General features: G+C 46.4%; 45 protein-coding genes (1 of these 45 only partly in view). 3 read left to right on the forward strand and 42 right to left on the reverse strand.

Going from position 1 to position 57,671, the window contains the following annotated elements; genetic code table 11:
* Positions 1–450 precede the first annotated feature (450 nt).
* On the forward strand, positions 451–1,263 hold the full coding sequence (locus tag NO352_RS19710; protein ID WP_268599111.1) for a flagellar motor protein: 813 nt from the start codon (positions 451–453) through the stop codon (positions 1,261–1,263).
* Positions 1,247–2,059, forward strand: a complete 813-nt coding sequence (locus NO352_RS19715; protein WP_289356593.1) for an OmpA/MotB family protein — start codon at positions 1,247–1,249, stop codon at positions 2,057–2,059. The genes NO352_RS19710 and NO352_RS19715 overlap by 17 nt, the downstream gene beginning before the upstream one ends.
* Before the next feature lie 344 nt (positions 2,060–2,403).
* Here NO352_RS19715 and NO352_RS19720 read toward each other — a convergent pair whose 3' ends face one another.
* The 5 genes from NO352_RS19720 to ftsE form a co-directional block, all read right to left on the reverse strand.
* Positions 2,404–3,786 (reverse strand): PDZ domain-containing protein, encoded by a 1,383-nt coding sequence (locus NO352_RS19720; protein ID WP_268599110.1) that lies wholly within the window; start codon positions 3,784–3,786, stop codon positions 2,404–2,406.
* Between the two features lie 279 nt (positions 3,787–4,065).
* A complete protein-coding gene (locus NO352_RS19725) occupies positions 4,066–5,502 on the reverse strand; it encodes a S41 family peptidase (protein ID WP_197266796.1) in 1,437 nt (478 codons plus the stop codon).
* Between the two features lie 82 nt (positions 5,503–5,584).
* Positions 5,585–6,820 (reverse strand): murein hydrolase activator EnvC family protein, encoded by a 1,236-nt coding sequence (locus NO352_RS19730; RefSeq protein ID WP_289356595.1) that lies wholly within the window; start codon positions 6,818–6,820, stop codon positions 5,585–5,587.
* A gap of 63 nt (positions 6,821–6,883) precedes the next feature.
* Positions 6,884–7,795, reverse strand: coding sequence for a permease-like cell division protein FtsX (gene ftsX / locus NO352_RS19735; protein ID WP_005544677.1), 912 nt, complete (start codon positions 7,793–7,795; stop codon positions 6,884–6,886).
* Complete coding sequence (ftsE, locus tag NO352_RS19740; RefSeq protein ID WP_005544679.1) at positions 7,785–8,471, reverse strand: cell division ATP-binding protein FtsE; 687 nt, start codon at positions 8,469–8,471, stop codon at positions 7,785–7,787. Before ftsE ends, ftsX begins: the two co-directional genes overlap by 11 nt.
* 359 nt (positions 8,472–8,830) lie before the next feature.
* On the opposite strand from ftsE, the gene NO352_RS19745 reads away from it, so the two are divergent.
* Positions 8,831–10,264 (forward strand): VanW family protein, encoded by a 1,434-nt coding sequence (locus NO352_RS19745; RefSeq protein WP_289356597.1) that lies wholly within the window; start codon positions 8,831–8,833, stop codon positions 10,262–10,264.
* Positions 10,265–10,360: 96 nt separating this feature from the next.
* Here the strand turns inward: NO352_RS19745 and glnA are convergent, their stop codons facing one another.
* The 37 genes from glnA to NO352_RS19930 form a co-directional block, all read right to left on the reverse strand.
* Positions 10,361–11,770, reverse strand: coding sequence for a type I glutamate--ammonia ligase (glnA, locus tag NO352_RS19750; RefSeq protein ID WP_289356599.1), 1,410 nt, complete (start codon positions 11,768–11,770; stop codon positions 10,361–10,363).
* On the reverse strand, positions 11,770–12,945 hold the full coding sequence (locus NO352_RS19755) for a KamA family radical SAM protein (RefSeq protein WP_005544685.1): 1,176 nt from the start codon (positions 12,943–12,945) through the stop codon (positions 11,770–11,772). The genes glnA and NO352_RS19755 overlap by 1 nt, the downstream gene beginning before the upstream one ends.
* Before the next feature lie 286 nt (positions 12,946–13,231).
* Positions 13,232–14,644: an argininosuccinate lyase gene (gene argH / locus NO352_RS19760; protein ID WP_289356601.1), complete on the reverse strand. Its 1,413-nt coding sequence runs from the start codon at positions 14,642–14,644 to the stop codon at positions 13,232–13,234.
* A gap of 20 nt (positions 14,645–14,664) precedes the next feature.
* Positions 14,665–15,936: an argininosuccinate synthase gene (locus NO352_RS19765; RefSeq protein ID WP_268621004.1), complete on the reverse strand. Its 1,272-nt coding sequence runs from the start codon at positions 15,934–15,936 to the stop codon at positions 14,665–14,667.
* Positions 15,937–15,986: 50 nt separating this feature from the next.
* Positions 15,987–16,940 carry an ornithine carbamoyltransferase gene (argF, locus tag NO352_RS19770; protein WP_005544690.1) on the reverse strand — a complete coding sequence of 318 codons (954 nt, stop codon included), beginning with the start codon at positions 16,938–16,940 and terminating at the stop codon, positions 15,987–15,989.
* 64 nt (positions 16,941–17,004) lie between these two features.
* On the reverse strand, positions 17,005–18,210 hold the full coding sequence (locus tag NO352_RS19775; protein ID WP_289356624.1) for an acetylornithine transaminase: 1,206 nt from the start codon (positions 18,208–18,210) through the stop codon (positions 17,005–17,007).
* 153 nt (positions 18,211–18,363) lie between these two features.
* Positions 18,364–19,206 (reverse strand): acetylglutamate kinase, encoded by an 843-nt coding sequence (gene argB / locus NO352_RS19780; RefSeq protein ID WP_005544693.1) that lies wholly within the window; start codon positions 19,204–19,206, stop codon positions 18,364–18,366.
* A gap of 218 nt (positions 19,207–19,424) precedes the next feature.
* A complete protein-coding gene (gene argJ / locus NO352_RS19785) occupies positions 19,425–20,678 on the reverse strand; it encodes a bifunctional ornithine acetyltransferase/N-acetylglutamate synthase (protein ID WP_268599108.1) in 1,254 nt (417 codons plus the stop codon).
* Between the two features lie 87 nt (positions 20,679–20,765).
* Positions 20,766–21,824 carry an N-acetyl-gamma-glutamyl-phosphate reductase gene (argC, locus tag NO352_RS19790; RefSeq protein ID WP_268599122.1) on the reverse strand — a complete coding sequence of 353 codons (1,059 nt, stop codon included), beginning with the start codon at positions 21,822–21,824 and terminating at the stop codon, positions 20,766–20,768.
* A 462-nt stretch (positions 21,825–22,286) separates the two neighbouring features.
* On the reverse strand, positions 22,287–23,204 hold the full coding sequence (locus NO352_RS19795) for a YitT family protein (protein WP_005544697.1): 918 nt from the start codon (positions 23,202–23,204) through the stop codon (positions 22,287–22,289).
* A gap of 207 nt (positions 23,205–23,411) precedes the next feature.
* A protein-coding gene (gene prfB / locus NO352_RS19800) for a peptide chain release factor 2 (protein ID WP_157266727.1) occupies positions 23,412–24,528 on the reverse strand; the annotation gives its coding sequence in 2 pieces (ribosomal slippage) (positions 23,412–24,455 and positions 24,457–24,528; 1,116 coding nt in all).
* A 210-nt stretch (positions 24,529–24,738) separates the two neighbouring features.
* The gene (gene secA, locus NO352_RS19805; protein ID WP_268599107.1) at positions 24,739–27,249 is read right to left on the reverse strand and encodes a preprotein translocase subunit SecA; all 2,511 of its coding nucleotides are present in this window, start codon (positions 27,247–27,249) and stop codon (positions 24,739–24,741) included.
* Between the two features lie 419 nt (positions 27,250–27,668).
* Positions 27,669–28,217 (reverse strand): ribosome hibernation-promoting factor, HPF/YfiA family, encoded by a 549-nt coding sequence (hpf, locus tag NO352_RS19810; RefSeq protein WP_163978393.1) that lies wholly within the window; start codon positions 28,215–28,217, stop codon positions 27,669–27,671.
* Between the two features lie 326 nt (positions 28,218–28,543).
* The gene (locus tag NO352_RS19815) at positions 28,544–28,741 is read right to left on the reverse strand and encodes a cold shock domain-containing protein (RefSeq protein WP_040735677.1); all 198 of its coding nucleotides are present in this window, start codon (positions 28,739–28,741) and stop codon (positions 28,544–28,546) included.
* A 285-nt stretch (positions 28,742–29,026) separates the two neighbouring features.
* Positions 29,027–30,931: a glycosyltransferase gene (locus NO352_RS19820; RefSeq protein ID WP_353961275.1), complete on the reverse strand. Its 1,905-nt coding sequence runs from the start codon at positions 30,929–30,931 to the stop codon at positions 29,027–29,029.
* A gap of 6 nt (positions 30,932–30,937) precedes the next feature.
* The gene (locus NO352_RS19825) at positions 30,938–32,029 is read right to left on the reverse strand and encodes a glycosyltransferase (protein WP_289356606.1); all 1,092 of its coding nucleotides are present in this window, start codon (positions 32,027–32,029) and stop codon (positions 30,938–30,940) included.
* Between the two features lie 67 nt (positions 32,030–32,096).
* Complete coding sequence (locus NO352_RS19830; RefSeq protein ID WP_289356607.1) at positions 32,097–36,068, reverse strand: IPT/TIG domain-containing protein; 3,972 nt, start codon at positions 36,066–36,068, stop codon at positions 32,097–32,099.
* Between the two features lie 19 nt (positions 36,069–36,087).
* Positions 36,088–36,426, reverse strand: coding sequence for a hypothetical protein (locus NO352_RS19835; protein ID WP_005544711.1), 339 nt, complete (start codon positions 36,424–36,426; stop codon positions 36,088–36,090).
* 1 nt (position 36,427) lies between these two features.
* Entirely contained in the window at positions 36,428–36,811 is a 384-nt protein-coding gene (gene fliS, locus NO352_RS19840) for a flagellar export chaperone FliS (RefSeq protein WP_241751934.1), read from the reverse strand.
* Positions 36,812–36,848: 37 nt separating this feature from the next.
* Positions 36,849–38,276, reverse strand: coding sequence for a flagellar filament capping protein FliD (gene fliD, locus NO352_RS19845; protein ID WP_289356611.1), 1,428 nt, complete (start codon positions 38,274–38,276; stop codon positions 36,849–36,851).
* A gap of 62 nt (positions 38,277–38,338) precedes the next feature.
* A complete protein-coding gene (locus NO352_RS19850) occupies positions 38,339–38,674 on the reverse strand; it encodes a flagellar protein FlaG (protein WP_268599102.1) in 336 nt (111 codons plus the stop codon).
* A gap of 96 nt (positions 38,675–38,770) precedes the next feature.
* The gene (locus NO352_RS19855; RefSeq protein WP_268599101.1) at positions 38,771–39,604 is read right to left on the reverse strand and encodes a flagellin N-terminal helical domain-containing protein; all 834 of its coding nucleotides are present in this window, start codon (positions 39,602–39,604) and stop codon (positions 38,771–38,773) included.
* 158 nt (positions 39,605–39,762) lie between these two features.
* Positions 39,763–40,002: a carbon storage regulator CsrA gene (csrA, locus tag NO352_RS19860; protein WP_005544724.1), complete on the reverse strand. Its 240-nt coding sequence runs from the start codon at positions 40,000–40,002 to the stop codon at positions 39,763–39,765.
* Position 40,003: 1 nt separating this feature from the next.
* The gene (gene fliW, locus NO352_RS19865) at positions 40,004–40,429 is read right to left on the reverse strand and encodes a flagellar assembly protein FliW (RefSeq protein WP_005544726.1); all 426 of its coding nucleotides are present in this window, start codon (positions 40,427–40,429) and stop codon (positions 40,004–40,006) included.
* A gap of 68 nt (positions 40,430–40,497) precedes the next feature.
* On the reverse strand, positions 40,498–41,070 hold the full coding sequence (locus NO352_RS19870) for a DUF6470 family protein (RefSeq protein WP_005544728.1): 573 nt from the start codon (positions 41,068–41,070) through the stop codon (positions 40,498–40,500).
* Positions 41,071–41,081: 11 nt separating this feature from the next.
* Entirely contained in the window at positions 41,082–41,975 is an 894-nt protein-coding gene (gene flgL, locus NO352_RS19875; RefSeq protein WP_005544730.1) for a flagellar hook-associated protein FlgL, read from the reverse strand.
* Between the two features lie 14 nt (positions 41,976–41,989).
* Positions 41,990–43,555 carry a flagellar hook-associated protein FlgK gene (gene flgK / locus NO352_RS19880; RefSeq protein ID WP_005544731.1) on the reverse strand — a complete coding sequence of 522 codons (1,566 nt, stop codon included), beginning with the start codon at positions 43,553–43,555 and terminating at the stop codon, positions 41,990–41,992.
* A gap of 96 nt (positions 43,556–43,651) precedes the next feature.
* On the reverse strand, positions 43,652–44,149 hold the full coding sequence (locus NO352_RS19885; protein WP_005544733.1) for a flagellar protein FlgN: 498 nt from the start codon (positions 44,147–44,149) through the stop codon (positions 43,652–43,654).
* A 14-nt stretch (positions 44,150–44,163) separates the two neighbouring features.
* Positions 44,164–44,439 (reverse strand): flagellar biosynthesis anti-sigma factor FlgM, encoded by a 276-nt coding sequence (flgM, locus tag NO352_RS19890; protein WP_005544737.1) that lies wholly within the window; start codon positions 44,437–44,439, stop codon positions 44,164–44,166.
* 256 nt (positions 44,440–44,695) lie between these two features.
* Positions 44,696–45,109 carry a TIGR03826 family flagellar region protein gene (locus NO352_RS19895; RefSeq protein ID WP_005544739.1) on the reverse strand — a complete coding sequence of 138 codons (414 nt, stop codon included), beginning with the start codon at positions 45,107–45,109 and terminating at the stop codon, positions 44,696–44,698.
* 82 nt (positions 45,110–45,191) lie between these two features.
* The gene (locus NO352_RS19900) at positions 45,192–46,091 is read right to left on the reverse strand and encodes a ComF family protein (RefSeq protein ID WP_005544741.1); all 900 of its coding nucleotides are present in this window, start codon (positions 46,089–46,091) and stop codon (positions 45,192–45,194) included.
* Positions 46,084–48,225: a helicase-related protein gene (locus NO352_RS19905; RefSeq protein ID WP_005544742.1), complete on the reverse strand. Its 2,142-nt coding sequence runs from the start codon at positions 48,223–48,225 to the stop codon at positions 46,084–46,086. Before NO352_RS19905 ends, NO352_RS19900 begins: the two co-directional genes overlap by 8 nt.
* 265 nt (positions 48,226–48,490) lie before the next feature.
* Positions 48,491–48,931 (reverse strand): glycosyltransferase, encoded by a 441-nt coding sequence (locus tag NO352_RS19910; RefSeq protein ID WP_163978491.1) that lies wholly within the window; start codon positions 48,929–48,931, stop codon positions 48,491–48,493.
* Between the two features lie 96 nt (positions 48,932–49,027).
* Positions 49,028–49,747: a response regulator gene (locus NO352_RS19915; RefSeq protein WP_005544747.1), complete on the reverse strand. Its 720-nt coding sequence runs from the start codon at positions 49,745–49,747 to the stop codon at positions 49,028–49,030.
* An 8-nt stretch (positions 49,748–49,755) separates the two neighbouring features.
* On the reverse strand, positions 49,756–50,916 hold the full coding sequence (locus tag NO352_RS19920) for a sensor histidine kinase (protein WP_262866481.1): 1,161 nt from the start codon (positions 50,914–50,916) through the stop codon (positions 49,756–49,758).
* A gap of 61 nt (positions 50,917–50,977) precedes the next feature.
* Complete coding sequence (locus NO352_RS19925) at positions 50,978–53,704, reverse strand: stalk domain-containing protein (protein ID WP_005544752.1); 2,727 nt, start codon at positions 53,702–53,704, stop codon at positions 50,978–50,980.
* A gap of 223 nt (positions 53,705–53,927) precedes the next feature.
* Positions 53,928–57,671 carry the 3' portion of an Ig-like domain-containing protein gene (locus tag NO352_RS19930; RefSeq protein WP_262866482.1) on the reverse strand. The gene runs 207 nt beyond the window's last position, so the window shows 3,744 of its 3,951 coding nt (coding positions 208–3,951); its start codon lies off the right edge, out of view; its stop codon occupies positions 53,928–53,930.

Here is a 57,671-nt window from a genome sequence, read left to right on the forward strand (position 1 = left end):
CTGCATCAGTCCAGAGTCGAAGCCAAAATCAAGCAGCCGTGCTCATGACCTGTACAGTGAACATTCGATTAATGCAGAAAAAGCTTCCTTATCATGCCATTGCTTATAGGCATATACTCCTGCATATAAGCACAAATTTTCATTATTCTGGGACATTCTAGGACTCTCGACTCAAAACTTCGGCACAGCTCTGAGAACCTGCCCCTTCCCTAAACTTTACCCATTTTCCACCCGATAAACATATCAGGAACAGCATCGCGAAAAAAAACTTCGCACAGGTCTGTTGGCATTATCATATTGCTTGCAAAATTGTTGCAAAGAAGGTCCCGCATGAGGCGGATATCATCTTTACATATGAAAAAATAAGAATGTTTGTTCCCTTTTCCATTATACTCTTTTCGTCGATTGGATGCAAATGGGAAACATTGAACGGGAGAGAGGATTATTTCTATGGACAAAACAACTGTTATTGGTATTCTTGCCGGCTTGGCTGCACTCATCGGGGGCTTCCTATGGGAAGGCGGCCAAATGGGCGGTCTCTGGGAAAAAACGGCTGCACTTATCGTGTTCGGCGGCACGATTGCCGCCGTCGTCATCAGCTTCCCTGGCAAGCGGCTGCGCAGCATTCCGAATGCGCTTAAGATGGCCTTCGGCCGCAGCACTGAGAACCCACAGCAATTAATTGACGACATTGTTGCGATGAGCACTGTCGCTCGTCGCGAAGGTGTACTTGCATTGGAGAACAGCATCCATAAGCATGACAATGGCTATTTGCGTGATGGTATTATGATGATTGTGGACGGTACCGATCCCGAACTCGTAAAGCAGATGATGGAGCTGGAGATGGATGCAATTGAAGAAAAGCATGAAGGTTATGCTAAAATGTTCGAGGCTGCTGGCGGCTATGCGCCAACAATGGGGATCATCGGAACAGTCATGGGACTGATTCATGTTCTTGCCAATTTGTCGGATCCCTCGACACTTGGGCCATCGATTGCCGTTGCCTTCACAGCTACCTTATACGGTGTTGCAACTGCGAATATTATATACTTGCCGATTGCAAGCAAAATCAAAGCGCGAAGCATGGAAGACTTGCGTGTGATGGAAATGATCGAATACGGCGTATTAGCAGTACAAGCTGGTGAGAACCCGCAACTCATTCGCAAAAAGCTGGGATCGTTCCTGCTTGCCGAAGACTCCTTCGCGCCGCTGAAATTGGTTCCTGAAGCAAACCGGGGGATGATCCATGAGACGCAGAAATAGAAAACAAGCGGCACGCGCTGAAAACCACGAGCGCTGGCTCATTACTTACGCGGATCTCATTACCTTGCTCATGATCTTTTTCGTCGTCATGTACGCGATGAGTAAAGTTGATGTGGATAAATACGAGTCACTATCTGAAACCCTACAGCTATCCTTCCGAAATACGGATACGTCCTTAAAGGGCTCTACCATTCTAGAGGGAGCTTATTCTAAGCCTGGACAAACTGGGGATAAGCAAACGCAGCAAGATGGGTCAAGCGGCAAAGACAAAGAGGAAAAAGCGGTGGCTATCGGTACAATTACGAATAAGGACCTAGCCTTCCGCAAGCAAGAAGCAGAGCTAAAAAACTTTATGGGCGTCATTCAACAGTATGTGGATGACAATAAGCTTGGAAGTCAAATTACCGTATCTGATACACCCAAAGGCATCGCCATTCGAATGAGCGACCGCCTGTTGTTCGACCTAAGTCGTGCGGATTTAAAGGAAAATGCACTGCCACCGCTGAAGAAGCTCGCTACCTTATTTCCTAAGCTGAGCACGTTAATCAGTATCGAAGGGCATACGGATAATTTGCCGTTTGCACAAGGCGGACGGTATAAAGATAACTGGGAGCTGTCTGCTGCCCGTGCTCTATCTGTACTTCGCTACTTTGTCGACGACAATAAGCTGGATGCAGACCAATTCCAAATTGCCGGATATGGGGACACGCGCCCACTTGTGGATAACGATACCGAACAGCATCGACAACAAAATCGGCGTGTAGAGATTATCGTTCTGCGGAAAATGATCCAATAAGCGAGTAGTTAACAGCTCCACCAAAATGGTTATCCAGTAGTTATACACAAGGGAAACTGGACTTATCCACTTTATTCACGGATTTATCTACAGAATGTTAACAACTTGTCGACAATATCATCGTTTTCACTTGATTTTATCCACAATCCACAAGAGTTCTAAATTCGACTCATAAAAAACAAAGGGATTGACCAGTGCAGCTGTAAACAGCATTTGGTCAATCCCTTTTTATTATCGCTTCGACACCTATGGTCGGTATTATTGTACCAACATATATCAAGCTCGGTATTTTACCCAATAAACATCCTACTACAAAAAAATAAGATGAATGAAAGAAACTCTCGCTATGCCCGATTATCCACATCTGCAGAGATCGATGCTTTCCCAGCATCCACAGCGCCTTCTGCCTTGTCCGCAGACTGACTACCGCTATCTACATTCTCTTGCTGCTTGCACTTCGCCCCGCGCTTGGAACGAGTCCACGGCACACGCAAAAAGGAAAATAAGGATAGCGCCCGTGTCACTGCTACATATTCGACATGATCATCCGGAGCCAGCAATACACCCAGTTGATGATGATCGCCTGCGTAAATGGCTCTCTGCAGGAACCGAACCTCACCTGCTAAGTTGTTGACTTCAAGCTTGCAAAATGCTGCGTTCATTCGCAGCGCCTGGTGCAACTCCTCTTTTGTCCTCACCTTAATGCCATTTACCTTTACAATGACTTCACCCTGCACGATACCAAGCTCTGCTGCAGGACTTTTAGGAAGTACCGCCAAAATGCGAAGTCCACCCGCATCTTGCGTGAACACCGGACTATGTTCTGCCTCTTCCCTGCGACTCAGCCATATCAGGCCCTCATGCATCCCCAGCGCAGCAATTGCAGCTACAGGGACAAGCGGCGGCCACCAAGCAGCAGCTAGAGATACGGCCAGCAGCAGCGCTGCATATGCGAACAATCGCGTGCTGCTTAGCGCAGCCTTCTGCTGCGGAAGCTTCGTGAACGTCAGCTCTGAGAAGCCGACGACGACAGGAAATGCAACTAACATCCAGCCCTGCTGCCACAGATCTCCGCCAAACAGCGGCGTCCAAGGCAAGGCTGCTCCATCGCTCGAGGCTGGAAAGAGCAGGAGCAGCGGCACTGGCCACATGCTCTGCATGCGATAAGCGCCTACTACGCGTCCGCGTTTGCTCTCTATAAACATCGGGCCAGCCATTTGCGCTGCCTGTTTGCGGATAAGCACAGCTTCAGCGGCATGCAGCAAAGCAACAAGCACCAGCAGACCTGCCGCGTCCATCCCGCGAACAGAAGCAACTGCATCTCCAAGCCAGCCTTCCGGATTCCATGCAGTCCCCCAGATGTTCAATCCAAATTGAATAAGCGCAAGCATGCTCGCTGCATACGCAAGACATAGGAAACGAACACGTACAAGCAGCAGCACGAGCGCAATCATCCATAGCAGTATGATGACTTCACGCGATAGAGTCACACCGAGGCCAATCGAAGCGAATGAAACGAGGATCCCTGCAATCAAGCCACCAAGCCAAGCATGCCAGGTGTGGGTTATCCAACTATGCATCTTCACGGCAAATAACCTTCGCTCCAGGATGACCTGCCTGCGATAATGCAAGGCAATAAGAAGAATGGACAGCCAATAAAATGGTGACAGCAGCCACTGCAATAGAGCCTCTCCCACTCGAACACCGATATCGATAAGCAGGTTCACTTGATTCGCCCCTCTCCATCACCAATTAGACAGTGCATTCCAACTGTGTTCACAAACATGCTACCTATTTGCTGCCTATACGCAGCCTTTCTTGCCTTCAAGCTCACCAACCATCTTGCATTCAAACTATATTCCCACTTTCTTTACACCCTTTGTTACAACATAAACACTCGCACATCATGCGTTCACGTATCCATTTACCTGAAAATTAAACCTTACAATCAAAAGAAAAAGAAGGCCGAAGCCGAGGCTTGCGACCTTCTTTATATTCGACAGCGCTTAGCGGATTTCCTTCTTAAGCACATCAACCGCCTTATGCAGCTGTGCATCATTTTTCGGATCCCGCATCGCCTTAATAATAGCCTGCTCTAACTGCTCGCCAGTCTTTACATCTACCTTGCCTGTAACGTTCAACTTATATGCTTGCTGGAAAGCCTTAACGGCTGCTTCGGTCTCTTTGGAGAAATAGCCATCCTTACGTCCAGGCTTATAACCAAGCCCGTCAAGCATAATCTGAATATTCTTCACATGCTCATTGTTCATATCGAATGCAAGTGTTAGATCCTTGGCTACAGGAGCGACATAATAGAAATCAGGCTGCTGCACAGCAACATCCGGTTCAATGCCCTTCTGATGGATCCAATTGCCCTGCGGCGTCAGCCATTTCGCAATCGTAATCTTGATCAAGCCGCCATCCCCAGAATTATAACTTGTCTGTACGGTTCCCTTGCCGAACGTATGCTCACCGATAAGCTTCGCTCCAGCCGATTCCTTCAGCGCACTAGCCATAATTTCAGAGGCGCTAGCACTGCCCTTATTCGTCAGCATTGCAACCGGATAAGGCTTCAGTTTCGCTGTTCCCTTGGATACATAGCTGCTGCGTTCTTTGTTCCGATCCTCCACTTGCACAATCGATTTGCCTTCCGGAACGAACAGCTCCGTCATCTTCTGGACAATATCGAGCACGCCGCCCGGATTATTACGGACATCGATTACAAGCCCCTTCATTCCTTGCTTCTCCAGCTTCTCCAGTTCTTCCTTGAAGCGTTCGAATGTGTTAAGTGAAAATTGGCGAATTTCGATATATCCGATGCTTCCATCAAGCATTTTTGGATATACGGTCTCCATATCGACCTCACCCCGAACGACAACGAGCTCAAGTGGAGCCGCTTGCCCAGCACGTTTAATGAGGATTTTAGCTTTTGTCCCTTTTGGACCGCGAATTTTCGCTACGGCTTCATTCAGGCTCTTGCCTTCCAGACTTTCTCCATTTACGGAAATAAGCACATCCTTCGGCTTTACGCCAGCCTTTTCAGCTGGGGATCCCTTGATAGGAGATACAACCGTTACTTCGCCGTTCTCCATCGTTACTTCCGCACCAATACCAGTAAAAGCTCCTTCAATGCTGTGATTGAATTGCTCAGCTTCCTCTTTCTCCATAAAGGAGGAATATGGATCGTTAAGCGCAGCGATCATGCCGTGAACAGCACCGTTCACAATCTTGTTGCGATCAATGGCGGTAACATATTTATTCTCGATAATGCCTAACGCCGAGCTCAGCTTCTGCATCTCGCTTGCTGATAAGCCATTGCCTGTCGATGCAGCTTGTCCACCACTCGCAAATATCGGCAAATCCATTACTGTAAACGTTAAGGCACTGCCTGTCAGCATTGCCGCTCCCACTAACAGAGCGACGGTCCGCCCTTTAAATGACATCGAATCACCGCCTTTGTATTCCCTATGTTCCGTATGCTTGCTCAGACAACATTCGTTTTAGTATATGCCGAAGCTGCCATTTTTATTTCAAGTAAGGCCGTGGATCAACCTGTTCCTTATTCACGAGAACTTCGAAATGCAGGTGATTACCTGTCGCGCGTCCCGTGGCGCCTACCTCCGCAATCTTGTCGCCGCGAGAAACTTGGTCGCCCTTCTTCACTTTAATGCCCCCATTGCGGATATGACCGTATAACGTCCATAAACCATTACCGTGATCAATGATGACACAATTACCATATCCTGACCACCATTCAGCCAATGTAACCGTCCCTGATTCAGCAGCATAAATATCCGTTCCTCCAGGCGTAGCCATATCCAGCCCACTATGGAACGCGCCTTGCCGTCCAGTGATCGGATCTTTCCGCGAGCCGAACTCAGAAGAGATATAATAATCGGCATGAAGCGGAACTGCTAATTGCCCGCCGGAATATGCAGCACTCGGATTGCTTCTTGGCTTCGATCTAGGCGATTCCTTCGGCTTCATCAGCTCATTCTTCTTCCGAAGAAGATCAGCACGCTTTGAGGCAAATTCAATAAGCAGCGCGCGTTGTTCCTCGCTCGCTTCATCCGATTCGTCAATCTGCTTGTTATAGCTTGCGATCATGACTTCCTTTTCTTTTTCCTTCAGCATTAAGTCCTTCTTCGCATTATCAAGCTTTGCATACAACAGCTTTACTTGCTTCAAGTTGGTCTCGATTTCTTGCTTTTTCTGCACAACCAGTTGCTTGTCACGCTTATGCTCCGCCAAGATTTCCTTATCGTTCTCCGCAATCGACTGCAGAGAATCAAACCGATCAAGGAAGTCAGAGAAGCTAGTGGCGCTAAACAACACATCTATGTAAGACACAACTCCGTTCGTATACATTAATCGAACACGTGTATCCAATAAATTTTCACGATCCTCAATGCGCTTATTCACTTTTTGCAGCTCATCTGCCGCTTGAGCAAGATTCAGCTCGGTAGTATCAATTTGATGAGCGACATTCGCCATCTCACTTGCTTTTTTATCAATCTCAGACAGCAGGTAGTCCATATCCTTCTTCGTCTTCCCAAGCAGCTTTGTTGCTTCAGCCTTCATAGTCTTTGCTTCCTGCTGCTTGTTTTCTGCCTGGCGCATCTCGTTCTGAAGCTGCTTCAATTGCTGATTGACCTTATCCAACTCCGATGCTTGTCCCGTTGTTGGCGGCACCATTGAGAAGAGAATCGCAAAGCTAGCGAATAACATGAACCACTTTTTAAAATCTGTTCCCCGTTTCAATCCGATGTTCCTCCTATTCTCCCCGATTGGGACTAGCGCTCGAACAGTCACTACACGATAACGCTATACTTTCAAAAATTTACGAATGGAGATTGTACTTCCCCACATGCCGATCAAAATGCCCAATGCTACTAGCGAGCTGCCGACAAGCAGCCATGCATCCTGAAGTGGGACAAGCTTAACCATTTGCAAGCCCAGCTCAAAATTCGTCACGAGCTGCTGATATCCGTAAAATAGAATTCCAACTGTAAGTAATGAGCCTAACAGCCCTATAAGAGCCCCTTCTACGAAGAACGGCCCTCGGATGAAGGAATTGGTTGCCCCTACAAGTTTCATAATGCTGAGCTCGCGTTGGCGCGCCATAATCGTAACTTTAATCGTATTTGAGATAAGAAACATGGCGGTTACAGCCAAACCTGCTACAATGATCAACCCAAAGTTGCGAACAGTTGCCGTGACCTTTAACAGTGTGTCGACGGTACCCTTCCCGTAATTGACCTTCCACAGCGGCTTCGCGCTATTCGTATCATTAATGGCATTAATCTTCTTAGCAACCATGCTAATTGTTGCCGGATCATATACCTCTACCGTGAAAGAATCCGGCAATGGATTCGTCTCTTTCGTATAGCCGTTAAGCAGTTCCTTGCCATCCTCGCCCAAGTTTTCCTGCAGCATCTTCATGCCTTCTTCCTTGGAAACCGAGATGACCTTGCTTACCTCCGACATATTGCCGATATCTGTTGCGAGCAACTCCTTTTGTTCCTTTGTCACATCAAGCTTAAGGAAAACTCGGATTTGCACTTTGTTGTCAATCTGCTTCGTCATTTCATTCACATTCAGCGACAACAGCATGAACACACCTAAAATAAACAACGAGATAACAATTGAGCTAACCGATGCGAACGACATCCAGCCGTTGCGTAATATGCTCTTGCTTCCTTCTCTGACATGGCGGGTAAGTGAATTAAAAATCATAGCCGTATTCCCCCCGCGCCTCGTCACGTACAATTAAGCCTTGTTCGATTGCAATAACCCGCTTGCGCATCGAGTTGACGATATCTTTATTGTGAGTTGCCATGACGATTGTTGTGCCGCGGAAATTAATTTCCTCAAGCAGCTTCATAATGCCCCATGATGTCTCTGGATCGAGGTTCCCCGTGGGCTCGTCCGCCACAATCACGGAAGGATTGTTTACGATAGCTCTAGCTATGGCAACGCGCTGCTGTTCCCCCCCGGACAACTGCGCCGGCAGACTGTTCATCTTATGCTTCAAGCCAACCAGCTCCAACACCTCAGGTACACGGCGCTTAATGACCTTCTTCGGCGCTTCGATAACCTCCATGGCAAAAGCAACATTCTCATAGGCTGTCAGCTTCGGCAGAAGTCTGAAGTCCTGGAACACGACGCCGATATTGCGCCGCACATAAGGAATTTTGCGCTGCTTCAACTTGCCGATATTGAATCCACTTACGAAAATTTGCCCTTTTGTGGGCACTTCTTCTCTATAGATCAATTTCATGAACGTCGATTTCCCTGCTCCCGACGGTCCGACCAAGTAGACGAATTCATCCTTATCAATTTGGACGGATATGCCGCGCAATGCGTGAGAGCCGTCTTGGTACGTTTTCCATACATCTTGCATTTCTATCAAATGATCACACCCTAAGTTTAAAAGATCAGCTAATATACATTCGACATAAGTGCCCCAATTCCTTTAAAAGAAAGGAAATTTCAACATCTTTTTACGCATTGCTCCACAATCAGCTACATATAGCGGCTATCGCCGTCGGATTTGCGTCTTTCTAAATTTCCTCATTACTGCGCAATTGTCCCCCTTTGTATTTTTGGAATAGTAAGAACTCTCATTTCCGTTTCCTAGTGCATTAGTAAAGTTTAGCGTGCAAGTCGCATATAGTATGAAAATGAACGATTCCGCCTATATGGATTGGAAGCATAATTGGAATACGGACGATTTTTTCTTTATTTTTTCATAAGCAGGAGGCTGTTGCAGTGAAAAAAATCCATGCACTATTTATTATCCTTGCCTCGCTCTTATTGGTAGGTACTGCGCTCTGGGGGTGGGCTCACAGCTATGCTTCACAGTCTACGATCCCTCCCAACGTACACTTGTCTACATGGAATATCGGTTCCCAATCCATGGACACCTTCCGCGAGCAATTAAAAGATAAAATGAAGGAATTAGAGCGGACGTCGTTCGAACTCTCCTTCAAAGGCACTAATATTGAACCCATCCAAACGACACTTGCCGATCTCGGTGTAACGTATGATGCAGATCCTATACTGCGCGCACTCGACAAAATGAAGGAAGGCTCACTGTGGGAACGAATCCAAGCCCGCTACAATTTCCCGACGTCCTGGACGCTTCAATTCCGCTGGAATAAGGAGGTTTGGGCAAAGCGCCTAACAGCCGATTGGGAGGCGCAAACCTTTGGCAAGCCCGTGAATGCAAAAAGGGAAATCACCAAAGACGACAGCATTCGATATACTCCCGAGAAAGCAGTCTATCGAATCGATCGGGTTCAGCTGGAACAGTTGATTCGGGCGTCCATCCCGCATACGTGGAATGATGGACGGACGATTGCGCTTGAAGTCCCGATGCAAAAGACAAATCCGCCAGTTACGGTCGCATCACTGCAAGCCGAAGGAATTGAACGAAAAATTATCGAGTTCTCTACAAGCTTTGTGCAAGCCGATGACGGCCGCACCCATAATGTCAATGCGGCTGCACAAACGATCCATGATATGGTGCTGAAGCCTGGTGAAATTTTCGATTACGATAAAGTCATTGCCGAAACGGAAAAGAAATACGGCTTCAAGGAAGCTCCCGTCATCTTTAACGGCAAGCTTGTACCCGGTATTGGCGGCGGCATCTGCCAAGTATCTAGCACACTATATAATGCGGTGCTTCGCACCGGGCTAGAAATTGTCGAACGGCGCAATCATTCCCTGCCAGTCTCTTACTTGCCTATTGGACTGGATGCTACCTTTTCTCAGGGTTATATTAACTTCCGCTTCAAAAATACGACCGGCAAGCACTTAATGATTCGAACCGCTGCCGAGAACGATCGGCTGATTATTAAATTTTTTGGAACTATGGATAAAGGCGTCTCTTATCGAATGGAAACCAAAACATTAAAGGTGTTGGAACCGACGATTAAGTATGTTAAGAATCCAAACCTGCCTATTGGCAGCCATGAGACCATTCAGCGCGGAAAGCAAGGGTATACGGTGGAATCGTACCGGATTAAGCTGGTGAACGGCAAAGAGGTCGAACGCAAGAAAATGTTTGTGGATACGTACAGACCGCAGCCTACTCTTATAGCAGTGAATACAGGAGGCTCCGATCAGTCTTCTACGAGGAAGGATCAAAGTCCAATCTTAGAGGATGGCGTGAATGGGCCAATATTTAACGATGAATCTTAAATAGAGGTAAGCGAAGGCAAAACTCATGAGAAAGAGCCCTGCATCAACTTGTGATGAGGGCTCTTTTACGTTCATATCGATCTCGTATGCAATTTATTAATATACTCGCAGATAGGAATTAAGCTCCCAACCATGAACTTGAGATGCATATTCGTTGTATTCCTGCTCTTTCACCGAAATATACGTATTCAATGCCTGCTCACCCATAATATCCTGGATGATTGTATCCTTTTCCATATGTCTTAACGCCTCAAATAAATCCCGGGGGTAGGCATCCCATTTATACGGAGTGCTATTTACCGCTTGATGAATGTCCCTACTCGCCTCCTTAGGAGGCATTTCCCTCTTTTTCACACCCTCCAAGCCTGACTTCAGCATGACGGCAAACAGTAAATATGGATTAGCAGTTGGATCAGGCGTACGATATTCAATTCGCGTCTGTTTGCCTCGTGCCGCAGGAATTCGGATCATTGCCGAACGATTGTTTTCAGACCAAGTTAGATGAGTCGGTGCTTCATAGCCTGGCATCAAACGTTTATAAGAATTAACTACCGGGTTCGCAATGGCAGACATTCCTTTTGCGTGATGCAGCAAACCGGCTATAAAATAGAGAGCAATGTCACTCATCTTGGATGGTGCTTGCGGATCATAGAACACATTACACTTCGCATCATCCTGCAAAGATTGGTTGCAATGAAGGGCGTTGCCATTCTGACCGCTCATCGGCTTCGGCATGAATGTAGCATGAAGGCCATGTTGATTTGCCACTCGCTTCGTCAGCAGCTTGAACATTTGCCACCGATCGGCGGCCCTAAGCGCTTCACCGAAGCGAAAGTTGATCTCGTGCTGGCCTGGAGCCACTTCATGATGAGACGCCTCGATTTGGAAGCCTTGCTTCCTCATCTCCTGCAATAATTCAAATCTTACATTCTCCCCGCGATCTTGAGGGAATAGATCACAATATCCACCTTCGTCATGAGGCGTGACAATTGGTATTCCCCGTTCACTTAGAGGATAGAGGAAAAATTCGCCCTCTACCCCGATGTAATAGGAATAACCCAATTCCTTCGCTTCCTGCAGCACTTCTTTCAGCATACTCCGGGTACACCCCTGCGCGCGGCTGCCATCCGGCAAGCGGACATCACAAAAGAAAGATGCTATAGTACCGTATGTGGAGTCGTGCCAAGTATCCACATGGAATGAAGTTGGATCCGGATGCAAGGCGAGATCGGATTGATCTACACCGCCGTACCCTGTGACCGAAGAACCGTCAAACATCACCTTCCCTTTAAAGGCAGCTCCCGCTTCATCACGATGGATGACAAGCTGCTTTACCTTGCCGAACAAGTCCGTAAATTGCAAACGCAAATACTCTACAGCATGCTGATGCATCCATTCAACGACTTCGTCTCCAGATTGAATGAGGGGAACATCTTCGCATGGGCTTGATCCAGCTAGGGGTTCAGATGAAGCTGTACAATCCGACGATGGTACAGAACGTTGCATTACGCATCCCTCCTCGTTCGCTGTTGCGGCACATCTGGAAGTGTATTTACAGAAACGATATCTTGGGATTTTTTGCGCGGAGGCGTCCAAAACTGCTCATTGCCGGGCAGGTCATCGAACCATGCGGCATCATCCGGACAATCTAGCATCATGAATTTGCCGTAATTTCCTTCTCGGGATTGATGATATTTCAGAAATGCCTTTCCATTCTCAATTGCCAATATTTCAATTTTGCCGGATGTATGGCTCATGGACAATCGAACTCGCTTGCCAAGACCCGACGTCTTCGCCTTCGCTTCTTCTACGAGCTGGTACGCCTCCTTCAACGAGAGGACAAATTCACTATTTCCAGCGACCGGCCGATTAATAAAGAAATAATAAGGAGTTACCCCCGCCCATGACAGCTTATCCAGCAGTTCGCCCAGCACTTCAGCATCGTCATTGATGCCTCTAAGTACCGGTGTTTGGTTGACCACAATTGCCCCAGCATCATGCAGCGCCTGAAATCCGCGCTTCGCTTCTTCTGTAATTTCACGAGGGTGGTTAATATGGGCCATTACATAAATCCGGTGGTCAGGTGTGGAAAATTCCCGGATTGTCTCCAGCAACAATTCGTCTTCATAAATGCGCATTGGATTGAAGACGGGCAGCTTGGAACCTAATCGGATGATCTTGACGTGCGGGATATCGCGCAGACGCTGCAATATCTTTCTTAGCTTCGGTGTGGCTAAAATTAGGCTGTCTCCGCCAGTGAGCAGGACATTATTAATCTCGGGGTGTTCGGCAATGTAGGAGAGTCCTGGATTTACATCGGACATCGCTTCTTGGACATCGTTACGGAAAAGTCGCTTGCGGAAGCAGTATCGGCAATAAGCGCCGCATACCTCTGATACAATTAATAGGGCGGTAGATGAATACTTGTGCTGGCAGCCAGGAACCACGTAGTTCGTATCCTCATCCGAGGCGTCCCATCGTCCATACTCTTTCAGTTCCCCTGTATTCGGGATGACAAGCTTCCGAATCGGGTCATTGGGGTCTTTCCAATCAATGAGGTTCAAATAATAATCATTCACGCGGAATACAAATTTCTCGGTAATTTGCTTAAGCCGTTTCCTTTCCGTCTCGGGTAACTGGGTAACCTTGTCGATATCGGTGACGTACTTCGGCTGAGGCATTGGCATTCCTCCTTATAAAATTTTGAATATAAGTGCACATGTGCACCTCTCTTTATTATACACATATTTACATATTCAGGCAAACACTGAGTGGCTTAGTCTGTCCACCTGAGCAGGACTGTCACTGATTTTTCACAAAAAAAGAGCAAGCGCGTCAGCGCCTCACGGGACGCTATTAACGCGCACTGCTCTCCTCTTTTTATGCTAATGAATCCCTCTATCAAGCCTAGTTGACGCATGCAAAAATCCAGCAAGGTTTCATACTGCCCGCCTCGGTCTCCTAAACTTACATAATAGCTCCATTCGACTCAATCCATACTGCCTTCTGCGCGATTGCTTCCTCTGCTCGCTGAATCGCAGCCTCTACCTGAACTGTTGCCGTTCCTCCGTACACATTGCGCGCATTGACGACTTGCTCTGGCTGAAGCACAGCATAAATCCGATCATCGAACAGCTCCGAAAATTGTTTGAACTCTTCCAGTGTTAAATCAAGCAAGTATTTGTTTTGCTCAATACAATACAGCACCGTCTTGCCAATCACTTCATGCGCCTGCCGGAACGGCAAGCCCTTGCCTACAAGAAAATCCGCAATGTCCGTCGCATTGGAGAAATCCTGACGTACCGCTTCACGCATCCGTCCGCGGTTCACCTTCATCGAAGCAACCATCGGAGTGAAGAGGCGAAGTGCGCCGTTCAGTGTATCCACTGTATCGAACATGCCTTCCTTGTCTTCCTGCATATCCTTGTTGTAAGCCAGCGGCAGTGCCTTGAGCACTGTCAGCATGCTCATGAGATGGCCGTATACCCTTCCTGTCTTCCCGCGAACAAGCTCTGCGACATCCGGGTTCTTCTTCTGCGGCATAATGCTGGAGCCAGTACAGAAGGCATCATCCAGCTCAACAAACTGGAATTCTGTACTCGACCATAGTATCAGTTCTTCGCAGAAGCGTGATAAATGCATCATAATGAGCGAGGCGTTCGACAGAAACTCCACGATAAAGTCACGGTCGCTTACCGCATCGAGACTGTTCTCATATACACGGCTAAAGCCTAACTGCTTCGCCGTATAATGGCGATCGATAGCAAAGGTCGTGCCTGCAAGCGCTCCTGCTCCAAGCGGCAGCATATCAATCCGCTTGTAGCTGTCCATCAGTCGTTCAATGTCACGCTCAAACATCGACACATACGCCATCAGATGATGGGCGAACAGGATCGGCTGCGCGCGCTGCAAATGCGTATAGCCGGGAACAATCGTTTCCACGTTCTCTTTCGCCTGTGCAATTAGCGCTTCCTGCAACTTCACAAGCAATTCAACAAAAGTAACGACACGTTTACGCAAATACAAATGCATGTCAGTTGCAACCTGGTCGTTACGGCTTCTTCCAGTGTGAAGCTTGCCGCCAACCGGGCCAATCAATTCAATCAACGCTTTTTCAATATTCATATGAATGTCTTCATCGGATATCGAGTAATCCAATTCTCCGCGACGGATCATACCCGCCACCTGATGAAGCCCATCTGTGATTGTATCCACATCCTCCTGCGGCAAAATGCCGCAGGCTCCCAGCATCGCTACGTGAGCCAGACTGCCTTGAATGTCCTCTTCTGCCATCACTTTGTCAAAAGTAATCGAAGCTGTATATTGTTCGACGAGTTGATCCGTCTGCTTTGTAAATCGACCGCCCCATAGTTTGCTCACGCTGCTCTCCCCTTCCTGTATTACACGCCCGTTTCTTGCAAGGAAGCACCCGCTCCATGAACCTTCGTGCCGTGTACGCCGGCAGCGACCTTCAGACGCAGCGCATTCAAGTGGATGAAGCCTGTTGCATCGTTCTGATCGTAAGCTTGAGACGGATCTGCCTCCATAGTCGCAATATCTGGATTATACAAGCTGACCGGGCTTTGTACGCCCGCGCCCATAACATTGCCCTTGTATAGCTTCAAACGTACTGTTCCTGTCACATGCCTCTGGCTTTCGCCAACAAGCGCTTGGATTGCAAGCCGCTCAGGAGCGAACCAGAATCCGTTGTATACTGCCGCACTGTACTTCGGAATGAGCGAGTCGCGTATGTGCATCACTTCACGATCCATCGTCAACGATTCCATAATGCGATGAGCTGTAAATAAGATGGTGCCGCCCGGTGTCTCATAGACGCCGCGGCTCTTCATCCCGACGAAGCGGTTCTCTACCATATCGACACGGCCAACGCCATGCTTGCCGCCAAGCTCATTCAACGTTTCCATTACCTGTAATGGCGACATGGACTCACCGTTGATCGCAGTACAGTTCCCTTTTTCAAAAGTCAACTCGACAAGCTCTGATTCGTTCGGCGCTTCCTCAGGAGATACGGTTAACACATACATGCCTTTATTCGCATCTGCCGTTGCATCGAACCACGGATCCTCGAGCATACCACTCTCGAAGCTGATATGGAGCAGGTTGCGATCCATCGAGTATGGCTTCGCTGCAGAAGCCTGCACCGGAATACCGTGCTGCTCCGCATAAGCAATCATCTCTGCACGACCTGGGAATTGCGCACGGAATTGCTCAGAACGCCATGGCGCTATTACTTGAATATCGGGAGCAAGAGCCGCCGCAGTCAATTCGAAGCGCACTTGGTCATTCCCTTTGCCAGTTGCACCATGCGCTATTGCCGTTGCGCCTTCAAGGCGTGCAATCTCAATCATCCGCTTCGCAATGAGCGGACGCGCGATGCTCGTGCCAAGCAAATATTGCCCTTCATACAGCGCTCCCGCCTGGAACATCGGAAAAATGAAGTCCTGCGCGAACTCAGCGCGCAAATCGTCAATATAGACTTTGGATGCGCCTGTTGCAATCGCTTTTTCCTCAAGTCCATCCAGCTCTTCCTTCTGTCCAATGTCTGCTGTGAAGGTGATAATTTCTGCATCATAGGTTTCTTTCAACCATGTTAGGATGACGGATGTATCTAAGCCGCCTGAATAGGCCAGCACAATTTTGTTCTTTGCCACGACAATTCCCCCGTTCAATGTGCAGTTCAAAATGAAGTCAATTCGGTTATTTACGCCCCCATAATTGAAGCCATAATCGCTTTCTGTGCATGCAATCGATTCTCCGCTTGATCGAAAATAACCGAGTGCTTGCCATCGATAACGCCTTCGCTTACTTCTTCGCCGCGATGCGCCGGCAGGCAGTGGAGGAAAATATAATCCGGCTTCGCATACCGAGCAAGCTCCTCATTTACCTGGAAACCGCGGAACGCTTGCTCACGCTTCAACTGCTCCATCTCGAATCCCATGCTTGCCCATACATCTGTATAGACTACATCTGCATTGGCGATTGCTTCCTTCGGATCATTCGTGATGAGCACGTGAGAGCCTGATTGCTGCGCCTGCTCGTGGCATTGCTTTATAATATCCGCATCCGGCATATAGCCTTTAGGCGATGCAACAGCTACATGCATGCCCAGCTTACTTGCTCCCATGAGCAAGGAATGCGCCATATTGTTGCCATCGCCGATGTACGCCAGCTTCAAGCCCTGTAGCATCCCTTTTTTCTCATAGACAGTCTGGAAATCCGCAAGAACTTGGCATGGATGATTCATATCCGTCAGTCCGTTAATGACAGGTACAGTAGCGCCACGAGCCAGATCAATGACGGTGCGATGAGCGAAGGTACGAATCATAATGCCGTCTACATAGCGGGACAACACCTGAGCCGTATCCCATATCGGCTCGCCACGTCCGATCTGCAGGTCATTTTTGCTCAAAAACAAAGCCTGACCGCCCAACTGATACATGCCGACTTCGAACGATACACGCGTGCGTGTAGACGATTTTTCAAAAATCATGCCGAGTGTTTTCCCCTTCAGCGGGTGATACACCTCGCCTGCCTTCTGCTTCCGCTTCAATTCGATTGCAAAATCGATCAAATAGTGCAGTTCTTCCTTCGTATAGTCAGCGAGTGCGATAAAATCGCGACCGCGCAAATCAATTGTCGTTGCTGTTATTGCCATCAAGGCCACCTCCGTATATTTTCTCTGTCTTCCCGCTTCATCTGTGCTTACGATTGCTTACCATCTATACAGGTACAACAACCTCTGAGCGTTTCGCTAATACCTCATGGATAATTGATACTGCCTCTTCAATCTCCTCGTCTGTGACCAATAAGTTCGGCAGCAGGCGAATGACATTAGGCCCTGCACTAAGAAATAACAGTCCAGCTTGCTGGGCGTCCTTAATCAAATCTGCTACAGGCTTACTGCATTCGATGCCAACGAGAAGACCGAGTCCGCGTATATCCTTCACGAGCGGAACATCACTCAGCTTCACACGCAGTGCGTTGAGCAAGGACGTTCCCTTTTCCGCTGCCCGCTGCGCCACCTTCTCCTCTAGCATCGTTTCCAGCGTACCCACAACTGCAGACATCGCAAGCGGATTACCGCCGAAGGTCGAACCATGCGTGCCTGCACTGAACGCTGCCCTTACATGCTCCTGCGCCAGCATTGCTCCTACAGGGAAACCGCTGCCGAGTCCTTTGGCTACAGTAAATATATCCGGCTGCAAGCCGTAATGCTCATAGGCGAACAACGCTCCCGTGCGCCCCATGCCCGTTTGAACCTCATCCACGATAAGTAAAAGTCCATGCTCGTTGCACAGTTCGGCCACTTCTTGGGCAAATGCCGCCTTAATCGGGAAAACGCCGCCTTCCGCCTGCACGATTTCAAGCATAATTGCTGCCGTACTGTCATTGATTGCGGCCTTCAACGCTGCGATATCGTTAAACGGCACATACCGGAATCCTCCCGGAAGCGGAGCAAATCCCTCCTTCACCTTGTCTTGCCCAGTAGCCGTCAGCGTCGCCAGCGTACGACCATGGAAAGATTGATGGAATGTTATAATTTCCGACCGCCCTGTCTTAGCGACTACAGTCTGATAGCGGCGCGCCAGTTTAATAGCGGCCTCATTCGCTTCCGCCCCACTATTGCAAAAGAACACAGCATCCGCACAAGTGTGAGCGGTCAGAAGCTCTGCAGCCTGTTCTTGCTGAGGGATATGGAACAAGTTCGAAGCGTGCCATAACGTATCCAGTTGTTCTTGTACACGCACCTTAACTCGCTCCGGCACATGTCCTAAGTTCGTTACGGCTATGCCGCTCATGAAATCCAAGTAGCAAGTTCCTTCATCGTCCCATACCCGACTGCCCTGTCCCTTCACCAGTGCAATTGGATAGCGGGCATATGTTGGGAACAAAGCATTCGTTCCCTTCCCGGCATCTACATTCATCGTCATTGTCTCCACCCCTTCATTCGATTTGTATACGATTGTAGTAAGTCTCTTGGGTACATCTCTGCGATTATTATTTATGTTTCTCGTGCTGCTTGCCCCAATCTCAATCTATTGAATGTTCTGCAGAATGATAGTTAGATTGTTCTATGCCTATACTCCTGCTGCACTAACAATCCGAGTTCCAATCGGCTCCCCTGCCATCAAGCGACGCAGCACATCAGATTCTGCCCCGTCTGCAATAACAACCTCCTGCACGCCACCCTCCAAGCACTTCATAGCGGCCTGCACCTTCGGAATCATGCCTCCATATATTTCTCCGCTAGCTATCATCGCTTCAATGTCTACAGTCGTAACGATTGGAAGCACAACCTTGCCTTCCGGTGTATTTCTCATAATGCCCGGCACATCTGTCACGACAATCAATTGTTCGGCTCCGAGATGAGCTGCAACAGCACCTGCTGCCGTATCCGCATTAATATTGTAGCGTTGACCCGTGCCATCAAGTCCAATTGGCGCGATAACAGGCATATAATTCATGTCGATTAATCCAGTGAGCAAGGCTGCTCGAACTTGAGTAACATCCCCGACATAACCCACCTGATCCACGTTGGATACTGGTTCCGATTGAATGAGTCCGCCATCCGTTCCTGACAAGCCAATTGCATTGGCTCCCACTTGCATCAAGCGACGCACAATTTGCTTGTTGATCTGTCCGGCAAGCACCATTTCGACGACATCCAACACGGCTTCATCAGTCTTGCGAAGACCGCCTATAAATTCCGATTCAATGCCGAGCTTATCCAGCATGCCTGAAATCGCTGGCCCTCCACCATGTACAATAACAGGCACGGTGCCTTCTTCCTGCAACTGCTGAAGCTGTTCATAGAACGAGTCTGGCAATGCAGCCAGCGTACTTCCTCCGCATTTCATTACGAACAGTTTCACAGCTGTGGCTGATGACTGCACATTACCCTGAGTTTCTGTCGCTGCCATATCCCTCCGCTGAACCTCCCCGCTCTATCGTTACGTCTTACGACGCCTTGTCATGCTTTACTTTGGCGTTCGACCTTCCGTCCGCTGTTTCTCTCCTATTCTTCATTTCCTTTGCACTGCAATGAGAGGTTCTTACCGCTTCTATAGCCGTGCTGTACTGCTGACCCAACTGCCGTCTGCAAGCTATAACGATCTCATACTCGATACTTATTTGCGTACTATGTCCGATACGCTGCATTAATGCGCACGTAGTCATACGTCAAATCGCAGCCCCATGCTTTGGCTTCCCCAGATCCCATATGTAAATCCACTTGGAAAACCACCGTATCGCCCTTTAAATACGCAAGCGCCGCCGCTTCGTCAAATACAACCGGCGTCGACTGCTGCAGCACCATAATTGATCCCATATGAATATCCACTGTCTCGGGGTTTACAGGCTGGCCTGCATAACCAACTGCTGCAATGACTCGGCCCCAGTTCGCATCTGAACCATATACAGCAGATTTCACGAGACTTGATCCGACAATCGATTTGGCAATAGCACTAGCAGATTCATCAGACAAAGCACCAGATACCCGCACCTCAATCAGCTTAGTCGCCCCTTCACCATCTCGCGCGATGGCCTTAGCCAGCTGTTCACACACATATTGAAATGCCGCAGCAAATGCCGGCCACGCTTCATGCTGTTCTGTGAGCGGTTCATTACCTGCCATTCCACTGGCCATTGCAAGAAGCATATCATTCGTGCTTGTATCTCCATCAACCGTAATCATATTGAATGTCTTATTCGTCACCGTCCTGAGAAGACCCGCAAGCGTATCTTGTTCGAGCGCTGCATCCGTCGTTACGAAGCCGAGCATTGTTGCCATATTCGGATGAATCATTCCCGATCCCTTCGCACAACCCGCAACCGTGACTTGCTTGCCATTAACAGTTAGAACCGCACAAGCTTCCTTCTTGACGAGATCCGTCGTCAAGATCGCTTGCGAAAACTGTTCTGCGCCCTCGGCAAGAGGAGTCAACTGCTCAGGAAGCTTCATAATGCCTTGCTCCACACATTCCATTTTCAACGCCTCACCGATAACGCCTGTGGAAGCAACTGCTACGTAATGCGGCGCAATGCCAAGCTGCTCTGCAAATGCGCTGCGCATCCGGTATGCATCCGCCTCGCCTTGCTTGCCCGTACAAGCATTCGCGTTGCCGCTGTTCACGATAATGGCCTGCAGCTTGCCTTCCTCCTCCAAACTCGCCCTCGTCACGGCAAGCGGTGCTGCTTGGAATACATTTGTCGTATATACCGCAGCAGCAATAGCTGGAACGTCGCAGACGATTGCTCCTAAATCATTGCGCGCCGTTTTCTTTAATCCGCAATGCAGCCCGCTGGCCCGAAATCCAAGCGGAGTGGTTACTGAACCGTCAATGATATCGAATAATTGCGTCTCTTTCGCATGTACTACCTGCGTTTGCATCATTATCTACCTTCTTCTTTTTCAAAGTCGTACATCTATATCAAGGAGATTTGATCCTTCTGCTCCGCTTCTCACATTTCTATGTTCACATTACGGGTACACTGGCGTGAGCATTAGCCCTGCCGTCTCTTCCCAGCCCATCATATGATTTAAATTTTGTATTGCTTGACCTGCCGCTCCCTTGACCACGTTGTCAATGACCGAAATAATCGTTACGCGATTCGTTCTCTGATCTACGGCAAATCCAATATCACAAAAGTTCGAGCCGAACACTTCTTTCGTCGCCGGCCATTGTCCTTGTGGACGTATGCGCACAAACCTCCGACCTGCATAATATTCTCGATAAAGGGATATAAAGTCCTCTTCAATAAATGTGCCTGCAAGCGATGCATACATCGTACACATAATGCCACGAGTCATCGGCGTCAAGTGTGTAGTAAACGTCACCGTAACCGGGTTCTGCGCAACCTCGCTAAGCACCTGCTCAATCTCTGGAATATGCTGATGCTTGTTGACTTTATAAGCTTTGAAGTTTTCATTAATCTCAGCGTAATGGACACCTAAGTTCACGCCCCGACCCGCTCCGGATATGCCAGATTTTGCGTCAATAATGAGAGTGTTAGGCTGAATCCATCCTGCCTGCAATGCCGGAATGAGCCCGAGCAGGGTTGCTGTCGGATAACAGCCCGGATTGGAAATGAACTTGCACCCCGCTACATACGGTTTCTGGTACATCTCGCACAATCCATACTTTGCTTCAGCCAACAGCTCAGCCGGAGGAGCAGAGTGCTTATACCACGCGCTGTACAACTCGCCATCCTTAATGCGGAAGTCCCCAGATAAATCAATGACGGCGAGTCCTGCCTCCAGCAGCTTCGGCACCAGCTGTCCGCTCACACCCGAAGGGGTTGCGGTAAACACAACATCCGCCTTCCTTCGCATCTCCTCCACATCGACTCCGTCCAGCGTATCGCACATCACTTCATTCAAATGCGGATATCCCTCTGCGATTGGAGCCCCTGCACTCGAAGCCGAAATGACTGATGTGATGGTGACATTCGGATGATTCAGTAACAACCGGATAAGTTCAACACCGCCATAGCCTGTTGAGCCGACAATGGCTGCTCGTACATGCTTCTCTTGATTCATTTTCATTCTCTCCATTCCTCGCTACTGTTGCGTAGGCAATAGCATGATTTCGCAACGTTCGATATACGATTTACGGCTGCTCTGCTACTGGCTTCAAAAACAATGACACGTCTAGGAAAATGATTCCTCATGAATAATTATGTATCATTATACGACTGTATTTATATAAATACAACGATTTTCCATGAAATTTCATGATATTTATGAAAAGAGCAAATAGAATGTATCTATGCGAGAGGGATTACAACGGGATAAAACGCTTGGTATAAAGGGGTTTATGGCTACTACGTATGGTCATTAAAAGTATGAGGTTCTTTTCAAACAAATAAAAAAACGCGGATTCGACCGCATTCACTTACAGCATGATATGCAGGAGGAAACCACGTTTTATGAATAAAAACGTACAACTTATGCAAGCTATGCATTCTGTAACAGAGGCATGCATAGCATTCCACTTATAAATTACGCTTGGATCTTAAAACCTTCTCCAAGTACTTCATTTGTATCACTAATAATGACGAACGCTTGTGAATCTACGGAGCGGACGATCGCTTTCAGTTTATAAACCTCACTCTGTCCGACAACAACCATCAGTACAGTTCGTCCTTCCCCAGTATAACCGCCTTCGCCTTGCAGCTTCGTTAATCCTCGATCAAGATCATGGAGAATCGCATCTGCAATTTTATCCGAATCATCACTAATGATGAATGCAACCTTTGTATAGCCTAAACCTACTTGCACCACATCAATTGTTTTGCTTGTTACAAACAATCCGATGAGTGCGTACATGGCACTTTCAAAGGAAAGCATGAAGCCCGCCAGCAAAATGATAACACCGTCACAAATGGCAACCGCCAGCGCTATATTGATTTTCCCGAACGTACTAAGCAGTTGCGCCGTTATGGCATTGCCCCCTGTAGATCCACGACCGCGGAAAACAATGCCTAAGCCAAGACCGATGCCAATACCGCCAAATATAGCAGCAAGCAGTGGATTGTCCGTTGCCGGCCCTACATGCTGTGTCAGATAGATAAAGGTCGGCAAGGAAACGGAGCCTATTAAAGTCCGTATGCCGAACTGCTTGCCAAGCAAGCACACGCCTAAGATAAAGAGCGGGATGTTGAAGGCATACTGCGTGATCGCCGGATTCCACCCAAATTGATTCTCCAGTACGATAGAGAGGCCTGATATGCCTCCTGAAGCAATCTTATTTGGCAGCATTAATGTATTGAACGTAAGCGCCATAATGAAGGCTCCGAGGAAAAGAAGGCCGTAATCCATTACTGCTCGCATAGGATGATTGTACGGTACCAGCAAGCCATCGGCGCTGCGCCGAGGCTTTTTCAGTTCAGATGTAGATGAATCCGATGTATGAGGCATACTGTGTTCTCCTTCGTATTACCAATATGATAGTGCCAGAACGAATCGGTTGAATGAACAGTATATTGGTACTGCATGCTGTCAGCCGTCTGCTCTGTGAATCTGTCTTATTATGCTCATTCTCTAGCATGGTAAAGCATTCAAGCACAACAAAAAACCTGCCCCGATCAAAGATCGGCGCAGGTATGTGCAGTCGGTACCAACTTATTATGCTTCAGATGATGGTTGAATTAAGGTTCTCAAGTACGCGTCAATAAACGTATCCAAGTCGCCGTCCATCACGGCGCCGACATTTCCGGTTTCCACCTGCGTCCGGTGGTCCTTGACCATGCTGTACGGATGGAATACATAGGAGCGAATTTGGCTGCCCCATGCGATGTCCATCTGATCACCACGGATTTCTGCTAACTGCTTCTGTTGTTCCTCAATCTTGCGTTCATACAATTTGGAACGAAGATGGGTCATGGCACGCTCACGGTTCTTGATCTGCGAACGCTCTGTCTGACACGTCACGACGATGCCTGTTGGTATATGGGTAATCCGAACAGCGGAATCCGTCGTATTGATGTGCTGACCACCTGCACCGCTCGCGCGGTACGTATCGACTTTCAGATCCTCTGTACGAATTTCAATTTCTGCGTCGTCTGTAATCTCAGGCACGACGTCGCAGGATACGAATGACGTATGTCTGCGGCCAGAGGAATCAAATGGCGAGATACGAACGAGACGATGTACACCCTTCTCCGCCTTCAGATAGCCGTAAGCGTTATACCCTTTAATAAGCAGCGTTACGCTCTTAATGCCCGCTTCGTCGCCTGGCAGATAATCCAGTACTTCGACCTTGAAGCCGCGCTTCTCTGCCCAACGTGTATACATGCGCAGAAGCATTTGGCCCCAGTCTTGAGACTCGGTTCCGCCTGCACCTGGATGCAGCTCCAAAATGGCGTTCATTTTATCATAAGGCTCGCTCAGCAGGAGTTGAAGCTCGAAATTCTCGATACTGGACAGTAGCTTCTCTACACTAGCTGTCAGTTCCTCAGCCAGCGATTCATCATCCTCTTCCTCTGCCAGCTCCAGCATCATCTCGTTGTCTTCATAATCCTGCTTCAGCTTCCCATACTGCTCGACAATGCTCTTGATTGCATTGAGCTCGGAGATAAGTCCTTGCGCTTTGTCATTGTCATCCCAGAAGTCCGGTGCGGCCATCTTCTCCTCGAAGTTGGCAATCATCTCTTGCTTCAGATCGAAGTCAAAGAGACCCCCTAAGGTTTGTAAGTTTAGCTGCGATGCTACGCATATTGTGACGTACACTTGCGTCGATCATCATAATACCACCTCGGTAAAATTGGTTAGGAAGGGAGCTGTGTCGCTTCCTTCTCCCGAACAACGGGCGGCTATACGGCCGCCCGTTCGGGTCTATCATGTGGAGATTTCGCATTGGCATCTATCCACAATGATGTATGCTTTTGCTGTATTGTATGTCCGATATAAGAGCGTTCATAACCTCAATCGGCATACAAATCTCTAAACCTTATTAGTCTTGCTTACCGTGACATTGCTTATATTTCTTGCCGCTTCCACAAGGGCACTGATCGTTACGGCCAATAACTTCGCCTTTCACGACAGGGCGCTTTTCCGCCGGCTCTGCATTCGTGGACATCTTGCTTTCTTCCACGACAGCTTGACGCTCAACGTTTTGCTCTACATGTGCCTTCATGATGTACGTAGATACTTCTTCTTGAATCGAAGCTACCATGCTGTTGAACATTTCGTAGCCCTCGAATTGGTATTCACGCAGCGGATCCGTACCGCCGTAAGCACGTAGGTGAATCCCTTGACGCAAATGATCCATTGCATCGATATGATCCATCCACTTGGAGTCCACGGCACGAAGCACGACAACCTTCTCGAATTCACGCACAAGTTCTGGCCCAATGCGCTCTTCGCGTTCTGTATATTTCTCCATAACCTTGCCGAACAGGAATTCCGTAATTTCTTCCTTTTCCTTGCCCCACAGGTCATCCTTCGTAATTGTACCCTCGTCAAGCATCTGACGATGCATGTAGTTTACAATTTCTTCAAGATCCCAGTTCTCTGGAATATCATCTTCGTTACAGTGTGCATCTACGACACGCTCGATGCATGGCTTAATCATATCCAACACAATTTGGCGGATATTTTCGGAGTCAAGCACCTCATAGCGCTGCTTGTAAATGATACCGCGCTGTTGGTTCATGACATCATCATATTGCAGGACGACTTTACGTAAGTCGAAGTTGTTGCCTTCTACCCGCTTCTGTGCAGATTCCACAGCACGCGTAATCAGCTTGGATTCAATTGGCTGATCCTCTTCAAATCCGAGACGTTCCATCATGCCCAGTACGTTATCCGCACCGAAACGGCGCATCAGCTCGTCCTCCAAGGACAGATAGAACTGCGAGGAGCCTGGATCGCCCTGACGTCCGGCACGTCCGCGAAGCTGGTTGTCGATACGACGGCTCTCATGACGCTCTGTACCGATAATATGCAACCCGCCTGATGCCGATACGCCTTCGCCCAAGATAATGTCCGTACCGCGACCCGCCATGTTCGTAGCGATAGTAACTTGGTTCGGTTCACCTGCGCTAGAAATGATATTCGCTTCCTCCGCATGGTACTTCGCATTCAATACCTGATGTTTTATACCTTTGCGGCGAAGCATGTCAGACAAACGCTCAGAGTTCTCAATCGACACTGTACCAACCAAGACTGGCTGGCCATTTTTGTGGCGCTTCACGATTTCCTCGACTACCGCGTTATATTTCGCATTTTCCGACTTATAGACGACATCCGGCATATCCTTACGCTGGTTCGGCTTATTTGTCGGCACTTGGATAACTTCCAAGCCGTAAATGCTCTTAAATTCTTCTTCCTCTGTCTTCGCTGTACCAGTCATACCGGCAAGCTTGCGATACATACGGAAGTAGTTCTGGAATGTAATTGTTGCGAGCGTCATGCTCTCATTTTGCACCTCAAGGCCTTCCTTCGCCTCGATCGCTTGGTGCAAGCCGTCGCTGTAGCGACGTCCAGCCATCATACGGCCTGTGAACTCGTCGACAATGACGATTTCGCCGTCATTTACGACATAATCAACATCCAAGCGCATAATTGCATGAGCCTTCAACGCTTGTTGAATATGGTGATTCAACGTTACGTTCTTCACGTCGAACAGGTTCTCCACGCCGAGTGCTTTCTCCGCCTTCGCCACTCCTGCTTCGGTAAGGGCAACTTGACGCGTCTTCACATCAATCGTGTAATCCTCTTCACCTTTCAAGCGGCTAACGAACCGATCTGCAACGAAGTAAAGCTCTGTAGACTTAGCAGCTTGTCCAGAAATGATAAGCGGCGTACGTGCTTCGTCAATAAGAATGGAGTCCACTTCGTCAATAATCGCGAAGTTCAGTGGACGCTGAACCATCTGCTCTTTGTAAAGCACCATGTTGTCACGCAGGTAGTCGAAACCGTACTCGTTGTTCGTACCATACGTAATATCGCACGCATATGCTTCCTGCTTCATATTGTGATCCATGCCGGAAAGGTTCAAACCAACCGTCATCCCCAGGAAGTTATATACTTGGGCCATAATCTCGCTATCGCGGGATGCCAAGTAATCGTTAACGGTAACGACGTGTACGCCTTTCCCTTCCAACGCGTTCAAATATACAGGAAGTGTTCCGACGAGTGTCTTCCCCTCACCTGTCTTCATCTCAGCAATTTTGCCTTCATGAAGTACCATACCACCAAGCATCTGTACATCATAATGGCGCATGCCCAGCGTACGCTTTGCAGCTTCACGCACAGTAGCGAAGGCTTCTGGCAAGAGCTGATCCAATGTGTCGCCCTTTGCAAGACGCTCACGGAATTCCTCCGTCTTCGATTTCAATTGTTCATCGGATAATTTCTCGAATTCGGGTTCCAGACCGTTAATAACCTCAACCGTCTTCATGAGCCGCTTAACTTCGCGTTCGTTGGCATCGCCGAATATTTTCTTTACAAGTCCTAGCATGCTTAACCCCTTTCATGCAAATCCGATCGTGATTTTATGGCCGTTCTCTATACCACATTCAAGCTTCTGCATATAGAACGGTAACATCGACTCGTTTTGCAATAAATTGTAACAGTTTCAACAGGGTCCCGCAACCGCCGCAGGGCATGTTTTCGGCGATCTTTCATCACATTTTCACACGAATGTAGCGGCATACCGTGGGCAATCCTGCTTCCAGCAACAAAACAAACATTTACAAGATAATATTAGAAGGTATTGAACAATTGATATACAAGTCCAGCCTTCTGTAATGCCATACTATTATATACGTGAAAAGAGCCCATTCCGTTGTGGAAATAGGCTCAGTCCTTTTTTGGTAATCGGGTAGATTCTAGGGTTCTCTGCCTATATTGGCATCCGAAACCTCAATGTTCCCGTTCTTAGCCTTGTTCAATCAAGCCATACCGGCCGTCATCGCGGCGGTATACAACATTGACTTCCTTGCTCTCCGCATTCGAGAATACGAAGAAGTTGTGGCCAATCATATTCATCTGCAGGATTGCTTCTTCAACGTCCATCGGCTTCAGCGTAAAGCGCTTCGTCCGTACGACTTCAAGATCATCCTCTTCCTCAACCGCAACTGGTGTTGATGTGGACTGCTCACGGAACAGCTGCTCTGCCGCACCAACCTGACGGAACTTGCGGTTGGCTTTCGTTTTATGCTTGCGGATTTGCCGTTCCAACTTGTCTACGACACCATCGATCGATGCATACATGTCCTTGCTTCGATCTTCAGCCCGCAGCAGCAAACCCGGTAATGGGATTGTTACTTCAATATTGTGTACATCCTTCGTAACGCTGAGTGTAACATTAGCGCCTGAAGCAGGGGGAGTTTCAAAATACCGTTCCAGTCGGCTCAATTTCTTTTCGACATAGTCAAGTAGTGCGTCTGTAACTTCAATGTTCTGACCTCGAACTTTATATTCCATATAGCACTCCTCCTTTGGATACTTCTATTATACCATAGCTATGATGGAGGAATCAAAAAAACGGTTACAATCCGTTTACAATTCCGTATCCTTCATTACCCCTCAGTGGAGAAGGTGAAACGATATAAAAGGTTGTCAGAGAAGCTGTATTACGTCTGCCGTATTACATCAAATGGCAACTTACTTATAAGCAGGTTATAAGTAGCCTTGGGATACAGCCACAGAACAAATAAATAACCACTACCAAAATATAAAAACCCCTGGCATTAAGCCAGGGGCGTGTAGCTAATCGGAATCATATATAATTCGACTCACGTCGGGTATGATTACAGTTTGATTACGTTAGCCGCTTGTGGACCGCGAGCGCCTTCAACGATATCGAATTCTACGGATTGACCTTCTTCCAAAGTCTTGAATCCTTCGGATTGGATAGCGGAGAAGTGTACGAATACGTCGTTGCCTTCTGCAGTTTCGATGAAGCCATAACCTTTTTCAGCGTTGAACCATTTTACTTTACCTTGCATGTCGATAACATTCCCTTCATCTTCAAATGCCGTGGAGTTTTTATCCTCCACAAGTTTGACTATATCACCGGGTGGAAGCGTTGTCAATGAGGAAAGGGATATTTTTCTTATTATTTAATCTGTAATATTTTTTGGTTATTATTCACAATCGTTCTCGGCCATTCCCCTAAAATAAAATCAAAAGGCACGGGCTTATAGAATGTTCATAAAACAAACTTCATCCTACTGCCCGTTCCCGTAAAATCCGAAAAATCACGCTCTCAAAAGAGTATATACAGATCTCATTTACTTCATATTCAACCATTCGGAAACAGGTTTTATATGGCGCATTTTATCCAAATACATGCTTGCCTTCATGTTTTCGCCGCGTTCAACGCAGATATCATACAATTGACTCCAAATTTTAAATGATGGATCGATTTCGCTGCATTTACGGTAGTAATAGTAGCTAGATTCATCATCTCCGTTCAACTTCAAAGCTTTTGCTGCGATTTCAAATATGCGTGCGTTAAGTTTAGGGGAGTCGCTCTCCAAGAGAACATTCAGGGCAACTTCATGGAAGCCATACTGAACTAGCTTTTCACTTAAAATCAGTCTAATGTACGGATCATGAACATGGCTGCCAAAATAATCGATGATATCAAACTCTTGAGCATGCAGCACATCCTCCAATAAATCGGAGACATATTTATAAAATTCGTTAGATAAATCTTTTTCAGATACAACCATGCCTTGAATCATCTTTTTTAAAATTTTTGATTCTTTTAAATTAAGATTTATATCCAAGGAAGCTCTATTATAAAGATTTTCGTCTCTTGTCACAAACGAAAGCAATAACATATCTCGACCATACTGAGAAGATTGATCCCTTGCAGGCTCCCCGTTGACCGGTTCTCTCTCAAGCACCTCTTCGTATTTTTTGTCCATGAGAAGCAGGAATCGTTGCATTTCATACGGTATGGAGACATTATATTCCTCAACATAATTCAGTAACAATGGATGACGCATCTGGTACAGGGCAATCAGCAGCAATTCCAGATCCTTGTCCGAATCCAAGTTCCATACTTGTTTGAGTATCCCATATAGCTGCTTTCTATCCCCGCCAGGGAAAATGTTCAGAAAAACTTTCAATGTCGGAAAACTATTTTTGCTTCCTTTCAGCGCTTCTATGGCATGGTTCAGCGACTCTTCCCGACGTTCCTCTTTCAAATATAATTCAGCTAGCTGGGCATGGGCCAAATAAGAGCCGACGCCTTCTTGGGAATTATGGTACGTTTCCGACACTTCGCCAATCTCTAAACATTTTTTGTAGCATGCTTCGGCATCCCGGAAGTATTCGATCTTTTCATATACGAAGCCTTTGAAATAATGCAAATCTGTATACGTAGGATATAAAGCGATACTGTCCCGGAACACTGCAAGCGATTCTTCGTGCCTGTTAAGCTCCATTAGACTTTGTCCCAAATATACAAGCAGTTTTGGCGTAAAGGTGTAGTTGCTTCCCGCAGCAAACGATTTCTTAAATGCATCAATCGCAGCCAAGTGTTCACCTTCAATTTTAAGCTGAACTCCAAGATTGTATAAATTGAATGCATCCGGATTTAATTTGGCTTCTTTTTTTATGATCTGCATGTTTCTCTTGTTTTTGTTTTTCTTATCGATTACGGATTGTTGATAACCGTCATGATGTATAAGGACGGACAATTTTCCATGTTTTAATTTTGTAGTCTCTGTGTCAATATGCTCATGCAGCGCGCCTACATATTTAATTTTTGGTGAATTTCTGAACAGTCTAATGGAAGAATGGACCTCGTTAAATCCCGACCCCAGGTCATTTCTAATCTTTAGTATGTAGCAATCGCAATCTAAGGGTTCCTTCAATACACCCTTTGTCGATTCGTCCAAATACTCATCGGCATCGAGCTGTAAAATATACTCCCCGGTCGCAAAAGATATCGCATGGTTTCGTGCATCGCCAAAATGATGATTCCAATTATAATGATGAGCTGTAATTCCGCGTTCCTCTAATATTTGCAAAGTCCGATCAGTAGATCCCGTATCTACGATTACGATCTCATCCACAATATTTTTCACGCTGTCCAAACATCTTTCCAAACAAGACTCTTCATTTTTCACAATCATACATAATGAGATCTTGGGACGTGTCATAACACATTCTCCTTCAGTCATGTTGTTTTATCGTAACAAGAGCAATCGTTCCATAGCAGGCTTAAAGCCGAATTCACTACATCGTTCATAACAGTCCATGGCTTGCTGCTTCTGTCCCGCCATTTCATAATAGATGCCCAAATTATAAAGAGCCTTGAATGTACCGACTCCCACATGAGATTCATATTGCGTATTTGATACTTCACCCAGCTCTACGCAGCGCTCAAACAACTGCGGAACTAAGTGAAATTGAGTTACGTCCAAATTATCGACGATTGCACGACCCTTCATAAAATATAAATCCGTATAATCAGGGTGCAGAGTAATGGCCTCATCAATAATAGACGAAAAATCGTTGTATTTTTTCACTTGCAGCAGAACATGACATAAAGAATAGATGATATTAGGCAGGCAATAATGGAAATCTTGCGATGCTGACTGATAAGCCTGACGAAGATATATTTCTGCCTCGGCATATTCCTTTTGGATAGCATGTGTTTTGCCTAATTGATATGTAATATATGAGTTATCCTCGTTTTCCGAGGCTTCTTTTCTTAACAATTCAATATTTCGCGTAATTTTCTGTTTTTGATCAATAACTTCTTGCATGTAACCAAAATGATTAAATTCGATATCTGTATCGATACTTTCTGGTACATTTCCTTCCTTACATAACTGTTCATGTATACGCCCCATATATTTGAATTTCCCGTTATTCGGGAACATTCTGGTTGCGTAACTAATGGATGTATTTGCATCATCCGTATAATTTCGAATTCGTATTCTGGCTGCCTTGCTCTTATTTTCGTTCAAAAAACGTGCGGTATCATGTAACGCTTGAACAGTGCGATGATCTAGCCGTTCGTCTGCGTCAATCATAAGAACTATTGGAAGATTCGAATGTTGAATCGCCGCATTTCGCGCCTTGCTAAAATCGCCTTGCCAGGGCATTTCTATCGTTTTTGCCCCCATATAGGATGCTATTGAAACGGTATCATCCTTGGAACCTGTGTCAACCACTACAACCTCTTCCACATACGGAAGTACCGAAGCAATACTCTCCTTTATAAAGGATTCTTCGTCTTTGACAATCATGCAAGCGGAAATTAAAGATTTCATTATCCACATCCCTTTTATAAAAGATACGGCGCCTAGAAAACTAGACACCGTATCCTTTACTTAAGCATTAGTTATAAGTGTATCCTCCGGCAACAATGCCTTCTTGTCCATCTGGGTTCACGACTTTTACGTCAACCGGACCTTTGACAGGCGAAGATGGCGTTCTGACTTTCAACGAAGTAGAATCTACAAATACCGTAATGGCCTTCACTCCGCCGAAATAAACGGTAGTTCCATCTACGAAGTTAGCTCCGTTAATGTAAAAGATATGTCCGCCAGATGAAGATCCACTTGTAGCCTTCAACTCCGTGATAACTGGAGCCGGTTTAGGCGGAACTGGCTTATAAGTAAACCCGTTAGGAAGAAAACCTTCCTGGCCAAGACTTGATACCACTTTGACGTTAACACTTTCAGGTTTTGCCCATTGAGGTGTTCTTACCTTCAACTGAGTACTGCTTACAAATGTAGTAACTGTTGCTACGTCATTAAAGTAAACTTGTGATCCTGAATCGAAGTTTTCACCGTTGATGGCAATTACGATAGGACTGTTATATACGGTTGAATCCGGCGTAATATTCGCAATTGTCGGAGGCGGCGGAAGCTCAAAGGTATAGCCCGCTGCCAATACAGCAGATTGTCCGTCCGGATTAGTCACCGTGACGTCTACGCTTTCTGGTTGTGTCCATGCAACAGTACGAATCCGAAGTTCAGTATCACTCACAAATACTGTAACTACCTTCTTGCTGCCCAATGAAATTACTGCTCCGTCCACGAAATTCGAGCCTTTCACTGTAACGATTTGATCGCCCTTCATCGTTCCCTTGTCTGGGGAAAGAGAAACAATTTCTGGTTTAGGTGGCGGTGGCGGCGTTACATAAGAAAAGGCCTTAGGAAGTTCCACGGACTGTCCATCCGGATTCGTTACCTTAATATCTACGACTTCCTCTTGCGGCCAACTTGGCATAAGAACTTTCAATTGCTCGCTGCTCATAAATACAGTCACTGCATCCTTGCCACCGACAGAAACTTTAGCACCATCTTTAAAGCCCTTACCGCTTACGAACGATGCCTTTCCTCCGGCGAGGTAACCTTCATTTGGAGAAATGCCATCAACCGTTGGTGCTGGATCTTTCTCCGGTTCTTTGTACGTAAACGCTCCGTCTAGTTTTCCTTCTTGATTATACACGTCCGAGACTGTAATACTTACGCTCTCAGCTTTGGACCACGCAGGAGTCTTGAAACGAAGTTCGCTATTGGACACGAACGTAAATGTTACCGGCTTATCTCCAATCATTAACTTATTATTAGAGGAGAAGTTAGTCCCCGTTACCGTAACAGTAGTCCCGCCGGCTATCAAACCATTATCAGGATTCGCCTTAACGACCGTTGGTGCCGGTGGCGACAACAATTCATAACCTTCCTTTAAGGTCGCGGATTGTCCATCCGGATTAGTCACTACGACATCTACTTTTCCAGGCGTACGCATCTCTGGTATTCTAACGCGTAATTGCTTATCACTTAGAAAAGCAGTTGCGGTAATCTGTTGGCTTCCTAAATAAAGTTTAAAGCCATCTTTGAAATTTTCACCATTAATGTATACGATATTCCCGCCGCTTACAGGTCCGGAAGCCGGGTTTACGCTCTCAATTTTAGGTCCCGGTGGAGGCGGTGGCGCAACAAATGTATATGCTTGCTTTAATGTACTGACTTGGCCGTCCGCACTCATAACGGTTACATCAACAGTCTCTTCTGCTGCCCATTTAGGAGTTTTGATCGTAACGCTATCAGGCGTAACAGCCGAAACCACAACATTGGTATTATTAAATAGAACTTTTAAACCGGAAGCAAAATTTTTACCGGTCAGAGTTACCACTTCTGAACCCAGAGTGGAACCCTTGTCTGGATTCACCGTCAATAATTCTGGAGCCGGAGGCGTCAAATATTGATACGCATCTTTCTTTACTGCTTCCTTGCCGTCCGAATTGACTACTTTGAGGCTTACTAAGCTTCCAGTAGTCCATTGCGGCGTTCTGATTCGGATTGTGTTGGAATCTACCACTGTCACAACGGAAATTTGTTTATCGTCAAAGTACAGCTTAGCACCTTCTCTGAAATGATTACCTTTGACATTAACCAGCGTGTTGCCTTCAATTGGCCCTTCAGTGGGCGAAATGGATTCGATGATCGGTGCGGGATACTCATATTTGTATCCATTAACCATTACAGCTTCTTGCAAGTCCGGATTGACGATTTTAACGTCTACGGATTCGGCTGTGCTCCAAGCTGGAGTTACAAAACGCAGTTCAGTTGCAGAAATAAATTCAACAGGAACTTCCTTATTTTTAAGGAACAGCTTAATATCTTGCTCGAATTGAGAACCTGTAATCGTTACCTGTTCTCCACCCAAAGTCGATCCGACATTCGGAGTAATAGATGTGATTTTAGGCCCTTCAATATACGTATACCCATTTGGCATATTAACTTTCGTACCGTCAGGGTTTGTTACTTCAACCGTAACCGCTCCGCTGTTTGTTGATGCAGGAGCTTTTACCTTTATTTCCTTTTGGGTAACCGAGTTGGTCGTGGCGGAGTTGTCTCCGAACTTAACGACAGCGCCATTCATGAAATAATCACCCTTAATGACTACTTCATTCCCCCCGGATACAGGCCCTTTATTCGGTACAATTTCCACAATGACAGGCTGCGCATGATAGCGGAATTTTGCCGTCGCTTGTTGACCATCATCGTTCTTGACGGTAAGGGTAACTTCCCCTTGCACCCCCGTCGGCGTCACTACGACCAGCTTTTCGGGACTTACATATTCAACCGAAGCTGCTTCCTTATCGCCAAATAAAACAGTCGGTTGCGGACGGAAGTTTTTACCGGAAATCTCAACTTTTTGACCACCTGCCACATCTCCGTTATCTTGAACAACCGTCGTGATGACAGGGGCAGGATATGTAACGTTAACATGAGGATGCTCAACTTCAAATGCCTGTCGAGTGCCTACATGATCTTTATAATCGATTTTAATTTTTTCTGAGCCTACCGAAAGATCGCCAACCTTGGAGCCTTTAATATGACGAATCTTGTATCTAAAAGTTAGGACTTCATTTTTCAGCTCAAGGAATTTCCATTCCAGCGTATTTCCCTTTACGGTTGGCTGTGGAATATTATTCTCATAGGATCCAGGCACAATTTCAAATTCGGGTGCAACCGAATCGGTAACCGTAACATCATATGCACTTGCCAAGCCGATTTCTTTAACGATCGCTTGGTAAATTTCATTCAGTCCATTTGCACCTAATACAAAATGATGATGCTGAGCCGTCGTGGCCATTTCCTTCATCAATAAATTCGGTGCACTTTTGGTTGGATCTTCATCCGGCAACAGCAAAGCAACCGTATAAAACACGATGCCCTCTTGTTTTGCCAGCTTAGCTTGCTCCAACGCCGCCTTGCGGGCGTTCTCTACCGGTTGAGGATGAGTTGCTTCCCCATCCGTCAACAAGATAATGACTGGCTGCGCATCGGGACGATGGTTGTGCAGCAAACCTCTTGCACTCTCGATAGCATCCGCCGTTGCCGTGCCTCCCCCAGCCGTAATCTGATCCACGTATTTGTTCAAATCACCCGCATTTGTGGTCATTGGCTTAGAAGTAAGCGTCGTACTAAAATCGACGATACCAATCTGATGCTTTGTAAAGTCCACAAGATTAACGAAGCCTTTAGCAGCCGCTTTCGCATTTCCTATTCTATCTTCATTGTTATTTGATTTTGACGGCATCATACTGCCCGATCGGTCAATGATAAGGATGATATCGTTTGGCTTTACGTAATTGACCGGGTTTGAGCCCTTAACGTTGAGAGTAACTTCAGTCTCTTCCCCTTCTACCATGCTCAAGGGGTTTACCGATTTCTCAACATTTACAATTTGGTCTGCTTGAACTCCACTTGCTGCAGCTGATATTGGGACATTAACAGCTGCGAGCATAATAATTAGTAAGAGATTCAGCCACTTTGGCATGAACTTCTTCATTAATATAGGCCTCCCCAAGTTACTGTTTTTGATCAAAGAAGTAAGGAGTCGTAGAGGACATTAACTTCGTATACGGATTAGCTGTCCTGTTCCCTGCCCCCAATTTTTGGATGTCTCGGTTCTGTGCATTTTTATCTTCAAGAATGAACTGTACGAGTTGTTCGTGCAACTCCTTGACTAAGGCAAGATCAGAATGAATTGCAACAGTTAGCGTGCTTTGCTTCAATTTGGCATAGATCTCATCCAGCTCGGGCGCGAACTCCTCATAACGCTCAAATTGGTAGTCCTGTAGAAGCTGACGATATATAGATATCATTCTGCCAACAATTTCTGAAGGGTGATTTTCATTGTTACTCATATTACTTTCCACCCGTCTTTAATTGCAGCAGTGCCTGCTTCCAGGTTTCGACCATTCCCTTAGCGAATTCCAATACATCGTCAAGCATTTTGACATCTCTGCTGATGATGAACTGTGCGATATGCTGATTGTAGAACATATAGAGATTAGCCAAATCCTTTGCAATATCATAGTCTGTATTAAGTGTCACGATCAGTTCGTTAAGAATCGAACGCACCTTATGCAAGCTGTCGTTCATCTCTGCATACTGATGTTGAGAATATAATTGCTTTGCTCGAAGCAATGATTTGACCATCTCCTGATAAAGTAATAATGTCAATTCACCAGGACTAGCTGTCTCTACCTGAACTTTCAAATATTGCTGTTGTCTCGCGTTCTGCATCATTAACATCTCTCCATCAGTTTTCATTCTTGTCGAAGCATTATTGTCCTAATTGTTGTGCAAGCCATGAACCTTGACTATTCAACTTCTGCATCGCCTTTTCCATTGCAGTAAATCTCTTGTAATAACGATTTTCAATATCCTGCAGTTTTCTTACCCATTGCTTCTCTTGATCATTGATATCTTTTAATTGTCGACCAATAACGCTGTCATCAATGGATTCTAACAGGGTCGCGGAGCCCATTTTTTTCGTTACTTTTTTCATTTGCGCATCGATTTCTTCGTATAATCGATCGCCGATCCCCAATTCGGAACGACGCTGCTTAATGTTCTCCGGCGTATCCGGCTTTGTTGAAGATGTCTTCAGAAATAATTGCTTAACCTCATCAAATTGGTTATTGATCGCATCCGTCAATTTCTTTTCATCGATCTCCAATTTGCCGTTGTCTTTATAGTTTTTCGACGTTGTAATTCCGATTTGAGACAACATATTCAATTCGCCGCTCGGAATACCTGCCACTGGAAGGCTTAGAGAGCTTCTTAAAGATTGTAACGCCCCCTGAAGCATGCTGTCGCCATATAATGTTCCTTGACGCGCTTTTTTCTCCCACATCTCGATTTGTTTTTCTGACATGGCCTCTTTTTCTTCTTCCGTGAGCGGCGTATAGTCGCGATTGCGTCTTGTCGTCGTCATGGTAGAAACCTGGTCGACCATCTCATTGTATTTGGTTACGAAGTTTTTAATTTTGTCTATCAAACCGGATTTGTCGGATTCTACGCCGATCGATGTTTGGCCAATATCTTTCAGCTGCAATTGAACGCCATTGACGTTAATAGTATTGCTTGTAGACGTTATGGGCGCAGAATTATTCACGCTATATTCCGCATCCGAACCTGTAGAGCTGCCTGGAGTAATATTGAGCACGCCCTGCAAATTACCAGGAAGCGATATGTCGATTTTTGCGCTTGAACCCGATTCTTTGGACATCAACGTTACGCGCTTTGTATTTTTGTCAAAAGAAGCCTGCACGCCGCTTTTAGCGGCTTGCGCATTGATATTCGCTATTATCGCATCTATATCGTCATCTGCTTTAACTTCTATATCCACGCCGTTGATATTAATCATTCCCGCCTCATTAAGAGGCTTACTAAGGTCGGCGGTCATCGGGCCGCCTATCGTCGTTGCGGATGTGGCTAATTTGTCTACTCTGACTTGAAAAGCACTCGCTATGCTGCTGTTGCTCGTAACAACCCCAGCGACCTTTTCATTAGATGAAGAGGCTTTCGTTTTATTGAACGAGCTTTCAAATCGAATATCGTTCGCCGCATTTCTGAAGTTCAATAATGCAGTATTAGCCGTACGATAATCCTCGCGTTGCCACAGTACAAGTTGCTTCTTTCTGTTCAGCTTGTTCAGGGGCATTTTTTCGCTTTTCATTAAATCGCTAACTAATTTATCAATATCCATGTTCGAAGACAAACCACTTATCCGAATTGGTCCACCGATGCTTGGCATTTTTCTGGCACCTCCTACATTCTTTCATCAAAAAAAACACCCGCTCGAATACAGATGTTGTACATCATATCCAAAATCTTTTCACTTGGTATTTCACGTATAACCTCTTCCGTATCGTTACGAATAACCATGACCATGATCGTATTGGTCTTTTCGTGTATTTTGACTTGGATGTGGGTTTGGTTAACGCTTAATGCTTCATTGCACTTATCTATCATTTCTTCTAAAGAGTATTTTTTTCCATGGTACTGCCCTGATTCTTTTCCCGTGCTTTCCATGCTCAATGATGCAATATCTTGTAAGGTTAACGGATTAGGGAAAACATTGTGCGGACGGTGTTCAATCCTCATATCTGCAATCCCCTCAAAATTAATAGGTTAATCGGTTGAAACGAATGTTCCTATTAAAAAAGGCCGACCGGTATCCCGGCCGGCCCAGAGCCTGCATTAACGGAGCAATTGCAGTACTCCTTGAGGTTGTTGGTTAGCTTGCGCCAGCATTGCTGTAGCAGCTTGTTGAAGAATGTTGTTCTTCGTGAATTCGGACATTTCTTTAGCCATGTCAACGTCACGGATACGGGATTCAGCAGCTTGCAAGTTCTCTGCAGTTGTTCCCAAGTTGTTGATTGTGTGCTCAAGACGGTTTTGAACAGCACCCAAATCGGAACGAATTCCGGAAACAGCATCAATTGCAGTTTGGATCGCTGTCAAGTTGGAAGCCGCTGTAGCATTCAATTTACCCGCAGCAGCGGACAATTCTGTTACAGCAGTTTTGTCGATGGAAAGAGCAGTAGAGTCTGCTTTTTTCAAAGCCAAGGAAATTGTTTCCCCGGAATTTGCACCAACTTGGAAAATTACAGTGGAAGCTGCATTCAACAATTTCTTCGTGTTGAATTGTGTTTGCTTCGCGATATCATCGATTTGGGAACGAAGTTGATTCACTTCAGCGTCGATTTTCTTAGCATCTGTAGTTGTCAACACTTCGTTCGCACCTTGAACCATCAATTCGGACATGCGTTGAAGCATGGAATGAGTTTCATTCAAAGCACCTTCAGCTGTTTGGATCAAAGAGATACCGTCCAAAGCATTCTTGGAAGCTTGTTCCAAACCGCGGATTTGGTTACGCATTTTTTCGGAGATCGCAAGACCTGCAGCGTCGTCCGCAGCACGGTTGATACGGTATCCGGAAGACAATTTCTCCAAAGATTTAGCTTGAGAGAAGTTGTTAGTCGTCAATTGACGATGAGCATTGTAAGAGCTGATATTGTGATTAATACGCATAATTAAGTTCCTCCCTGGAATCGTTTTATGGTGCTCGCTTCCTTGCTTACACCCTATTGGTCAAGGTCTGTTCTTCGGCCGATAGAATCATACGTTTGACCTACTATTTTATATATCGGCATTGGTTTGTCGAAGTTTATAGCTAAATCATTTTTTATTCAACTTTTTTTCTTCAGCATCATCTTTAGAACTTCAAGTTGCTCTTTCGACAGATCAGACTTTGCAGCAATTTCGTTTTGTTCTTTAATGCTTTGAAATATTTCCTCTCTGTATACGGAAATATCCGAAGGAGCATCGATTCCAAGCCTTACCTGGTCGCCATTTACCTCTACCACGGTCAAAACAATGTCTTGTCCAATCATAATTTTTTGACCTTTGGCTCTCGTAAGCACCAGCATACTATCCCCTCCCTATTGGATACTGCAACTGATATTGAGGGCCGTCCAAAATAATTTGAGCAGCTTGATTATTAGTTACGTTTATAATTAATGGGGCTCTTAAGTTCAAGGTTGTGTTAGAATCGGATCTGGCCGTAAGAATAACACGGACAACAATTTGCTCTTCGGATGTTATATTCAAAGTTTGCTTTATTTCCTCGCTAAGCTCGAACTCATACTCAGGAGCAAACAAAAACGGATCGACGATCATAAATGTTAATTGTTCGTTTATGGCGCACTGTAAACACTCTATCGGCAAATTAGGCTCGATTGAATGAACCCATGCATACCCCTTAGATTCTGGAAATCCCAAAATGCCATCGTGAAACGCAATCATATCTTTTTCTTCAACATGAAAATCGCCAAGTCGCGCAGATCGCACTACCATTCTAATCCCTCCCAAAATAAAATAGCTATAAAGAACATCAATCGTTCTATATAGCTACTTCATACCTTCTATACTACTGCATCTAATTGTTTGCCGCTACTCGAAAAAAAGATATAGTTATTCTGAATCAAGTACGGATTCACCTTGCCAGGATAAAACTCCATTTTCGGGATCGTACGCTCAAAATTAAAATGTACGCCGCCGGGATTCCACTCTGTCTTCAATTCGCCCGGAGTGTATTCTACGTCGACATTATCATAACTTGGCATACCGCATATTTCGATTGGATATTGTCGAAACATTCGCTCTCTTGCTATCTCTCCAAAGGCATTTTCCTTTTTGTGGAATGCCATCATGCGATCGCCTTCGCTCGCTAAGTTCGCAATGTTCTGCATCGAGATTTGGAGTGATTCTTGCGCGATTCGATCCGTCACTTCCTCAAATCTAGCCCTTCCCAAGGCTGACCAGGCTTTACGCGAATCAATATTCAATTTCCCATCGCTGCGATCCATCTGAACGGACACTTGCTGCTGCGAGATTTCTAATCGTGAAGGCGGAGTTTCAATATTCAACTTAGCTGCCTCGCGCTCCAAGCCGACTCTTGAGAATTGTTGATTGATCTGGATATGAGGTATATTCATCCCCTATCACCCTATCGTAAGAAATCTAGCAGACTTGGGCGTGAAATACGTGCAATTGTGTCAAGAGAAGCTTGGAATATGCTTTCTGCAGTCTTTAATTCTGTGATCACCTTAGGCATATCAATATCTTCCGTTTTTGATTGCAGGTCAATATAATTCAGATTTAGATCTTCTAAACGGCTCGTCGTAAATTCCAAACGATTTTGTTTAGCCCCAACCTCTGCTTGTCCTATTACCAGCTTTTCTAACATTCCTTGCAGCTTAGGAATTGCCCCTGAAATTCCACTAGTATTGTCGTTGAGCAATGCAGTTTTCATATCATTTACAATTGTAAATATGTTATCAGCATCTCCAAACTTCCCAAATACCTTGTCACCTAACATATTCACATCAACATAAATACCCGCGCCAACTTGATACTGTACTATACCATCATCTAAACTATACTTTTCGTTAGCTGGATCATCTGGATAAGGCTTCTGATCTGTACGTTGTCCATTAAAAATATATCTTCCCTTAAACTGTGTATTCCCTAGAGATACCAGATGAGTATATAATTGTTCAACTTCACGAGCAATATTCTCACGCGCATCTTTAGGTACAGTATCCGTACCACCTTGAACAGCGAGTTCTGATAACTTCTGTACAATTTGAGTAGCTTCGTTCATTACAGTATCAGTAAACTTCAAAAAGGAATCAGCATCATCTACATTCTCAGAAAATTGTGTCGTAGAACTAATTTCCGCACGATAATGCAGAGCACTTGCCACGCCGACTGGGTCATCGGAAGGACGGTTCAGGCGACGATTTGTCATAAGCTGCTCTTGATATTTGTCAAGACGCTTATAGTTATTCTGCAAATTTTTCATCATGGAACTGCTCATCATCGATTGTGTTATACGCATGTTACTCTTCCTCCTTATCTGCCGACGACGCCAGTGCCGTTAATGAGCTTATCCAGCATTTCGTCCATCGTTGTAATAATGCGGGATGAAGCACTATATGCATGTTGGAATTTGATCAAGTCCGACATTTCCTCATCCATTGACACACTGCTAACTGCTTGGCGCAGACTGTCCGCATGATCTGCGAGCAGCAAGCTGTTCTCTACCATTTTCGTTGCATGGTCAGCATCTGTACCAAGCTGCGCCACGACGGATTGCACATAGCTGTTAATCGTCGCGGATTTCGTAACTGCACCTGGTTGTGAGAAGCTATAAACTTTCTCCGCCAAACCAGCAATAAGCAAAGCCATATCGCCGTTCCCTTGCAATGGAACTTCTTGCGTGGTGCCGTTTGGCCCTTGGCGTACTTCTGTGCGCATCGATGCCGCAATATTCTTTACATCACTCAATATGTCAGCATTTACTCTCATATTGCTTGCAGTGATAGGTCCACCATTTTGCGATACAAAGAAGTCGCCGCCTTGCTTAGCAGGCTCTTGTAAAGCATAGCCCAACTTGTGCAAACCATTAAGACCGTTTACGGTATACTTTGTATCGTTCATCAGCTTACGTGGGTTAGAAGGATCCGTAACTGCATTTGGTATAGATACCCCTGGAGGCAAGATAGTGCCCGCCGGCAAGGTAACTTCAACTGGCCCATTCGCAATCGTATTCGCGATGATGTCCAATTGGCGTTTATACTCTGCCACATGGATATCTCTCGATTCCACGTAACCTTTAATCTCGCCATCTGTCAATGCGCCAATATCACCATCAGTAATTTGCGTCATCGCCATATTGTCGACTACAAGCGTGCCGCCAAAGGTTACCTGATAGCTGTCTTCTCCTTCCACGACATTCACATTGCCAAGTCCAGATAGCTGATCAACCAGCAAATCCCGCTTGTCGCGTAAATCGTTGGCATTGTCGCCAAGACCCTCAATGCGTTTAATCATCTGAGTCAAATCAGAGATTTGAGTAATATAGTTGTTAGCCTCGCCAATTTTGACGTTAATCCGCTCAGTCAAGTTATTTTCGAGCGTGTTCAACTGGTTTGAGATATGGTTGAACGTTTCCGTCAATGCAACCGCTTTTTGTTGTACAACGGTACGCGCGGAGAGATCGGAGTTACCTGGATTCTTACTGAGCAGCTGCCAAGCATTCCAAAACTCTGATACGCTCTTTGCCAAGCTGTTATCCGAAGGTTCATTGAATACGCCCTCAATATTGCCAAGCGTCTCCTGCTTCACCTTCCATGTGGAATGCACCGTATTCTGATTTCGATATTCGATATCCAGCAAGAAGTCACGCACTCGGCGGATACTATCCACCTCGACACCCATTCCTAATTGGTTCGGGTTCTTAGACAAGTTATACATGCCCGGATAATCAATCGGACGTGCAGCCGTCAGTCTTGCCACCTGACGGGAATAGCCAGGCGTATTCGCATTCGTAATATTGTGACCTGTTGTGCTAATGGACGTCTGGTGGGCCATAATGCCCCGCTTACCAATCTCTAATGTATGAAAAGTCGAACGCATCGCTCGCTTCCTCACTTTCTCCGTAGCTTCACACTTCAGCTTTCTATCTGTTGTCTAGGTAAAGCTGTACCTTTATAACCTGCTTCATCCTTGCTTTTACGCTCTTGTGTCGAACATACTGCGTGGTGTGCTCGAGTTTCCCTGTGCCGGATGCTGATATACGACCTCGTCTTCCGGACGGCTCATATATAAATTCAATGAGTATTCGACAAAGGACAACGATTGTTGCAGCAGCTCCTGTAGGATTACATTGCGTTCCTTCAGCTTGTGTAAGGTATCGGATAAATCCCGCTGAATATTGAGCAGTTCCATTCGTTCCTCCGCTTGGAAGACAAGCCGAGCAATTTCCGTTACCGTTAAATTCAATTGGGAACGTATGCCCTTCTCCTGTAGGAACTGCTGTGCTATCTGCTGCCGCTCTCCTTCTGCTTCAGCAACCTGCTTCAGTAATCTGGATTCCTTCGTCATCAGCTGCGACAAAGCTTCGACATCGTTCTTGATAATCACCTGCTTCTTCTCTTCTGCGATATCCAGCAATTGTTTATGCAAATCGTTCAGAAGCGTAAGCGATTCAATGATTTGCTGCACACTCACACCAGTTCCTCCACTCATTCGTTCTCTTTACGGAACAAGGGAAGAAGCTTCTCTGCTATCTTATCCGCTTCCACATGGTATGTCCCGGTAGATACCGCCTTTTTCAAATCCGCAATGCGCTCACTGCGCGCAGGATCATTCACGCGATTCTGTGCGTCAAGCATCTCCTGTGCTTCTGTCGAGATGATAAGCTCATCCTTACGGGAAGGCTTCTGCGACGCACGATGCATTGCCTGCTGCTTTTGATAATATTGAATCGCGCCAAGACGCTGTGTTTCATTAATTTTCATCTCATTCACCTCGTTCCATAAGACAAACTCAATTCATTACAAATCCCTATAGCAAACCATGCTTCAATCTCATAAATACCTTCAAATACTTTATACGGTCGCCTTCTATCCAGTCAAAAAGAAAAGCCGATAACCTTTACTAAGATTATCGGCGCAGTGTCAAGAATTATTTAGATGTAATGTCATGAATCTTTTGAAGTTAATCTAAAAAATCCAATTTTAGAGAGTTTTGTTATTGACAATCTCAAAATTTAAATTATTCACGTTCCCGCTTCGTATCAATGACCCGGTACGCGCCATCCCCCGTGCGAGGAGCTTCCTTCGTCTCTTCCGCACCGACTACCGTCTGTGTAAATTCCTTCACCAGGCGATTTCGACAAGGCTCACACATATTGCCCTCGCGAATTGGCTTATGGCATATTTCACAGTCATAGGTCAAGTTTGGTGCTTGGTATATGGAAATGCGCCCTTCTTTAATAAAACGCGTGATTTGACGAACGCTTACTTCTGTCGCTTCACTCAGCTCCTGCATCGTGGCTTGACGCTCTTCACGCAGATAAGCAACACAGCGTTCATACTCCTGTTCGATTTGTTTCAAGCAGTTTGGACAGAGATCTCGGAACGCCTTGGCAAAAAGAATTCCGCAGCGCGGACAATTGCTCAGCTCCATGTCATTCGCCTCCTTCGATGCTTCATTTCTTCATCATATCGCAATATTCGGCAGATGACGAGTAATTTTTTATTCAGTTTGACTAAGCTCTCGCCCACGTATAGCTTACGATTGAAACTGGACAGCCCAGTCCCCAGCATATGGACGATAACTGGCGAGAACATGCTCGCAATGTACTGCCTGTTGTGTATACATCATCGATCAAGAGCAGACGCACTTCTTCCATTCTACTTACTTCCCTTGTGCAGTGTAAGGCCCAAGATTCCTGCAGTAATTTTAATGCTGTATGACGCAGTGTGAATGCATGCTCCATATTGTGCTCCCTTCCTGCACGCGTTTGCTTGCTTTGCTTCTCCGCATCCTGAACACGTGCAAGAAGTTCTATAACTGGACGTCCCCACTTCCCGCCCAATGCTCGCGCAAGTTGTTCCGCCTGGTTGAATCCACGAGCATAGAGACGCTCCCTAGTAGTTGGTACGAAGGTAATGAAATCGGGCAGAATTTCATCCAATCTTCCCTTGAATAACTTAGCCATTTGCCTTTCTTGGGTTCTTAGACCCCACACTGTTGACAGCAACGGTTCATATGCGAGCTGCATCATGTTAAGCACAATCTGCTCATACTCTCGATTTCCCTTAAATTTATATTGTGCAAGCCACTGCTTCATCCGATCGTCATATTGAACTACGCTTCGATTGGCTCTTAGACCATCATTTTGCAATGGATGCCGTCGACAATCTGGACAACGGATCGCACGTCCGCAATCGGAACAGCCTAGCGCATCAATCCATGGAATAAGATGGATACACTTACGACACATCAACGGCAGAAGGTGCTGTTCATAGGGAATAGGTGGACGAGAAGGAGCTGTTTGATTTATCTGAATCGAGCTTTTACAGATCATACACGTATACAACTTCGGCCTAAGCAACGTTCCATACATCTTCTCCATCCATGCCCCCAGTTGCATTCTGCTAACCAATTCGCTGTATCCTCTTAGCTTCCGACAATAAATAGCCTTTCCTAGCCGCTATTCGATTCATGTCCCGGATTTGGCGCACCGCAGACCGCTGCGATCGGTTCCATTGTGGGGAGCCGAACACAACCGTTCCTGAAGGATCATCCTTCGAGCGCCCTGCTCTTCCCGCCATCTGTACAAGCGAAGCTGCATCAAACAGACGATCATCCGCATCGAGGATAAATACATCGCTCATCGGTACCGTTACTCCCCGCTCCAAAATCGTTGTTGTAACAAGCAACCGTATTCTCCGATCCCGAAATTGAAGCACCTTATCTCCGCGATTCTCATCTGCTGCTGATGTACCTTCTATCAGGACACCCTGGATATGTTGACGAAGCAAGCGAACCATCGGTTCAACTTGACGAATACGTGCAAGGAATACGAACAACTGTGCACCTCGAGTTACCGAATGGCTCATGCGTGCAAGCAGTATAGCGGGAAGTTTGTTCACAGATAGACACTGCGCGACTGTGGACATTGTAATATGAGCAGGAATCGGCAATGGATGCTGGTGATAACGTACAGGTACCCTCGCATGAGATAATCTGCCGCTTCGGACGTTCTTCTGCATCTTTTCTGGTGGTGTCGCTGATAAAAACACAAACACACCTCCAGGGCGACAAGCACGTTCTGCGGTACGTTGGAGCACGGGATCATTATGATAGGGGAACGCATCAAGCTCATCAATAATTACCAAATCAAATGCCTCCTCAAATCGAAGCAGCTGATGGGTCGTCGCCAGCGTAATATCTCCTTCTCTCCAGCGTTCCGGACTGCCGCCGTATAAGGTTACAACCTTATTTCGCGGGAACGCCTTCTCTATCCGTGGTTTTAATTCCAGCACAACATCGCGTCTCGGAGTAGCGATCAATACCCGTCCATGCTGCAACAGCGTATCTTCAACAAGCGGAAAAATCATCTCTGTCTTTCCAGCTCCGGTAACGGCCCACAACAAAAAGACTCCCTTACTTACACTTCTTAACGCCCCCTGCTTTCGAATTACCCTACCATTCCGACTTCGCACTCCCAGCTTCAAATCTCGATTCTCCCTTCGAACTCCATCGATATAATCCAATGCTTGTCTGCTTGCCTCCAGCTGTGCGGGAGAAAGCCCCCACTTCTCCAGTTGTTCCTCTCGCAGGGATCTGAAAGCTACCTCTCCACCGTCACCACGATGAATCTTACCTGCTATCAAAAGAGAACAAGAGCGACAGCGACCCAAATTCAAGCATTGTGTACACGTCCAGCATTGAACGGAATGACAAGTTGAGCAAGAAGAACCACTCAAACCCTCCGAACTCCCACAGCGACCGCATTGAACTGTGATCGAAGCTTTACGCATAAACCTCATTACTCGCTTCAATGGAGATATTTGTTCGCTGCTTGACAGTCTAACTCCGTCCTCATGACTCGCATAAGACATTCCTGCCCGCAGCTCCAGCCAACCTTGCAGCCACCCCCATTGGAGGAGGGAATATCTCTCTTCAATCCATTGCTCTGCACCCCGATCTCGCAGCAAATGAACCAATTCTTCATCCAAAAGCAGGCGTCCACGAATCAAACAAGCCAATCGATAGGCATCTGTATCCAGTGCAGCAGCATATGCCTCAAACTGCGGATTGTTATACTGATGCAATGGGCTCGGCAGCTTCAACGTATTCGCCTGATCCTGCCCCGCTGTATAGGACACGGAATGCTCTGCGACCCGATACGCAGACATTTGCTTCTCCATTACCAGCTTGTTGGATGTAGGCTCTGAATATGGCGATTCGATAATGGCAACAGCCAAGTGCTCCTCCACCAGCATCCGCTTCATCTCTTCCTCAAGCTCCTCCACACATGGAGAGAGAATTTCAGCAAAATAGCGAATCCAGCCACGTTCCCCCCAGCGATCCATTGCTTCTCCTGCCATAAACTGCTCCAACGCAGAAATGCCAATCTGTATCGGCAGCTGTTGCTGCAAGACAACCAGCTTCGATCCGCGGGATTGACTATTGTCCCCTGTCAGCCAATAGCTTACATCGACACGCCAATCCATGGTAATGCCCGAGTGCCATCCGTACTCCGTTCGCACGGCATAAATTCTTACTTGCATGAATATTCCCTCTCCTTCGCCATACGGCTCACCGGAGCATGCTTGCTACTTGATGTCTGGATGCGCATCTGCCAAATACGCAAAAAAAGCACACCCCACCCGTTGTATCAGGTGGCATGTGCTTCATGCCCAGCGCCTTATCGTATTTGTATAAAATTGTATACGAATCGACGGGTTCTGACAACCCTAAACTTCAATAAACATCGAGAAAGTAACCGATCAGCATATCAAAACCTGACAGTCCCGTCCTCTCGCACAACACCGCTTACAATGCACTGCGAGCCTTGAAGGGAACCTTGCGCCAATCTTCTTGGCGCCGGGGCTCAATAACGACCAACACTTCTTCCTCTGATTGACGTTGCTTCAATTCGTTCAGCGTCATATCTAACTCATCCCGCTGGATTGCAAGCAGGCTCCAGCTCACTTCGTCCCTTTCCGTTACACGCGAAGCAATTGGGAACGTATCGTCAGTGGAACCGCTATCCACGAACGTGAAATGCAGCTTCCGTCCCTTCAGCCAAGCAAACCAACTATACGCACGAATCACCCATTCGATATGGCGTTCATCATTTTCCGTCACAAGCACGACATGCATCCAAGGCGCTGGTCTAACGCCACGTACGAGCTGCTGCCATTGATGAGCAAGATGAACAGCCGCTATCGCGAGTCCGAAGCATCCCACAATCCAACATAGCATTGCGATCATGCGGCCACCTCCTTACTACCAAGTGTATGCCGCAATAGATGCCGGGGTGACGGACAGGCGCCATCTGAATAATGGTTCAGATATAGAAATAGATAGTTATAAAGTTACCCAGCCGTTCTTAATGGAATTGATAACCGCTTGTGTCCGATCATCTACTTCCATCTTTTGCAGGATGCTACTGACATGGTTCTTAACTGTCTTCTCACTGATGAACAGGAATTCACCAATCATCTTATTGCTCTTGCCTTCGGCCATTAAGCGAAGCACTTCGGCTTCACGTCTTGTCAATGGATTATCTTCAGCGGCAATAAACTTCACGCCTGCATCTCTCGATTGGCTGCTCACGATACCGTTGCCATCAAGCAGCGTCATCCGACGAAGCTGCTGAATAAGCTTGCCCGTTACCTTCGGATGGATGTAAGCATACCCTGTTACAACCGAGCGAATTGCATTAATTAAAGACTCCGCCTCCATGTCTTTCAACAAATAACCGGAAGCTCCTTTGCGCAGCGTTTCGAATACATAGCTTTCATCGTCGTGTATTGAAAGGATGATCACCTTTACATCCGGAAAAATATCCCGCAATCGTTCTGTTGCAATAACACCATTTTCGATTGGCATATTGATATCCATCAGAACAACGTCCGGCACTTCTTTATTGCAAAATTCCAATACCTGAATGCCATCGCCACACTCGCCAATAACCTCCAGATCGTCCTCCATGTTCAATATACGCTTCAAGCCCTCACGAAAAAGCTGGTGATCGTCAGCAAGGAGTACTTTTATAGCTTCTGTGTCCTTCTTACGATTCTCCATAAGGTTGCTTACTCCTCTCTCTTATCCACATTCGTCGGAATTTTTATCATGATGCGAGTTCCACGGTTCTCCGCCGAATGAATTTCCATACGGCCCTCAAGCAGCTCTACCCGTTCCTGCATACCCAGCAGGCCAAAATGAGCATGTTCTTTCGACTTCTCCTCCAGAGACTCTACCTTGAAACCAAAACCATTGTCGCGCACGACCAGGCGCACTTCTTCTTCGTCATACGTCAATTCACAGGTAACGAAGGAAGGATGCGCATGCTTCGCCGCATTAGTGAAGGCTTCTTGCACCAATCGGTAAATCGCAGCTTCCATCGCAGAGCGCAGCCGACGTTCCTGACCTCTAACCTCGAATGCAGTCTTAATTCGATGCTTGTCTTCGTAATCATGTATAAATTTTCGCAGTGTCGGTACAAGCCCTAAATCATCCAACGCCATTGGACGCAAATTAAAGATCACCTTGCGGATCTCTTCCAAGCCGAAACGAACTTGCGATTTTAAATCTACTATTTCGTTCTGCACCATTTCAAATTCCTGCTTATTTAGCATTCTTTCTACAATTTCCGTCCTAAGCACTAGATTGGCAAGGGATTGTGCAGGGCCGTCATGAATTTCACGTGCAATCCGCTTCCGCTCTTCTTCCTGCGCCAAAATGATCTTCAAACCAAGCAGTTGCCGGGTTTTGGCTGATTCCAATATCCGTGTTACCTGACTCAGATCACCAGATAAATATTCAAGTGCGACACTCATCTGAGAACCAATTGTCTCCGCACGCTCAATCGAGCCCTCAATCGCACGCAGCCGCTTCTGAATATCGTCTCGCCGGGTTTTTAAGTACCCTTCCTTTTCCCGATACATCATTAGCTCAAGCTGAAGCTGTGTGGCCTTTTCATAGGCCTGCTTGATATCTTCCTCTGTGTACCGGACAAAATCGCGACTTACATCCGTCAAACGCAAACGAGCCAGACGATAGTTCCGCTCCAGCTCGTCCACCTTATCACAAATCTCTGCGGTCTGATCCATAACCATCTGCAGCTCTGTGCTCATTGAAATCGCTTCGTTACGAGACGAATCTAATATTTCATAGATTTGATATTTGCTTTCTTCCATCACTTTGATGGCGTTCTTAATAACGCGATCAATGACATCGACTTGATTATCCACTAACGTTCGGTCTCCTCGTTCATAAAAGGATGAATGGAATTTCATCCTTTATGATACCACATCAATGGATGGTAATGGACTTCGTATTTTGATCCCATTTTACAGTTAGGCCTAATTGTTCCGACACGAATCTAAGCGGGACTAAAGTCCGACCTTGACGAATGATTGGTGCGACATCAGAAGTAAGACGAGAGCCGTTGCGCACAAATCCCTTCTGATTTACGATCATTTCAAGGAAACGCTCCCCGCGCATAATCGTGACGGATTGTGCAGATCCATTCCAGAGCGCTTCACCCCCAAATGCATCAAGCACAACACGCACTGGCACATAAGTTGATCCATTCAGCACGATTGGTGCAACGTCCATCTTCTTCACATCGCCATTCACCTTGGAAGACTTGCTGTTCACTGTCAAATTCATGGTAGCGGATGGGAAAATATCAGAAGAACCAGCTGGCAGCTGTGCAGTTAAGTTATCAAATGCAACCGCTCCTTCAGTTGCACGTTCATCCTGATCTTCCTTGAAGTTAACCAAATATAACCGTTTCAGCTTAGCTGGATAGGATATACCTAGTGATGATAAATCGACTTCTACCTTCTTCCACCCATCCCAATTGATAGATTCTGCAACATTCACATAGTGCGCTTTCTTGTTGGCATCATGGATCTCTAGTCTCAAGTTGTTAAAGCTCTTGTCTCCATAGACATCGAACTTCAAGCCACTAGTGCCGCTAGGAAGATCTATGCCTGTAGAACCATTTAGCTCCGCATAGGCAAACTTATCCACATTGCCGCCTGCCTTCATATCATAAGACAACTTAATCACCTTATCATTGGATCCACGGCCGCCAAATCCGCCTTCTATGCTCGCTTGTCCCTTCGTACTACCCTTAGGCAATCCAGAAAAAGACACACTCGTACTTGATTGATTGAAATTATCGATCTGCTTTTCTGCACCAAGTGTCACTGGAATCATCGTCTTTAAGCCATCGTAGCTGGCAATGGCATAGCCAATCTTCGTTCCTGCCGGAACGGAGTCAACTCGAAGCACTCCATCCACAACTTTTCCATTGAAACCGCGAAGCTCCCATTTGATAGCAGATGCAGGCACTGTAGCCTTATTGCCATCAAGCAATGTAGCCTTAATCGGAACTGGAACGCTGGCTCCTGCAGTAAGTGGAGCGGAGGACGTAGCAATTTGCAGACTCGATAGATCCTTCGCGCCGATGACCGTAATCTCTGCCTTTGTCTTAGCTCCTCCTGTTGTAGCTACGATCGTTGCCTTGCCTGACGACTGTGCGACAAATGCATCCTTATCCCACTTCATCTTTCCATCAGCAGAGCTCCATTTTACATCCAGATTAGAAGCATCTACAGGATTATAGTACTCGTCATATGCCTTCATGCTATATGTTGCTCGCTGACCGATAAACAGCGTTTTTTCGCCACTCAGGGTCATACCTTTTACTTTGCCAGTTGGGGCTGTCGTGAACACACCAAGACCATTCACAACAGAGCGGACATTGTTGCCGCCCTCTTTCGTTTCATGCGTAAGCTTCGTATCAAACTCGCCTAATGGCCGATTCGTCATCGTCGTGGAACCGCCACCGTCCAAATTCACCGCTTTCCAGACGCCAGCCTGCACTAATGCTTGCTGAAATTCCTTCAACGTAAAGCCAGAGCTTACGCTGTTCGATTCAGCTGTAACAATGTAAGCATATCGCCCATCCTTGGAATAGCCGACCGCTGTACGGGCCGTCACACCGCTGCCGCTAATGCCGCTCGTATCACGCGTGAAGCTAGATGCCTTGCCGTTCTCTACAAGCAGTGTATGACCGCTAATCATCATTTGGAAGGAGGAAGGGTCTACCGCTTGTCCCGATGTCTGTGACGTCAAACGATAATCAATCTTAACCGCTGTACCAACTTCCATCGTACGACGCATGAAATCAGCTGCCTGCCCATGGCCTCGCAAAATAACGCCATCTTCCGGAACCTCAATTGGAAGAGCGCCCATATCAGAGATTTGCTCTACAACTCCATTGCGCACAAGCACCTCGGTCGGGGTCGTCGTTGTATCATTTGGACGCTTCATCCCTGACCAAGCATTGGTGTAAATGTACATGGCATTCATGTGGCTGTGCTGCTTTCCAGGCTCTTTATCATATTTCATCTTGTTGATGCCAGACAAAGGGAAGGTTTGGCCATCGTTCAGTGCCACACTGCCTGTAAAGCGGTACTGATCAATGGTTGGAGTTCCACTCTTCGTCACCGCAAAAGCATACATGCCCGTCAGCTCCGCTGGACTTGTAATCATGACTCCTTCAGAAATAGAACCTCCCATCGGTACTTGATCGGATCCCATCATCCAATAATCTCCGTTTACACCCGCAACAGCGCCCGTTTCCTTCGTCATTTTCGTGACGGGGTTACCAGTAGCTGTCTTGCCGTTCTTTCCAGTCATCACATCCAGCTTAATATAAGGATTGCGCAAGTCTGCTTCTATCATATTTATCCGGGTCTTATATGTCTTCGAGCCTCGCTGTAAGGTATATTGATAGGTAACCAATCTAGCGCCTGAGGTAAGAACCTCTTCACTGATTTTTTGCAAAGAATTAACTGGTGCAACATCCCCGCTAGAAGACTCAATCGGTGCATCCGCATAGACATAGCTACCCCAACCGAGTGCAGGCTGTATGAACAGTGCGCCGGACAGTACGACTGCAGCAGCCTTAGTCCCGAATCGTCTGGTGTGCTTGTGACGAACGGAGTAATTTGATTTCCCCATGTTTTTCTCTCCCATTTCAACCTGTTATGTATGATTATCGATATGTTCGTACCAAAACTCTACTATATATAGACTACCAAAAACGACAAAAAGTTGCGATTTTGTTACGTATTTGGTCAATTTCCCGGGTCATAGTTTTACAAATTATAGATATAATTGAAGCAAAAAAAGCCCTGTCTTCGGCCTCTTCGCCGCTCAAAGACAGAGCTTTCTTGCAATTCTATTAATAATCCAATGTTATATATCCTACCTTCTTCAGCAGTCGGTTCAAGAGAATAGCTGCCTGCGCGCGGGTTGCTGATCCTTTTGGATCAAAACGATTGGCGCTGACCCCTTGAATCAATCCATCCTGAACGGCCTGTGCTACGATTGTTGCACCAGCACGAGTAAAATCCTTGTAGTCCTTGTATGGCTTCAGCACATCTGTATGTGCTGCAGACATGCGATATCCTGAAGCCTGTGCTGCACGCACCATCATAAGCGTAATTTGTTCACGCGTTATAAATTGCTTCGGCTTAAATGTCCCATCCGGGAATCCCGAAATGATACCTGCACGGATCGCCGCGCCAATATAAGCTCCGGTAATATCTCCTTGATTCACATCTCGGAAGCGCTTGGCGGCTTCATTGTCTGGAGTAAGTCCTAATGCACGAGCAATCGAAACGGCAAACTCCTCACGAGTAATTGGCTTATTCGGCTCGAACTTTGTTGTGCTGCGACTGTTCATAATCATTTTCGATACGAGGGCCATCACATCAGATTGCGCCCAATGTCCTTGTACATCGGCGTACGATTGTTTGCCCATCGTAAATAGGATAATTTTGGAACCTGACATATTCGTAGTCGCTACAGTGTCTAATCCTGCACGAGACAGCTTCGTTGGCAAATAGCCGAATTTGGAGTAACTCTTGATCCATTCGACCAATGCAGCACGACTTGCGGTTACAGACTGCGCTGTCTTCATTTTTACAGCCGAATCGATATCCAGTACAGTCCCTGACCCGTTGCCAATCAAATTGAACAGACTGAATTGATAAGCTTTCACCATCGCTGTCGCTTGGGAGCTTGAAAGCTCATTTGTAATGGTCACAGTCTCATTTACGGGCTCAATCTCAAAAAGAAGCGAAGAGTTCGTAATAGATCCTTGAGTGCGCTGAATGATCTTGCTCATCGTATCTCGATTGAGTGATATCCCGTAGACAACATCTTTATACTTAACCGTGAACCAAATGACATCCGTTCGTGAATATGCCTTTTCAAAAGCTGCTAACGGCACAACAACCCGTGCGCCTGCTTCAGAGGACGGCACCTCGAATCTCAGCTGTTTATCTGAATCCATGGATTGTCCAGCAAATTCGAACGCTGTCTTCACTTTATTCGTATCAAGTGTGTAACGATTAACCGTTATTCCACTGTTTGTCCGGTCGGAAGTGATTTGAGCCGTGTTCGCCAATAGTACGTAGGCGTAGTCGCCGAAGGAGCTATCTTTATCACTTTTCACAAAATAGCTGTCCAACGATCCTGTTGTTCCACCTGTGCTAGTTCCCGTGCCGTTCACTTTCATGTTCGAGAATGTCTTGATCTCAATTCCCGATTCCGACTTCAGTGCTTTTGAACCTGTATTGTAGGTCACACTTAAATTACTTCCATCAGTTGGTGGGTACATCAGCTCAATTGTCACTTGTGTTCCACTGGCAGATACCTGTTTAATACTCATTGCCTGATTGCCGGAAGTAACCAGGAACTGTGGATAGTAAGTCGACGACATCGATTCCAGCCGCTTGTTGAACGTCAAGATGATCGATGGTGACTTCCATGTTAATGATTGAACAATCGGTGCTTCACTGTCTGTAGAATTGGAAACAGAAACAAGGTTCAGGTTGGATGCATAGTTATAATTCCAATCGCGAAGCGGCGGATTCCCTCGAACATAAGACACGGTTACAGTGTCTGTCTTGAGCACCGCTGACTGCAATGTCAGTTCAACCCGATTATCCTTAATCTCAACCTTTGTAACATAACGAGGCTTCTCATTCACGAGCACCGAGAAATGACTCTTCATCGGAATATTGTTCTTATCCATCGGTTTGTTGTACTTCAAAATCATTTTTGTTCCCAGCGCTGTTGCTTCTTTTAACTCTGGCGGTTTGTTGTCATAACTATTCCGAACGAAAAATTCATCGATCGTTCCTACTTTGCTGCCACGGGTATCCTCTAGTGGATAATTGCCTGGCGTGTAACTGACCTTGACAACATCTCCGTTCGATACCGAACGATTTAATGACAAGGTAACTGTAGACGAGCCGCTGTTATGTGATAGTTTATCAATTCCTACAGAGGAATCATTGTATGTGACCGTAAATTGACCGTCTGCATAGGAAGAGACACTTTTCAAAGAATCTGTAAAATATAGATATAACGTAGAACCTGAAATATACCCATCACGCAGCTTTGTTAATGTCGTGTCTACCTTGTTCTCTACTGCACGCGTGCTGAAGCTGGAAGCTGCATTGCCTACTGTATCGCGTACCATGCGGAAACGTGCTGCATAGCTAATCTTAACGTCCTGACCAACTGCAACACCGCTTTCTAGCGATACATAGACAAAGTTGCTAGAGGTATAAGCACTGCTGACACGCCGCCCTTCATTATTCACCGTTACCGTGAACTCGTTGGCAGGCGGATTCACATTGCTGTCGAGCGTCTTATTATAACGAATTTGGATTAGCGAGTTGTTGTACATCGTCACATCTTCAACTGTTGGCGGATTACGGTCGGTAATCGCCGTAGAAAAGGCCCATTCTGATAAACCTGCAAACTCATTGCCGGCCTCATCCTTGACCGCTCCCCTTGCAATGCTGACTGCATACACGGTATTTTCCTGCAAATTAGAGGCCGGGTAGATCCACAACTCCTTCGAATTGCGTACGTTTACGCTGGCCGATTCTGAGTAGGAACTTGATTTACGTCGTAATTCGACACCTTTTCCGGTGTACACGATTGGTTTACTAAAGGTCACGATCAACGTCTTGTTCGATGGCACAGACACACTGCCTGATGATGGATCGAAGCTGACAATCGTAGGCGCCGTTGTATCCGTTGATTGCGTACGGAACGACCATTCTGCAGCCTCCATCAGATTTCCAGCCGCATCCCGGAAAGCCCCCTTCGGTATGGAAACGACATATGTACGATTTGCCTCTAGGGATAGTACATTGGTAGACTGGATAATCGCAGATCCTCCACCCGTTATCGCTGAGGTAACTGGAAGTACAATATCTTGGCGACCGTCTGACTTAATCACGATATTCCCTGTTACTTGATAAACAGACTTATCAAATGTTAGCTCTAAGCGCGTCTGTGGCGGCACAGCTGTTCCGTCTAGCGAGCGCTTAGTTATTTTCGGGGGATTCGTATCTACACCTGGATTTGTTGTAAAATTCCAGTATGTCTTTCCTGAAAAACCTGCCACTGGCGTTCCATCATCCAGATCCAGAAATGCGCCTGCATCCATGGTGACGTAATACGCCGTTCCCGCTTCCAAACCATCCAGTTTTGTCGTTGCTGTGAGTCCGTTAACTGTGAAATCCTTCGCAGCTAATGTCTTCACTACGCTGTTGTCGCTGAACTTATTGATCTTGATACTGCCTTGGCCTGCTTGGACAGGACGGTTAAACGTAATTTGTGCATCCGCAGGCAAAGTAATTCCTTGGCCTTGTGGCGAGAAGGACGCCGCTTCCTGCTGAGATTTGGTTGAAAATGCCCATTCTGTAGGTGTGGACAATTCCTTAGAGTCTTCTCCCAAAAAAAGCTTTCCATCTACTTTGATAACATATCTTGTGCCAGCTTCAAAAGGCTGCAGCCCTTCCAACTGGAACGTTAGATTATCGGTTGTTGCTATTTTCCCGATTCCATTCGCACTTGTTTCAGCGAAACGCTGCTGTGCTCCTGTTTTTTCGTTCGTTAC

It is taken from the genome of Paenibacillus sp. S-12 (assembly GCF_030363895.1).
GTDB lineage: Bacteria > Bacillota > Bacilli > Paenibacillales > Paenibacillaceae > Paenibacillus_B > Paenibacillus_B alvei.

Excerpts from the sequence above, each read along its gene's own strand:
- NO352_RS19905 (WP_005544742.1), bottom strand. The coding sequence starts at position 48,225 with ATGCAAGTAAGAATTTATGCCGTGCGAACGGAGTACGGATGGCACTCG.
- NO352_RS19725 (WP_197266796.1), bottom strand. The coding sequence starts at position 5,502 with ATGTCATTTAAAGGGCGGACCGTCGCTCTGTTAGTGGGAGCGGCAATG.
- argC (WP_268599122.1), bottom strand. The coding sequence starts at position 21,824 with ATGAATCAAGAGAAGCATGTACGAGCAGCCATTGTCGGCTCAACAGGC.
- flgM (WP_005544737.1), bottom strand. The coding sequence starts at position 44,439 with ATGAAAATTAATGAAACACAGCGTCTTGGCGCGATTCAATATTATCAA.
- NO352_RS19910 (WP_163978491.1), bottom strand. The coding sequence starts at position 48,931 with ATGATCGCAATGCTATGTTGGATTGTGGGATGCTTCGGACTCGCGATA.
- argJ (WP_268599108.1), bottom strand. The coding sequence starts at position 20,678 with ATGATGCAAACGCAGGTAGTACATGCGAAAGAGACGCAATTATTCGAT.
- NO352_RS19850 (WP_268599102.1), bottom strand. The coding sequence starts at position 38,674 with ATGAGGATTGAACACCGTCCGCACAATGTTTTCCCTAATCCGTTAACC.
- ftsX (WP_005544677.1), bottom strand. The coding sequence starts at position 7,795 with ATGATTTTTAATTCACTTACCCGCCATGTCAGAGAAGGAAGCAAGAGC.
- NO352_RS19795 (WP_005544697.1), bottom strand. The coding sequence starts at position 23,204 with ATGCCTCATACATCGGATTCATCTACATCTGAACTGAAAAAGCCTCGG.
- argB (WP_005544693.1), bottom strand. The coding sequence starts at position 19,206 with ATGGCAGCGACAGAAACTCAGGGTAATGTGCAGTCATCAGCCACAGCT.
- NO352_RS19815 (WP_040735677.1), bottom strand. The coding sequence starts at position 28,741 with ATGCAAGGTAAAGTAAAATGGTTCAACGCTGAAAAAGGTTATGGCTTC.
- NO352_RS19855 (WP_268599101.1), bottom strand. The coding sequence starts at position 39,604 with ATGCGTATTAATCACAATATCAGCTCTTACAATGCTCATCGTCAATTG.
- NO352_RS19895 (WP_005544739.1), bottom strand. The coding sequence starts at position 45,109 with ATGGAGCTGAGCAATTGTCCGCGCTGCGGAATTCTTTTTGCCAAGGCG.
- NO352_RS19825 (WP_289356606.1), bottom strand. The coding sequence starts at position 32,029 with ATGAAATCTTTAATTTCCGCTTGCATGATTGTCAAAGACGAAGAATCC.
- csrA (WP_005544724.1), bottom strand. The coding sequence starts at position 40,002 with ATGCTGGTGCTTACGAGAGCCAAAGGTCAAAAAATTATGATTGGACAA.
- NO352_RS19830 (WP_289356607.1), bottom strand. The coding sequence starts at position 36,068 with ATGAAGAAGTTCATGCCAAAGTGGCTGAATCTCTTACTAATTATTATG.
- NO352_RS19925 (WP_005544752.1), bottom strand. The coding sequence starts at position 53,704 with ATGGGGAAATCAAATTACTCCGTTCGTCACAAGCACACCAGACGATTC.
- hpf (WP_163978393.1), bottom strand. The coding sequence starts at position 28,217 with ATGGAATATAAAGTTCGAGGTCAGAACATTGAAGTTACAGACGCACTA.
- fliS (WP_241751934.1), bottom strand. The coding sequence starts at position 36,811 with ATGATGCAGAACGCGAGACAACAGCAATATTTGAAAGTTCAGGTAGAG.
- NO352_RS19715 (WP_289356593.1), top strand. The coding sequence starts at position 1,247 with ATGAGACGCAGAAATAGAAAACAAGCGGCACGCGCTGAAAACCACGAG.
- secA (WP_268599107.1), bottom strand. The coding sequence starts at position 27,249 with ATGCTAGGACTTGTAAAGAAAATATTCGGCGATGCCAACGAACGCGAA.
- fliW (WP_005544726.1), bottom strand. The coding sequence starts at position 40,429 with ATGGTAGTGCGATCTGCGCGACTTGGCGATTTTCATGTTGAAGAAAAA.
- argF (WP_005544690.1), bottom strand. The coding sequence starts at position 16,940 with ATGGCAATAACAGCAACGACAATTGATTTGCGCGGTCGCGATTTTATC.
- fliD (WP_289356611.1), bottom strand. The coding sequence starts at position 38,276 with ATGGATATTGATAAATTAGTTAGCGATTTAATGAAAAGCGAAAAAATG.
- flgL (WP_005544730.1), bottom strand. The coding sequence starts at position 41,975 with ATGCGTATAACACAATCGATGATGAGCAGTTCCATGATGAAAAATTTG.
- NO352_RS19835 (WP_005544711.1), bottom strand. The coding sequence starts at position 36,426 with ATGAGTAACAATGAAAATCACCCTTCAGAAATTGTTGGCAGAATGATA.
- NO352_RS19710 (WP_268599111.1), top strand. The coding sequence starts at position 451 with ATGGACAAAACAACTGTTATTGGTATTCTTGCCGGCTTGGCTGCACTC.
- flgK (WP_005544731.1), bottom strand. The coding sequence starts at position 43,555 with ATGCGTTCGACTTTTCATACATTAGAGATTGGTAAGCGGGGCATTATG.
- NO352_RS19915 (WP_005544747.1), bottom strand. The coding sequence starts at position 49,747 with ATGGAGAATCGTAAGAAGGACACAGAAGCTATAAAAGTACTCCTTGCT.
- glnA (WP_289356599.1), bottom strand. The coding sequence starts at position 11,770 with ATGCAACGTTCTGTACCATCGTCGGATTGTACAGCTTCATCTGAACCC.
- NO352_RS19775 (WP_289356624.1), bottom strand. The coding sequence starts at position 18,210 with ATGAATGTAGATGCCGGGAAGGGAACGAATGCTTTGTTCCCAACATAT.
- NO352_RS19755 (WP_005544685.1), bottom strand. The coding sequence starts at position 12,945 with ATGCCTCAGCCGAAGTACGTCACCGATATCGACAAGGTTACCCAGTTA.
- NO352_RS19870 (WP_005544728.1), bottom strand. The coding sequence starts at position 41,070 with ATGAATATACCTCATATCCAGATCAATCAACAATTCTCAAGAGTCGGC.
- NO352_RS19820 (WP_353961275.1), bottom strand. The coding sequence starts at position 30,931 with ATGACTGAAGGAGAATGTGTTATGACACGTCCCAAGATCTCATTATGT.